The 55,378-nt window shown below is 65.2% G+C and carries 58 protein-coding genes and 2 tRNA genes; 47 read left to right on the top strand and 13 right to left on the bottom strand.

The window, feature by feature from the left end; genetic code table 11:
- Window positions 1–10: 10 nt before the first annotated feature.
- The 7 genes from CV770_RS20565 to CV770_RS20535 all read left to right on the top strand — a co-directional run bounded on the left by CV770_RS20565 (window position 11) and on the right by CV770_RS20535 (window position 8,667).
- Window positions 11–1,624, top strand: a complete 1,614-nt coding sequence (locus CV770_RS20565) for a tannase/feruloyl esterase family alpha/beta hydrolase (protein ID WP_502693606.1) — start codon at window positions 11–13, stop codon at window positions 1,622–1,624.
- A 48-nt stretch (window positions 1,625–1,672) separates the two neighbouring features.
- The gene (locus CV770_RS20560) at window positions 1,673–2,137 is read left to right on the top strand and encodes a MarR family winged helix-turn-helix transcriptional regulator (RefSeq protein ID WP_104463600.1); all 465 of its coding nucleotides are present in this window, start codon (window positions 1,673–1,675) and stop codon (window positions 2,135–2,137) included.
- A gap of 12 nt (window positions 2,138–2,149) precedes the next feature.
- Window positions 2,150–2,920 (top strand): enoyl-CoA hydratase, encoded by a 771-nt coding sequence (locus tag CV770_RS20555; protein ID WP_104463599.1) that lies wholly within the window; start codon window positions 2,150–2,152, stop codon window positions 2,918–2,920.
- 118 nt (window positions 2,921–3,038) lie between these two features.
- On the top strand, window positions 3,039–5,120 hold the full coding sequence (locus CV770_RS20550) for a methyl-accepting chemotaxis protein (RefSeq protein WP_104463598.1): 2,082 nt from the start codon (window positions 3,039–3,041) through the stop codon (window positions 5,118–5,120).
- 131 nt (window positions 5,121–5,251) lie between these two features.
- A complete protein-coding gene (locus CV770_RS20545; protein ID WP_104463616.1) occupies window positions 5,252–6,190 on the top strand; it encodes a dihydrodipicolinate synthase family protein in 939 nt (312 codons plus the stop codon).
- Window positions 6,191–6,574: 384 nt separating this feature from the next.
- Complete coding sequence (locus CV770_RS20540) at window positions 6,575–7,975, top strand: selenium-binding protein SBP56-related protein (RefSeq protein WP_104463597.1); 1,401 nt, start codon at window positions 6,575–6,577, stop codon at window positions 7,973–7,975.
- A gap of 83 nt (window positions 7,976–8,058) precedes the next feature.
- Entirely contained in the window at window positions 8,059–8,667 is a 609-nt protein-coding gene (locus CV770_RS20535; RefSeq protein WP_091955618.1) for a hypothetical protein, read from the top strand.
- A 3-nt stretch (window positions 8,668–8,670) separates the two neighbouring features.
- Here CV770_RS20535 and CV770_RS20530 read toward each other — a convergent pair whose 3' ends face one another.
- From CV770_RS20530 to CV770_RS20520, 3 genes are read right to left on the bottom strand one after another with little or no spacing between them, the layout of a single operon-like run.
- Window positions 8,671–9,369 (bottom strand): DUF1045 domain-containing protein, encoded by a 699-nt coding sequence (locus tag CV770_RS20530; RefSeq protein ID WP_104463596.1) that lies wholly within the window; start codon window positions 9,367–9,369, stop codon window positions 8,671–8,673.
- Window positions 9,370–9,387: 18 nt separating this feature from the next.
- Window positions 9,388–10,581 carry an alpha-D-ribose 1-methylphosphonate 5-triphosphate diphosphatase gene (locus CV770_RS20525; protein ID WP_104463595.1) on the bottom strand — a complete coding sequence of 398 codons (1,194 nt, stop codon included), beginning with the start codon at window positions 10,579–10,581 and terminating at the stop codon, window positions 9,388–9,390.
- Window positions 10,578–11,249, bottom strand: coding sequence for a transferase hexapeptide repeat family protein (locus tag CV770_RS20520; protein ID WP_201759943.1), 672 nt, complete (start codon window positions 11,247–11,249; stop codon window positions 10,578–10,580). Before CV770_RS20520 ends, CV770_RS20525 begins: the two co-directional genes overlap by 4 nt.
- Before the next feature lie 173 nt (window positions 11,250–11,422).
- Between CV770_RS20520 and phnC the strand changes: the two genes are divergently transcribed.
- The 4 genes from phnC to phnE (CV770_RS20500) all read left to right on the top strand — a co-directional run bounded on the left by phnC (window position 11,423) and on the right by phnE (CV770_RS20500) (window position 15,030).
- Window positions 11,423–12,232: a phosphonate ABC transporter ATP-binding protein gene (gene phnC, locus CV770_RS20515; protein WP_104463593.1), complete on the top strand. Its 810-nt coding sequence runs from the start codon at window positions 11,423–11,425 to the stop codon at window positions 12,230–12,232.
- A 61-nt stretch (window positions 12,233–12,293) separates the two neighbouring features.
- The gene (gene phnD / locus CV770_RS20510) at window positions 12,294–13,229 is read left to right on the top strand and encodes a phosphonate ABC transporter substrate-binding protein (protein ID WP_104463592.1); all 936 of its coding nucleotides are present in this window, start codon (window positions 12,294–12,296) and stop codon (window positions 13,227–13,229) included.
- Between the two features lie 71 nt (window positions 13,230–13,300).
- Entirely contained in the window at window positions 13,301–14,185 is an 885-nt protein-coding gene (phnE, locus tag CV770_RS20505; RefSeq protein ID WP_091955628.1) for a phosphonate ABC transporter, permease protein PhnE, read from the top strand.
- Window positions 14,182–15,030 carry a phosphonate ABC transporter, permease protein PhnE gene (gene phnE / locus CV770_RS20500; protein WP_104463591.1) on the top strand — a complete coding sequence of 283 codons (849 nt, stop codon included), beginning with the start codon at window positions 14,182–14,184 and terminating at the stop codon, window positions 15,028–15,030. Before phnE (CV770_RS20505) ends, phnE (CV770_RS20500) begins: the two co-directional genes overlap by 4 nt.
- 127 nt (window positions 15,031–15,157) lie before the next feature.
- On the opposite strand, the gene phnF is transcribed toward phnE (CV770_RS20500), so the two are convergent.
- Window positions 15,158–15,886 carry a phosphonate metabolism transcriptional regulator PhnF gene (phnF, locus tag CV770_RS20495; protein WP_104463590.1) on the bottom strand — a complete coding sequence of 243 codons (729 nt, stop codon included), beginning with the start codon at window positions 15,884–15,886 and terminating at the stop codon, window positions 15,158–15,160.
- Window positions 15,887–16,005: 119 nt separating this feature from the next.
- Here phnF and phnG point away from each other — a divergent pair, with 119 nt between their 5' ends.
- From phnG to CV770_RS20445, 10 genes are all read left to right on the top strand, one after another.
- On the top strand, window positions 16,006–16,470 hold the full coding sequence (phnG, locus tag CV770_RS20490; protein ID WP_165637212.1) for a phosphonate C-P lyase system protein PhnG: 465 nt from the start codon (window positions 16,006–16,008) through the stop codon (window positions 16,468–16,470).
- A gap of 4 nt (window positions 16,471–16,474) precedes the next feature.
- Window positions 16,475–17,083, top strand: coding sequence for a phosphonate C-P lyase system protein PhnH (phnH, locus tag CV770_RS20485; protein WP_165637213.1), 609 nt, complete (start codon window positions 16,475–16,477; stop codon window positions 17,081–17,083).
- 4 nt (window positions 17,084–17,087) lie between these two features.
- Entirely contained in the window at window positions 17,088–18,191 is a 1,104-nt protein-coding gene (locus tag CV770_RS20480) for a carbon-phosphorus lyase complex subunit (RefSeq protein WP_104463589.1), read from the top strand.
- The gene (locus tag CV770_RS20475; protein ID WP_104463588.1) at window positions 18,188–19,084 is read left to right on the top strand and encodes an alpha-D-ribose 1-methylphosphonate 5-phosphate C-P-lyase PhnJ; all 897 of its coding nucleotides are present in this window, start codon (window positions 18,188–18,190) and stop codon (window positions 19,082–19,084) included. The genes CV770_RS20480 and CV770_RS20475 overlap by 4 nt, the downstream gene beginning before the upstream one ends.
- Window positions 19,077–19,874: a phosphonate C-P lyase system protein PhnK gene (gene phnK, locus CV770_RS20470; protein ID WP_104463587.1), complete on the top strand. Its 798-nt coding sequence runs from the start codon at window positions 19,077–19,079 to the stop codon at window positions 19,872–19,874. The genes CV770_RS20475 and phnK overlap by 8 nt, the downstream gene beginning before the upstream one ends.
- A 22-nt stretch (window positions 19,875–19,896) precedes the next feature.
- Window positions 19,897–20,595, top strand: a complete 699-nt coding sequence (gene phnL, locus CV770_RS20465; RefSeq protein ID WP_201759942.1) for a phosphonate C-P lyase system protein PhnL — start codon at window positions 19,897–19,899, stop codon at window positions 20,593–20,595.
- Between the two features lie 11 nt (window positions 20,596–20,606).
- Window positions 20,607–21,764, top strand: coding sequence for an alpha-D-ribose 1-methylphosphonate 5-triphosphate diphosphatase (locus CV770_RS20460; protein ID WP_104463615.1), 1,158 nt, complete (start codon window positions 20,607–20,609; stop codon window positions 21,762–21,764).
- Window positions 21,761–22,357, top strand: a complete 597-nt coding sequence (phnN, locus tag CV770_RS20455; protein ID WP_104463585.1) for a phosphonate metabolism protein/1,5-bisphosphokinase (PRPP-forming) PhnN — start codon at window positions 21,761–21,763, stop codon at window positions 22,355–22,357. The genes CV770_RS20460 and phnN overlap by 4 nt, the downstream gene beginning before the upstream one ends.
- A gap of 22 nt (window positions 22,358–22,379) precedes the next feature.
- Window positions 22,380–22,991, top strand: coding sequence for a pyridoxamine 5'-phosphate oxidase family protein (locus tag CV770_RS20450; protein WP_104463584.1), 612 nt, complete (start codon window positions 22,380–22,382; stop codon window positions 22,989–22,991).
- A 491-nt stretch (window positions 22,992–23,482) separates the two neighbouring features.
- Entirely contained in the window at window positions 23,483–23,686 is a 204-nt protein-coding gene (locus tag CV770_RS20445; RefSeq protein ID WP_091955664.1) for a hypothetical protein, read from the top strand.
- Here the strand turns inward: CV770_RS20445 and CV770_RS20440 are convergent, their stop codons facing one another.
- From CV770_RS20440 to CV770_RS20425, 4 genes are all read right to left on the bottom strand, one after another.
- A complete protein-coding gene (locus tag CV770_RS20440; protein ID WP_104463583.1) occupies window positions 23,687–24,190 on the bottom strand; it encodes a DUF6496 domain-containing protein in 504 nt (167 codons plus the stop codon).
- Window positions 24,191–24,259: 69 nt separating this feature from the next.
- On the bottom strand, window positions 24,260–25,042 hold the full coding sequence (locus CV770_RS20435; protein WP_104463582.1) for an alpha/beta fold hydrolase: 783 nt from the start codon (window positions 25,040–25,042) through the stop codon (window positions 24,260–24,262).
- 4 nt (window positions 25,043–25,046) lie between these two features.
- A complete protein-coding gene (locus CV770_RS20430) occupies window positions 25,047–26,342 on the bottom strand; it encodes an O-acetylhomoserine aminocarboxypropyltransferase (RefSeq protein WP_104463581.1) in 1,296 nt (431 codons plus the stop codon).
- A gap of 202 nt (window positions 26,343–26,544) precedes the next feature.
- Entirely contained in the window at window positions 26,545–27,336 is a 792-nt protein-coding gene (locus tag CV770_RS20425; protein WP_201759941.1) for an IclR family transcriptional regulator, read from the bottom strand.
- A 125-nt stretch (window positions 27,337–27,461) separates the two neighbouring features.
- On the opposite strand from CV770_RS20425, the gene CV770_RS20420 reads away from it, so the two are divergent.
- From CV770_RS20420 to CV770_RS20390, 7 genes are read left to right on the top strand one after another with little or no spacing between them, the layout of a single operon-like run.
- Window positions 27,462–28,427 carry a Bug family tripartite tricarboxylate transporter substrate binding protein gene (locus CV770_RS20420; RefSeq protein WP_104463579.1) on the top strand — a complete coding sequence of 322 codons (966 nt, stop codon included), beginning with the start codon at window positions 27,462–27,464 and terminating at the stop codon, window positions 28,425–28,427.
- A gap of 3 nt (window positions 28,428–28,430) precedes the next feature.
- Window positions 28,431–29,048 (top strand): flavin reductase family protein, encoded by a 618-nt coding sequence (locus CV770_RS20415; RefSeq protein WP_091955680.1) that lies wholly within the window; start codon window positions 28,431–28,433, stop codon window positions 29,046–29,048.
- 44 nt (window positions 29,049–29,092) lie between these two features.
- A complete protein-coding gene (locus CV770_RS20410; protein WP_104463578.1) occupies window positions 29,093–29,953 on the top strand; it encodes a fumarylacetoacetate hydrolase family protein in 861 nt (286 codons plus the stop codon).
- 3 nt (window positions 29,954–29,956) lie between these two features.
- Window positions 29,957–30,760 carry a 2-oxo-hept-4-ene-1,7-dioate hydratase gene (hpaH, locus tag CV770_RS20405; RefSeq protein WP_104463577.1) on the top strand — a complete coding sequence of 268 codons (804 nt, stop codon included), beginning with the start codon at window positions 29,957–29,959 and terminating at the stop codon, window positions 30,758–30,760.
- Window positions 30,761–30,784: 24 nt separating this feature from the next.
- A complete protein-coding gene (locus tag CV770_RS20400; protein WP_104463576.1) occupies window positions 30,785–31,177 on the top strand; it encodes a RidA family protein in 393 nt (130 codons plus the stop codon).
- A gap of 13 nt (window positions 31,178–31,190) precedes the next feature.
- On the top strand, window positions 31,191–32,066 hold the full coding sequence (locus CV770_RS20395; RefSeq protein ID WP_104463575.1) for an amidohydrolase family protein: 876 nt from the start codon (window positions 31,191–31,193) through the stop codon (window positions 32,064–32,066).
- Window positions 32,067–32,093: 27 nt separating this feature from the next.
- Complete coding sequence (locus CV770_RS20390; protein WP_245453807.1) at window positions 32,094–33,773, top strand: tannase/feruloyl esterase family alpha/beta hydrolase; 1,680 nt, start codon at window positions 32,094–32,096, stop codon at window positions 33,771–33,773.
- A 27-nt stretch (window positions 33,774–33,800) separates the two neighbouring features.
- Here CV770_RS20390 and CV770_RS20385 read toward each other — a convergent pair whose 3' ends face one another.
- Entirely contained in the window at window positions 33,801–34,808 is a 1,008-nt protein-coding gene (locus CV770_RS20385; protein WP_104463574.1) for an LLM class flavin-dependent oxidoreductase, read from the bottom strand.
- A 419-nt stretch (window positions 34,809–35,227) separates the two neighbouring features.
- On the opposite strand from CV770_RS20385, the gene CV770_RS20380 reads away from it, so the two are divergent.
- From CV770_RS20380 to CV770_RS20370, 3 genes are all read left to right on the top strand, one after another.
- The gene (locus tag CV770_RS20380) at window positions 35,228–35,716 is read left to right on the top strand and encodes a peptidase associated/transthyretin-like domain-containing protein (RefSeq protein WP_104463573.1); all 489 of its coding nucleotides are present in this window, start codon (window positions 35,228–35,230) and stop codon (window positions 35,714–35,716) included.
- Window positions 35,717–35,728: 12 nt separating this feature from the next.
- Entirely contained in the window at window positions 35,729–36,367 is a 639-nt protein-coding gene (locus CV770_RS20375; RefSeq protein WP_104463572.1) for a ferric reductase-like transmembrane domain-containing protein, read from the top strand.
- Between the two features lie 230 nt (window positions 36,368–36,597).
- Window positions 36,598–37,074 carry a cyclic nucleotide-binding domain-containing protein gene (locus CV770_RS20370; protein ID WP_104463571.1) on the top strand — a complete coding sequence of 159 codons (477 nt, stop codon included), beginning with the start codon at window positions 36,598–36,600 and terminating at the stop codon, window positions 37,072–37,074.
- Between the two features lie 1,635 nt (window positions 37,075–38,709).
- On the opposite strand, the gene CV770_RS20355 is transcribed toward CV770_RS20370, so the two are convergent.
- On the bottom strand, window positions 38,710–39,060 hold the full coding sequence (locus CV770_RS20355; protein ID WP_104463570.1) for a RidA family protein: 351 nt from the start codon (window positions 39,058–39,060) through the stop codon (window positions 38,710–38,712).
- Window positions 39,061–39,104: 44 nt separating this feature from the next.
- A tRNA-Thr gene (locus CV770_RS20350) sits at window positions 39,105–39,179 on the bottom strand.
- Between the two features lie 316 nt (window positions 39,180–39,495).
- Here CV770_RS20350 and CV770_RS20345 point away from each other — a divergent pair.
- The 5 genes from CV770_RS20345 to CV770_RS20325 all read left to right on the top strand — a co-directional run bounded on the left by CV770_RS20345 (window position 39,496) and on the right by CV770_RS20325 (window position 43,531).
- Window positions 39,496–39,684: a hypothetical protein gene (locus CV770_RS20345; RefSeq protein WP_091955700.1), complete on the top strand. Its 189-nt coding sequence runs from the start codon at window positions 39,496–39,498 to the stop codon at window positions 39,682–39,684.
- A gap of 25 nt (window positions 39,685–39,709) precedes the next feature.
- On the top strand, window positions 39,710–41,416 hold the full coding sequence (locus CV770_RS20340; RefSeq protein WP_104463613.1) for an FAD-dependent oxidoreductase: 1,707 nt from the start codon (window positions 39,710–39,712) through the stop codon (window positions 41,414–41,416).
- A gap of 127 nt (window positions 41,417–41,543) precedes the next feature.
- Window positions 41,544–41,852: an EthD family reductase gene (locus tag CV770_RS20335; RefSeq protein ID WP_026202518.1), complete on the top strand. Its 309-nt coding sequence runs from the start codon at window positions 41,544–41,546 to the stop codon at window positions 41,850–41,852.
- 192 nt (window positions 41,853–42,044) lie between these two features.
- Window positions 42,045–42,554, top strand: coding sequence for a hypothetical protein (locus CV770_RS20330; RefSeq protein WP_104463569.1), 510 nt, complete (start codon window positions 42,045–42,047; stop codon window positions 42,552–42,554).
- A gap of 152 nt (window positions 42,555–42,706) precedes the next feature.
- A complete protein-coding gene (locus CV770_RS20325) occupies window positions 42,707–43,531 on the top strand; it encodes an alpha/beta fold hydrolase (protein ID WP_104463568.1) in 825 nt (274 codons plus the stop codon).
- Between the two features lie 160 nt (window positions 43,532–43,691).
- Here CV770_RS20325 and CV770_RS20320 read toward each other — a convergent pair whose 3' ends face one another.
- On the bottom strand, window positions 43,692–44,333 hold the full coding sequence (locus tag CV770_RS20320; RefSeq protein ID WP_104463567.1) for a TetR/AcrR family transcriptional regulator: 642 nt from the start codon (window positions 44,331–44,333) through the stop codon (window positions 43,692–43,694).
- 84 nt (window positions 44,334–44,417) lie between these two features.
- On the opposite strand from CV770_RS20320, the gene CV770_RS20315 reads away from it, so the two are divergent.
- From CV770_RS20315 to CV770_RS20260, 11 genes are all read left to right on the top strand, one after another.
- Window positions 44,418–45,356, top strand: a complete 939-nt coding sequence (locus CV770_RS20315; RefSeq protein WP_104463566.1) for an SDR family oxidoreductase — start codon at window positions 44,418–44,420, stop codon at window positions 45,354–45,356.
- Window positions 45,357–45,382: 26 nt separating this feature from the next.
- Entirely contained in the window at window positions 45,383–46,042 is a 660-nt protein-coding gene (locus tag CV770_RS20310; RefSeq protein ID WP_201759939.1) for a Rossmann-fold NAD(P)-binding domain-containing protein, read from the top strand.
- A gap of 82 nt (window positions 46,043–46,124) precedes the next feature.
- Window positions 46,125–46,574 (top strand): DUF2948 family protein, encoded by a 450-nt coding sequence (locus CV770_RS20305; RefSeq protein ID WP_104463564.1) that lies wholly within the window; start codon window positions 46,125–46,127, stop codon window positions 46,572–46,574.
- A 145-nt stretch (window positions 46,575–46,719) separates the two neighbouring features.
- Window positions 46,720–48,015: a histidinol dehydrogenase gene (gene hisD / locus CV770_RS20300; protein ID WP_104463563.1), complete on the top strand. Its 1,296-nt coding sequence runs from the start codon at window positions 46,720–46,722 to the stop codon at window positions 48,013–48,015.
- Window positions 48,012–48,509: a UPF0262 family protein gene (locus tag CV770_RS20295; RefSeq protein WP_104463562.1), complete on the top strand. Its 498-nt coding sequence runs from the start codon at window positions 48,012–48,014 to the stop codon at window positions 48,507–48,509. The genes hisD and CV770_RS20295 overlap by 4 nt, the downstream gene beginning before the upstream one ends.
- Window positions 48,510–48,514: 5 nt before the next feature.
- Window positions 48,515–48,982: an arsenate-mycothiol transferase ArsC gene (locus tag CV770_RS20290; protein WP_018321267.1), complete on the top strand. Its 468-nt coding sequence runs from the start codon at window positions 48,515–48,517 to the stop codon at window positions 48,980–48,982.
- 158 nt (window positions 48,983–49,140) lie between these two features.
- On the top strand, window positions 49,141–49,770 hold the full coding sequence (locus tag CV770_RS20285; protein WP_007597557.1) for a Maf-like protein: 630 nt from the start codon (window positions 49,141–49,143) through the stop codon (window positions 49,768–49,770).
- Between the two features lie 145 nt (window positions 49,771–49,915).
- On the top strand, window positions 49,916–50,098 hold the full coding sequence (yacG, locus tag CV770_RS20280; protein WP_091956018.1) for a DNA gyrase inhibitor YacG: 183 nt from the start codon (window positions 49,916–49,918) through the stop codon (window positions 50,096–50,098).
- Between the two features lie 186 nt (window positions 50,099–50,284).
- Window positions 50,285–50,360, top strand: a tRNA-Phe gene (locus tag CV770_RS20275).
- Window positions 50,361–51,135: 775 nt separating this feature from the next.
- The gene (locus CV770_RS20270; protein ID WP_091955716.1) at window positions 51,136–53,874 is read left to right on the top strand and encodes an ATP-dependent Clp protease ATP-binding subunit; all 2,739 of its coding nucleotides are present in this window, start codon (window positions 51,136–51,138) and stop codon (window positions 53,872–53,874) included.
- A 549-nt stretch (window positions 53,875–54,423) separates the two neighbouring features.
- The gene (locus tag CV770_RS20260) at window positions 54,424–54,936 is read left to right on the top strand and encodes a phosphate-starvation-inducible PsiE family protein (RefSeq protein ID WP_091955721.1); all 513 of its coding nucleotides are present in this window, start codon (window positions 54,424–54,426) and stop codon (window positions 54,934–54,936) included.
- Between the two features lie 122 nt (window positions 54,937–55,058).
- Here CV770_RS20260 and CV770_RS20255 read toward each other — a convergent pair.
- The coding region (locus tag CV770_RS20255) for a peptidase M41 (RefSeq protein WP_104463560.1) at window positions 55,059–55,378 on the bottom strand (320 nt) is incomplete at its 5' end.

The following is a 55,378-nucleotide window of genomic DNA, read 5'->3' as shown; positions in this document are numbered from 1 at the left end:
TGTAAGTTCGATGGCAATACTGGGGACGGGCACGGCGTCGGCGGCAACGCTGGCAGAAGACGCCGGTGCGGTCTGCAAGAGTCTCGTTGGTGGCGCCGCCGCCGTGAAGATCGACTCCGCAGCCTTGCAGACGCCGTCGCCGATCGCCGTCGCCGAACGCGGGCCGACGCCGTCAGGGCGCATCACGCCAGCCAATCCAGCGTTCTGCAAGGTGCTCGGCCATATCGATCCTGTCGATCCCAAGGCGCCGCCGATCAAGTTTCAGGTCAACCTTCCCGTCGAATGGAACGGCCGCTCGCTGCAATATGGTGGCGGCGGTTTCAACGGCGTGCTGATCACCGGTCTTGCGCTGCCGCCGGCCTATCCGTTCGACAAGCCGTCGCCACTGGCGCGCGGCTTTGTTACCTACGGCACCGATTCGGGCCACGAGACCAAGCAAGGCGAGCCGCCGCAGGTGTTTGCGCTGAACGATGAAGCCTTCGAGAATTTTGCTCACCGCGCCTACAAGAAGGTGCGCGATGTGGCCGTTGGGCTGATGGAGCGCGCCTACGGCAAGAAGCCAAGGATGTATTTCATGGGTTCGTCCGAGGGCGGCCGTGAAGGCCTGACCATGGCGCAGCGCTACCCCGAGGATTTCGACGGCATCTTCGCACGCGTGCCCGTGATCAACTGGGTCGGCCTGCAGCATGCCGGCACGCGCTCGGGTCTCGTCACCATGGGAGCGGGCTGGATCAATCCGGCGCAGGTCAAGCTCGTCGGCGATGCCGTGCGGGCGGCCTGTGACAAGGCCGACGGCTCCGACGATGCGCTGGTGCAGGACCCCGTCGCCTGCAAGGCGGCATTCAAGGTCGAGACGCTGCGCTGCGCGGCTGGCCACAGCGGTGATCAGTGCCTGACCGATGCGCAGATCAAGGCGATCGATACCTTGCACGGGGCCTACAAATTCCCGTTCGCGCTCGCCAACGGTCTCGACGACTATCCCGGCTGGGGTGTGTCGGGTGAGGATACGCCGGCGATCGGCCCGACCGGCGGCTGGGTGGCGTGGTGGCTCGGCACCGCGCCGCCGGCGCAACCGCCAGCGCCCAACAATGGCATCGCCTGGATCTACGGCGCCGGCGGCATTCAATATGTCTTCGCGCGCGATCCCGAGCTCGATGTCACCACCTACAAGGTTGAGGAGCACAAGGCGCGGCTGCTCGAGGTTTCGAAGCTGATGGATTCGACCGATCCCGATCTCAGCCGCTTCCGCGCCCGCGGCGGCCGTCTGATCATCCTCGAGCACATGGCCGACTACGCGCAGAGCCCCTATGCCGGCATCCGCTATTTCGAGAGCGTCGAGCGCAAGCTCGGCAAGACCGAGACGGCGGAGTTCGCGCGGCTCTACACCGCACCCGGCGTGGATCATGTCGGCTCCGGCGCACCGGCCAATGTCGATATGCTGAGCGTGCTGGTCGACTGGGTCGAGAAAGGCAAGGCGCCCGGCGACCTCGAAGTCAGCGAGCCGAAGGTCGAGGCGCCCTCATTCGCGACGCTGCGCGCGCTGCCGCTGTGCCGCTGGCCGGCCTGGCCGCACTACAAGACGGGTGCGGTGACGGAGGCGTCGAGCTTCACCTGCGCGCCGTAACGGGGTGGCCCGTTTGACAACAAGCTTGCGCCCGGCTATCTATTTCGCATGCGAAATAAACCGGCCGACGCGCGGCATCACCGGCTGATCTACCTGCTGAGCGTCGCGCAGCGCCGCTTGCAGCGCTGGATGGCGGCGCGGCCGGAGAACGAGGTGACGCCGGCGCAGGCCGGGCTGTTGTTCATCCTCGGCAAGCAGGACGGCGTTCTGATGGGCGAGGCGGGCGCGGCGCTCGATCTGGGGCCGGCCGGCATTTCCGGCCTCGTCGATCGCACGGAGGCGGCGAAGTTGATCGAGCGGCGGGCCGATCGCGAGGACGGCCGCGCCTGGCGCATCTGGCTGACGCCGAAGGGGCGGATCGCGCTGGCGCAAGCAAAGGCAGGCGCGGCAGAGGTCAACGCCGCGCTGACGGACGGATTCACGGCTGCGGAGATCGACATCGTCGCGCGCTGGCTGACGAGCATTCAGGACAAGTTTCCAAGATCTTCAGAAACAAGACATTCAGACGAATAAAAGGAGAGACCGATGACAGAGTACGTCCGGATCGAGAACAATGGCGGAATTCTCACCCTCACGCTGGCGCGTCCCGACAAGAAGAACGCGCTGACCGATGCGATGTACGGCAAGCTTGCTGACAGCATCGAATCGGCCGAGTTCGATCCGTCCGCCCGCGTAATCCTGATCCGCGGCGAGGGCGACATGTTCACCGCCGGCAACGACGTCGGCGAATTCGCCGCGGTCGCAGCCGGCAAGTCCGAAGGCAGCCGTAACGTCGTGCGCTTCATCCAGTCGCTGGCCCGCTGCACCCGGCCGCTGGTCGCCGCCGTGCAGGGCCGCGCCGTCGGCGTCGGCACCACGATGCTGCTGCATTGCGACCTCGTCGTGCTCGCCGACAACGCGCAATTGTCGACGCCCTTCGTCAGCCTCGCATTGGTGCCGGAGGCCGCATCGAGCCTGCTGATGCCGGCGCGTATCGGCCATGCCCGTGCCTACGAGATGTTCGCGCTGGGCGAGACCGTGCCGGCGAAGGCCGCGCTGGAATGGGGCCTCGCCAACCGCGTGGTGCCGCTCGACAAGCTCGATGCCGAGGCGCTTGCGCTGGCGCAGCGTCTTGCCCGCCAGCCGGCCGGCGCGCTTACCGCCACCAAGAAGCTGATGCGCAACGGCGAAGCACTGGTCGCGCAGATGCAGGCCGAAGGCGAGCAGTTCGCGCAGCGCCTGCGCACCGCCGAGGCGCGCGAGGCATTTACGGCTTTTGCCGAGCGCCGTCCGCCCGATTTCACCAAGGTCGCGTGAGGGACGCAGCCTGCAGGAGGCGCGGCGGGCACAACCGCAGGTATTTGATTAAAGTCTTAACCAAACCTTGGCATGTCGCGATGCAAGGTGGCCGCTCGTGAAGAGTAGGCCCCGACCCATGGCAATGTTTAAGAAATCGGTAAGCTCGCTTCTCCTGACGCTGATGGCCCTCCTTGCTGCCGGCGCGCTGGCCTCGACGGCGTTCCAGATGGCGGGGGCTTTTGGCCGCTACAGCGAGAGTCTCGAGACGGAACGTCTCGCGAATGCCGACAAGGCGATCTTCCACGGCGTGCTCGCGCTGCGTAACAATCGCGGCGATGCTCAGAGCGCGCTGCTTGGCGAGGACGATCCGCGCGCCAAGCTCGGTGCCGCCGAGAAGGCCGAGCAGGCCGGCTATGATTCCATCGTCGCAGCGCTCTCGACCGTCGACTTCGCCCGCCGCGACGAGCTCGCAAGCACGCTGAAGCAGCGCTGGAGCGAGGCCGCCCCGAAATTCCAGCTGTTCTACGACGAGGCCAAGCACCCGCGTGCCGAGCGCAAGATGGAGCGCACCGCACCCTGGTACGGTGCCGTCACCAAGGTGATCGATACCGCCAACCTGGCGTCCACCGCGGTGTCGAACCGCGCCTGGATGAACGACCCCTTCATCGCACGCATGATCCAGGCCCGCCGCCTTGCCTGGCAGGTGCGCGACCGTTACGGCATCCAGTGCTCGACGCTGCGTCCGAACGTCAATGCCAGCAAGCCGCTCGACGAGACCCAGAAGCAGACCGTGGCGAGCTGGAACGGCATCGTTACCGCCGGCTGGACCGGGATGGAAGAGCTGCTGGCTGCGCCCGACGTGACGGCCGACCTCGTCAATGCGGCGAAGGAGGCGCGGGCCAAGACCGACGGCGTGCTCAAGCAGATCGGCGATCTCACCCGGAATTTCGACGGCAGCGGCAAGCCGGCGATGCCCCCCGCGGAATGGAACGCGCTGTGCCAGTCGCCCTTTGCGCCCATCGTCGCAGTCGCCAACAAGGCCCTCGACCAGTCGATCGCGCGTGCAGAGATGGTTCAGGCGAAAGCCCTTACCAACCTCATCGTACAGTCGCTCGCCTTCCTGCTCGCGCTCGCAGTGACCATGGCCGGCGTATACGTGGTGCGCAATCGTCTGATGCGCCCGGTGCGCGCCATTCTCGACGCCATCGCCCGCATCAGCGCGCGCGACTATGCGACGCCGGTGCCGCAATCCCGGCATCCCGACGAATTCGGCACCATGGCCGCGGCGCTCGAAAGCCTGCGCGAGAGCGCGGCGACAGCCGAGCGCCTGGGCCGGGAGCGCGAATCGCAGCAGGCCTTGCAGCTGGCCCGCTCCGGTACCGTCGACGAAGCCTGCCGCAGTTTTGATGACACCGTGCAGGCGGTGATCCACAGCGTTGTGGCCTCGACGCGGGAGCTCGATGACACCGCAACCGGCGTGCGCTCGCTGGTGTCGGAATCGAGCAGCCAGACCGCGGCGGTCTCCTCCGCCGCCGAGCAGGCCACCAACAATCTCGAGACCATCGCGGCGGCAACCGAGGAGCTCTCCGCATCCGTCGGCGAGATCTCCGCGCAGGTGCAGTCGAGCGCCCGCGAGGCCCGCGAAGCCGTGTCGCAGGCCGAGCAGACCAACGCGACGGTCGAGATCCTCGATCAGACCGCAAGCCGCATCGGCGAAGTCGTGAAGATGATCAACGCCATCGCCGGCCAAACCAACCTTCTGGCATTGAATGCCACCATCGAAGCCGCGCGCGCCGGTGAAGCGGGCCGGGGCTTTGCCGTGGTCGCGGGCGAGGTCAAGAACCTCGCCGCACAGACGGCGACAGCGACGGAAGAGATCTCGCGTCAGGTCGAGGAGATCCAGGGCGCCACCGGCCAGGCCGTGACCGCCATCCGCGCCATCGGCGGCGCCATCAGCGGCATCGACGAGAAGATGACGGCGATTGCCGCCGCCGTCGAGCAGCAGCGCGCGGCCACCACCGAGATCTCGCGCAACTTCCAGCAGGCTGCGCAAGGTACCCGAGAGGTCACCGACACCATCGGCAGCGTCGCCAGGCTCAATCAGGAGACCGGCAACGCCGGCACGGTATTGTCGGAGTCCGTCAAGAAGATGTCGGTCGACGCCGACCGCCTCCGCGTCGCGGTCGAGGGCTTTTTGGGCGCGGTCAAGACCGCGTAGTTTCGCCTCATTCTTCCAACCTGACGTCGTGCGTTCGGCATTGCCGCCGGTCCGTGCGGCGGGTACATCTGTGCCGCCTCGCTCCGTGAGCGCAGCGCCAGACGTAAGACAGATCAGGGATGGAGAATTCGATGCCGGTCACCCCACACAAGGCCCAGCGCCCCTATCGCGGCGTGTTCCCGGTCGCGCCCACCATCTTCGACGAGCGCGGCGAGCTCGACCTCGAGGGCCAGCGCCGCTGCATCGATTTCATGATCGATGCCGGCTCGAACGGCCTCTGCATTCTCGCCAATTTCTCCGAGCAGTTCGTGCTCACCGATGCCGAGCGCGAAACCGTGATGCATGCGGTGCTGGAGCACGTCGCGGGCCGGGTTCCCGTGATCGTGACCACCACGCATTTCAGCTCGGCCGTTTGCGCCGCGCGCAGCCAGCAGGCCGAAGCCGCCGGCGCCGCCATGGTGATGGTGATGCCGCCCTATCACGGCGCGACCTTCCGCGTCCCTGAGAAGGGGATCGTCGAATTCTTCAAGGTGCTCTCGGGCGCCATCACCATTCCGATCATGATCCAGGACGCGCCGGTCGCGGGCACGCCGCTGTCGGTCGAGCTGCTGGCGCGGCTGGCGCGCGACTTCGCCAACATCCGCTATTTCAAGATCGAGGTGCCGGGCGCGGCGTCAAAGCTCCGCAGCCTGATCGAGGCGGGCGGCAAGGACATCGAAGGCCCCTGGGACGGCGAGGAGGCGATCACGCTGCTCGCCGATCTCGACGCCGGCGCCACCGGCGCGATGACCGGCGGCGGCTATCCCGACGGCATCCGCCAGATCGTCGATCCCTATTTCGCCGGCGATCGCGAGAAGGCGAAGGCGGCCTATGAGCGCTGGCTGCCGCTGATTAATTACGAGAACCGCCAATGCGGCCTGATCGCCTGCAAGGCGATGATGCAGGCCGGCGGCGTGATCAAGTCGGAGGCGGTGCGCCATCCGCTCCAGCCGCTGCATCCGGCCACGCGCGCGGGCCTGCTGGAACTCGCCAAGGAGCGCGACGCGCTGGCGCTGCGGTGGGGGAAGTAACGGTACCAAACACTCAGTGTCGTCCCGGACAAGCGCGCCTCAAGCGCGCGTAGATCCGGGACCCATAGCCACAGAGAGAAGTTTGGCGAAGACTCGGAGTTGGCAGCTCGCTTGATAACCAATCCCTGGGATTATGGGTCCCCGCGTTCGCGGGGACCACATCGAGTGTGAGGCCCGCCCTCCAACCTCACTCGCCAGCTTCCCAGTTGGCTGACGGCGTCGAATTAGCGCGATTCGGGCCGTTTCCGGCAGCCCGGCGATGAAGTAGTATACGTTCGCCAATCGGGCCCCGCGGAGCATCTTGAGACATCGCGTAACACCTCTTCATAATGCCGTTATCCCGAGCCAGGTTGGCGCGAACCGACAGAACAGGGAGGCAGTGCCATGACGATGAGGCCGGACCCCACCTTTCACGCATCGCCCAGGCTTGCGATGGAAGCACCTGCGGAGAACTTTGCCTACACGTTGCTGCTCAGTCCGGATTTCTCGAAGCCGGATGCTCTCGCGGTCATCGACGTCAAGCCGGGATCGCCGACCTACAGCCAGATCGTCCACACCGTGACGATGCCCAACAAGGGCGACGAATTTCATCACTTCGGCTGGAATGCCTGCTCCTCCGCTCTGTCGCCGCTCGCCGGACATGCCTTCATCGAGCGGCGCTATCTCATAATCCCCGGAATCCGTTCGTCGCGGATCTACATCATCGATACCAAGCCAGATCCGACCAAAGCCAAGATCCACAAGATCATCGAGCCCGAGGAAATCTTCAAGAAGACCGGCTACTCGCGGCCGCATACCATCCATTGCGGGCCGGACGGCATTTACGTGAGCACGCTCGGCGGCGGCGGCAAGGACGGCACCAACGGACCTCCAGGCGTCTTCATCATGGATTGCGAGACGTTCGAGGTCCTCGGACGATGGGAGATCGACCGTGGCCCGCAGACGCTGCATTATGACTTCTGGTGGAATCTGCCGCGCGATTACATGGTGACGAGCGAATGGGCGTTGCCGCCGCAGTTCGAGAACGGGATCGTCCCGGAGGATCTGCTGTCGAATAAATACGGCCATCGTCTTCACTTCTGGGATCTCCGCGCCCGGCGCAATGTGCAGACCATCGACCTTGGCGCCAATCATCAGATGGCGCTGGAGGTGCGGCCCGCGCACGATCCGGTTCGCGAATACGGTTTCGTGGGCGTTGTGGTTGACACCACCAATCTCGAAGCATCGATCTGGACCTGGTGGCGCGAAGGCGGGAAATTCCATGCCGAGAAGACGGCAACGATCCCGCCCGAACCCGCGCCAAAGGAGAAACTCCCGCCGCTGCTGCAGGGATTTGGCGCCGTGCCACCGCTGGTGACCGACATCGACCTGTCGATGGATGACCGGTTTCTCTACGTCTCGTGCTGGGGCACCGGTGAAATGCGCCAGTACGACGTCAGCGATCCCAGAAAGCCGAAGCTTGCGGGCTCGGTCCACATCGGCGGCATCGCACGCCGTACAGCGCATCCGAATGGCAAGGCCTTTGCGGCCGGCCCGCAAATGGTCGAGATCAGCCGCGACGGCAGGCGCGTGTACTGGACCAATTCGCTCTATTCCACCTGGGACGACCAGTTCTATCCCGATGGGGTTCCGGGTGCGGAAGTCATGGCCAATGTCGGTCGCAACGGCGGCCTCGAGCTCGACAAGGACTATTTCGTGAGCTTCCCGGACGGCTATCGTGCGCACCAGATCAGGCTGGAGGGCGGCGATTGTTCGACGGACTCCTTTTGCTACCCGTCGGTCTAGATTGGGGGCACGCGAGCCCGGCGCTTGGCTGGCTGTGGCTCGCTCTTGTCGCGAGCGGCCTCTATCACGGAGTCAATCCGGGGATGGGATGGCCGCTCGCCGTTTCCGCCGGGCTCATGGACAAGAGCCCATCCGCACTCTTCCGTGCGCTGTGGGCCCTGTCGGCCGGGCATCTCCTGGCAACATTTCTCGTGCTGCTGCCGTTCGCGTTCCTGCTCGTGCTGGTCGAGTGGCAGCGTTCGATCCAGATTGGCGCGAGCCTTCTCGTCATCGGCTTCGGCGTTTATCGCCTGATCGCGCGGCGTCATCCCCGTGGGCTGGCACGAATTCCGCCGACGCAATTGGCACTCTGGTCGTTTGCCGTCGCCATTGCTCACGGCGCCGCCTTGATGCTCGTGCCGATCTATCTCGGGCTCTGCCAGGCCTTCGAATTCGATGCCGGCCATGAGGCGGCGGGCGCGTTGATGAAGACAAGTCTTTTTAAGACAAGTCTTGGGATGGCGGTGCTGGTGTCCCTGGTGCACGTCGCCGCCATGGTCGGCGCCGGCGGATGTCTGGCGTGGCTGGTCTACCGCCATCTGGGATTGAAGTTCGTCTCGCGAAGCTGGTTCAATCTGGATGCCGTTTGGGCGACCAGCCTCGTTCTGGTTGGGGCGGTGGCGCTCGCCTTGAATCTTGCGAGCTGGCGCTGAGGTCTATCGCGCCAGAGGCCACTCGTCGACGATGTGGAATCTTGCCGACGCATCATCCTGCCGAAATAGCGCGATGCGGTCGATCGCCAGCGTCTCGATCCCCAGCGCCGCAAACCGCGTCCGCAGCATCTCCAGGATCGGCCCGCGCCGCTCGGCATCCAGCCGCCCGGTCAGAGTCATGTGGAAGCGGAATTCTTCCATCACGTAAGGATAACCCCAGCGGTCGAGATAGTCGCGCTGCCGCTCGTTCAGCTTCTCGGGTTTGCGCCGCGCGCGGTCCTCCGCCGACAGCGCGGCGCGGAAGGAATCGAAATCGCGGACGCAATCGGCGGCGAGCTGCTGGAGCGCCTCGACCGGCTCGGCCGGAATGACGGCGATGAAGCCGCTGATGGAATCGACCACCGGCAGGATCACAGGAAGTGGCCGCGGCCTGCCGGCGAATGCGGCGCAGGCGGCCATCAGTTCCGCTTCGGACCCGCCCGGCGCGAGCGCCATCGGCGCCTTCAGCGTGGCGTGAAAGCCGTATTTGCGGGGATCGGCGCTGACATTGCGCCAGTCCGGCGCGACATGCAGCGCATCATGCGGGAACGGCAATTCGTTGCCGGTGCAGGCATCGTAGCCGAGCAACTCGGCGCCGAAGCGGGACAGCGCGCTGTCACTGCCTGCGGCAAAATAGATCGCGTAGCGGGGAAAACCTGTCATCGTCCGAACATAACCAATTTATGCCGCGACGACAGCCTCGCGCGGCGTCGCCACAGCAGTGAGCAGCCGGGTCGCATCGGTGAGGTGCACGAGCTTTCCGCCCGATATCACCGCGATCAGCCGCGGCCGCAGCTTCACGCTGTCGTCGACCAGCAGAATGTCGGCGCGGCGTCCTTCCGCAAGCACGCCGCGATCGGCAAGGCCGGTGGCGCGCGCCGGGCCGGCGGAGACCAGATTCCAGGCTTCCGTCAGCGGCAGCACGCCGTCGGCGGCGAGGCGGAACGCTGCGAGCAGCTGCGCGGGATAATAATAGTCGGACGCCAGCACCGAGCAGAGCCCCTTAGCGATCATGTCGGAGGCCCTGGTCCAGCCGGTGTGGCTGCCGCCGCGCACGACGTTCGGCGCGCCGTAGACGATGGCATCGCCGTGGCTTGCTGCCGCCCGTGCCGTCTCCTCGTTGATCGGAAACTCCGCGATGTCAGCGCCGAGCTCGCGAAACTCCTGGCGCATCGCCGGCGTCGCATCGTCGTGCGAGAGCATCCGCACCTGGGCCGCGCGCGCTGCGGCGGCCAGCCGCGCAACTGAAGCCGGCACCTCGGCGGCGCGCGAGACCACGCGTTCGACCAGCCGATCGAATTCCTCAGCTGAAAGCCCCGTGCGCTCGACCATACGGTTGCGCTTGCGCGGCTTGGCCATGTCGGCGACGGTGCCGTCCATGTGGTCGTTGAAAGCGAACAGATCGACGCGGCCCTCGGTGAGCCACTCGCTGATCTCGGCCTCGGCGTCGTGATTGTAGGTCTCGTGCCGGAGATGGAAGCGGGTGTCGGCGGCAAATTGCGGACGCTGCCGCTCGATTGCCTCCATCAGGCCGCGCGCGTTGTCGGCGCTGCGCAGGCCCGGTTCCCACGAGCAGGTCGTGGCGTGAAACACCGTGGTGATGCCGTTGCTGATCGCCTGGCGATCGCTGTCGGCGAGCGCGACGTCGATAGGGAAGTCGACGCCGGCGCGCGGCATCATCTGCCGCTCGAAGGCATCGCCATGCAGATCGACGATGCCGGGGAGCACCAGCAGGTTGCGTGAATCGATTATCAGCCGCGCCCGGCCCCGTGAGGCATCGACCTGCGCGATGTCCTGTCCCGACACCGCCAATGACGTTTCGACGAGTTCGGTGCCGATCAGGGCCCGGCCGCCTTCAAGGAAAATGTCTGTCACGCGACCGCGTTTCGTTTGCTGGTAAGGGATCTGGTCTGGGGAGTCGCCCGTGCTTCGTATGTCGCGAGAAAATCTTCAATCCCGAGCTTGCGGAAATCGGGCAGCGCTTCGCGCAATTTGTCGTGATCCCAGTCCCACCAGGCGAGCCGCGCGAGCCTTCCGGCGATCTCTTCCGAAAACCGCCGCCGCACGATGCGGGCCGGATTGCCGGCGACGATGGTGTAGGCCGGCACGTCCTTGGTGACGATGGCGCCGGCCGCGATCACCGCGCCGGTGCCGATATTGCGGCCCGGCAGCACGATCGCGCCGTGGCCGATCCAGACATCGTGGCCGATATGGACGTGATGCTGGCGCCTCCAGTCGAAGAACTCGGCGTCGTCGCTCTCGCCCTCGAAGTAGGCGCTGGAGCGATAGGTGAAATGCGCCTGGGTCGCGCGGTGCATCGGATGATTGCCGGGATTGATGCGCGTCATCGCCGCGATCGAGCAGAATTTTCCGATGGTAGTGTAGGTGATCTGGGAATCGTTCACGACATAAGAGTAATCGCCCATCGCGACGTCGTGCAGGATGGTGCGCGCGCCGACCTCGGTATAGGCGCCGAGCCTGGTCTCGTGCAGCTTGGCCGAGGGGTCGATGGTCGGCTGGACCGAGAGAATCTTGACGGCCATGTTGCATCCGAAGCGGGAGGGCGGGCGTTCCTCTTCGAGCGGCTTGATGACGATGTCATGACACGGCGATGACAGGGGATGAGGTGTGTAGGATCGCCGCACTGCAACGGCTGTGTCACACAAGTGTCAAGCGCGGGCGTTAGCGGTTGGCTCCAGCTAATCTGGAGTCCTGCATGCTGGTGGTGGAAGGTCTGACGTGTCGCTTCGGCGCGAAAGCCGCAGTGGACGACGCTTCGTTTCAAGTCTCCCCCGGCGGCTTCGTCGGTGTGATCGGACGGTCCGGCGCCGGCAAGTCGACGCTGCTGCGAACCATCAATCGTCTCGCGACGCCGACGCAGGGCCACATCCTGTTCGACGGCATCGACGTCACCGCGCTGCGCGGCAAGGAGCTGCGGCAATGGCGGGCGCGGTCGGCCATGATCTTCCAGCAATTCAACCTGGTCGGCCGGCTCGATGTCCTCACCAACGTCCTGATGGGACGCCTTGCGACGATGCCGGCCTGGCGCTCGCTGTCGCAAGTGTGGCCCGAGCAGGACAAGGCCCTGGCGATGTCGGCACTCGAACAGTTCGACATCGCATCGCTCGCCGCCCAGCGTGCCGACCAGCTCTCAGGCGGCCAGCAGCAGCGCGTCGCGATCGCGCGTGCGCTGGTGCAGCAGCCCGACATCATCCTCGCCGACGAGCCGATCGCATCGCTCGATCCGCGCAACACCAAGATCGTGATGGATGCGCTGCTGCGCATCAACAAGCATTTCGGCATCACCGTGCTCTGCAATCTGCATTCGCTCGATCTCGCCCGGAGCTATTGCGACCGCCTGATCGGCATGGCGGCGGGGCGCGTCGTGTTTGACGGCGCACCGGCCGCACTGACCGACCACGTCGCGCGCGAGCTTTACGATCTCGAAGCCGCCGACGTCATGGGCGCCATGCCTGTCCCGTCGCCCGAGGGCGTGCCGGCGCTCGGAACGGCCGCGGCGGCCTGAAGCGCCACCTGTTTTGTTGTCAGTTTTGCGTCAACCGACCCCAACCGATGAAGAGGGTATCATGATCACTCGCAGATTAATTCTCGCCGGCGCCGCCGCGCTCGCGTTCACGGCCTCCGCCTCCGCCGACGATTGGAAGGCGAAATATCCCGAGCTGACCTTTGCGGTCGTCCCGGCCGAGAACGCCTCCGGCGTCACCGAGCGCTGGGCGCCTTTCGTGAACTATCTCTCCAAGGAATTGGGCGTGAAGGTCACGCTGCGCATCGCCAACGACTACGCCGCCGTCATCGAGGGCCAGCGCGCCGGCAACATCCACATCGCCAGCTACGGCTCGGCCTCGTTCGCCCGCGCCCGCCTGACCGGCGTCAAGTCCGACGCCTTCGCCAACGACATCAACGCCGACGGCTCGACCGGCTATTACTCGGTGTTCTTCGTCAAAGCGAGCAGCGCCTACAAGAGCGTCGACCAGCTCAAGGGCAAGAACCTCGGCCTCGTCGATCCGAACTCGACCTCCGGCAACAATGTGCCGCGCTTCGAGCTGGACAAGATGGGCATCCCCGATGCCGACGGCTATTTCAGCAAGGTCGTCTTCACCGGCAGCCACGAGAACGCGATGCTGGCGCTGTCGCAGGGCACGGTCGACGTTGCCGCCAACCAGTGGACCAGCGACGACGATTCCACGCTGGCGCAGATGCTGACCAAGGGCATGCTGAAGAATGCCGACGGCTCGGCGATGAAGAAGGACGACTTCCGTATCATCCATAAGTCGGCGCCGATCATCAATGGCCCCTATGCCTACAATTCCGACCTGCCGGAAGACGCCAAGGCCGCTATCGCCAAGGCGTTCTTCGACGCGCCGGCCAAGGACAAGGCCGCGTTCGACCGCCTCTCCGACGGCCAGAAGAAGGGCTTTCATCCCGCCACCACCAAGGACTGGGATGGCACGATCGAGCTGATCAAGTTCGTCGATGCGCTGCGTAAAAAGAAGGCGTCCTGATCTCAGGGCGATGTAACTGGAGCCGGGTCCATGGACCCGGCCCTTTCTTTGACGGAACTTATCTCAGGCCGATGACAACAGCGGTTTCGATCCTCCCCGAGCAGCAGCTTGCCGTGCTCAACGCCGCCTATCGCCAGGCGGTCGGGCGCAGGCGGCTCCGCCTGCTGTTGGGGATCGCGGTCTTCGCCGCCGCGCTGGTTCTCGCGGGAATCGGCGCGGAAGTGAATCTGCGCACGCTGTTCACCTATTTCGGCAATTTCGTCAGCTATTTCGACCGCATCCTCACGCTCGACAACGGCCAGCGCGTCTGGACCGATGTCGGCGAGTGGCTCTGGGGCTGGCGCAAATGGCTGAAGATGCTGGGCGAGACGCTGCTGATCTCCTATGTCGGCACGCTGATCGGCGCGACCTTGGCATTTTGCCTGAACTTCTTCGCCGCTGAAAACACGTCGCCCGCACCCTGGCTGCGCTTCGTCGTCCGGCGCCTGCTCGAGTTCGCCCGCACCGTTCCGGGCATCGTCTTCGCGCTGATCTTCGTGATCGCCTTCGGGCTCGGACCGATGGCGGGCGTGCTCGCGATCGCGATCCACTCCACCGGCGCGCTCGGAAAGCTGTTCTCGGAAATCGTCGAGAACGCCGACATGAAGCCGGTCGAAGGCATTCGCTCGACCGGCGCGAGCTGGCTGTCCTGCATGCGGTTCGCCGTCGTGCCGCAGGTGACCGCGGGCTATGCCAGCTATGCACTGCTGCGCTTCGAGATCAACGTCCGTGAAGCCTCCGTGATGGGCTTCGTCGGTGCCGGCGGCATCGGCCAGGAGCTCGTCGTCGCGATCCGAAAATTCTACTACTCAGACGTCAGCGCGATCCTGCTGACCATCATCGTCACCGTGTTCATCATCGACATCAGCACCGGCTGGCTGCGCGGCCGTCTGTTCGGCAAGGAGGCGCGGACGTGACGAGGCGGCAAGCGGTCGACACGCGAGAGCTTCGTGCGCGCTATCCCGATGTGTTCGACCGTCCGGCCTCGGCGCGGCTTGCCACACCGGCGATGATCGTCGCGGCGTTCGCGATCCTCATTTACGGCCTGGTCGATCTCGACTTCTCGCCGTCGCGCTTCTTCGCAGGCCTCAGCCAGCTCGGCTGGATCACCTTGATGATGATCCCGCCTGACCCCGGATCGTCGCTCCCGATCTATCTGAAGGCGCTCGGCGAGACGCTGTCGATCGCGCTGCTCGGCACGACGCTGGCGGCGGTATTCGCGCTTCCGGTCAGCCTGCTCGCGGCGCGCAACGTGGTGCCGTCGAAGCTGTTGCGCTTTCCCGTCCGCCGCGTCCTGGATTCGATCCGCGGCGTCGACACGCTGATCTGGGCGCTGGTGTGGATCAACGTCGTCGGGCTTGGCCCGTTCGCCGGCGTGCTCGCCATTGCGGTGTCGGATTTCGGCGCCTTCGGAAAGCTGTTCTCGGAGGCGATCGAGGCCGCCGACCAGAAGCAGGTCGAGGGCATCCGCGCCTCCGGCGGCAGCCCGCTGCACGAGATCCGCTTCGGCCTGTTGCCGCAGGTCCTGCCCGTGATCGCCGGGCAGGTGCTCTATTTCATCGAATCCAACACCCGCTCGGCCACCATCATCGGCATCGTCGGCGCCGGCGGCATTGGCCTCCAACTCGCCGAGCAGATCCGCGTGCTGGAATGGCAGAAGGTGTCGTTCCTGATCCTGATGATCCTGGTCGCGGTCGCCGCGATCGATTTCATCTCGGGCAAGCTGCGCTTTGCGATCATTGGGCGAAGGGCTGTCGCCTGATCACAGGTGCCGCAGGGTGGGCAAAGCGCAGCGTGCCCACCATTTTTAACAATCGAGAAAGATCGTGGGCACGGCGCGAAGTGCGCCTTTGCCCACCCTACGGCTCCGGTTTCTTGGAGAGAGCCCCTTACGACTCCACCAGAAACTCCACGCGCTCCGCCGCAAAGCGCGAATGCTTGGTCACCAGCGGCTTGCCCTGCAGATCGTGGTCGGTCGCATCGACCACCAGGATCGGCCGTCCGAGCGCGAGATCGAGCCGGGCCGCGTCGGTGGCGTCGACTATACCGGCGGTGATCCGGGTCGCGCCGCGGCGATAGTCGCGGACGCCGTAATGTTCCAGCAGCTTCGTCATCGAGCGCGTCGCCGCGAACACGGCGCCGGCACCCGGAAACAATTCCGCAGACAGCCAGGTGGTGGAGACGCAGATCGGCGTGCGGTCGGCAAGGCGAATCGCCTCGATCCGCACCAGCGGCGCGCCGGCCTTCAGGCCGAGCTCGCGTGCCAGCTCACGGGTCGCGACATCGTCCGTCGCCTCGATCAACTGCCCGCGCGGCTCGCGGCCGCCGGCGCCGACGATCTCGGAGAAGCGGGTGCGCGAGCGCAAGGGATAGGCGAGCTTCTGCGCTTCGACATAAGTTCCGCTGCCGCGCTCGGCGCGCACGAGGCCGCGCTCGGCAAGGGCCGCCAGCGCGCGCCGCACGGTGTGGCGGTTCACCCGATAGGTTTCGGCGATCTCCATCTCGCCCGGCAATTTGTCGCCAGCCGCGAAACGGCCGTCGGCGATGCCGCGCTCGATGCCGTCGGCAACGAGGCGCCATAGCGCGACGCCAGACGACGCAGTGTCTTGCATGCTCATATCGCCGGCCAGCCTAGCCCAGAAATCACAGCTTTGTCACGAAACAGTCATGGCGCTCCCGTATGAAGTTGTCTATTATAATAGACAACTTCGATGCGGCAAGTTCTGTCAAAGGTTCGGTGGATCAGGTGACCCAGCACAACAACCAGCAAGCCCAGCGCCAGGCCGCCATGGCCGTGCTGGCGCACGCGGAGGCGGGCGAGATCGCCGCCCGCCTCCGCAACTTGGCTGTCCCGGCCCATCAGGATTTGCGCGCGCCCGAAAACGGCCTCGTCATGCTGCGCGGCCGGGTCGGTGGCGACGGCGCGCCGTTCAATCTCGGTGAAGCCACGGTGTCGCGCGCCGCGGTCCGGCTGGCGAGCGGCGAGGTCGGCTTCGGCTACACGCTCGGGCGCGACGGTGAGAAGGCGCGGCTGATCGCGCTGTGCGATGCGCTGGTGCAGTCGAGGGATTTCGGCGGAGCGGTGGAGCGGGACGTTATCGCCCCGTTGCGTGAGCAGCTTATGGCTGGCCGCGCGCAGGCAGCGGCCGAGACCGCTGCAACGAAGGTTGATTTCTACACCATGGTGCGCGGTGAGGGGTGAGATCATGACCACGATTGCGGAACTGCCGCCGGGCTTCGCCGACAAGGTGCTGTCGGCGCAATCGACCTTTCGCTCGGTCATGGACGCGATGGCGCGGCCCGGGTCGGTCCAGCGCATCGTGCCGGGCGCGGGGACGCCCGACAGGATGATGCGCGGCACGGCCGCGATCGCGCTGACGCTGTTCGACCACGACACGCCGCTCTGGCTCGACGCGCGGATGTCGGAGAGCCCGGACGTGGTGAAATGGCTGAAGTTCCACACCGGCGCGCCGGTGGTGCAGGATTCCTCCATCGCGAGTTTTGCGCTGATCAGTGACGGCGGTGCGCTGCCGCCGCTCGAACGCTTCGCGCTCGGGACCAGCGAATATCCGGATCGGTCCACCACGGTGATCTTCCAGGTCGATAGCCTCGACGCAGGGCGCAGTTTCGAGCTGCGTGGCCCCGGCATCGACGGCGTCGCCATGCTCAATGCCGCGATCAGACCTTTCGATTTGTTCGAGCGTCTGCGTGTCAACGAGGCGCTGTTTCCGCGCGGCACCGATGTGGTGCTGGTCGCCGATGACGCCGTGGTCGCGATCCCTCGCACCACGCGTATCGTGAGCAAGGGAAGCTAGAAGCATGTATGTCGCAGTCAAAGGCGGCGAACGCGCCATCGAGAACGCCCATCGCCTGCTCGCAGATAAGCGGCGCGGCGACCGAGGCGTTCCGGAGGTCACGCTCGACCAGATCTCGGAACAGCTTGGGCTCGCCGTCGACCGCGTCATGAGCGAAGGCTCGCTCTATGACCGCGAGCTCGCGGCGCTCGCGATCAAGCAGGCGCGCGGCGATCTGATCGAGGCGATCTTCCTGGTTCGCGCCTTCCGCGCCACGATGCCGCGTTTCGGCGCGAGCGAGCCGGTCGACACCGGTGCGATGCGCGTGCAGCGGCGGGTGTCCTCGACCTTCAAGGACATTCCCGGCGGGCAGATCCTCGGACCGACCTTCGACTATACCCACCGCCTGCTCGATCCCGCGCTCGCCGAAGGCTTCGTGCCGGAGGCGCCCGCAACGGCGGAAGCGTCAACGGCGCCGACCCCGCGCGTGACCGACATTCTCGGTCGCGACGGGCTGATCGAATCCTCGCCGCAGGCCGAGGACGGCGCCAGCGTCGGCGATCTCACCCGCGAGCCGCTGAACTTCCCGGCGGATCGTGATTTGCGCCTGCAAAACCTGGCGCGCGGCGACGAAGGTTTCCTGCTGGCGATGGGCTATTCCACCCAGCGCGGCTATGGCCGCAACCATCCTTTCGCCGGCGAGATTCGCTTCGGCGAGGTCGAGGTGGAATTTTCGGCGGAAGACGTCGGCTTCGCCGTGCCGCTCGGCTCGATTGAGCTCACCGAGTGCCAGATGGTCAACCAGTTCAAGGGCTCCGCGACCGAAGCGCCATGCTTCACCCGCGGCTATGGCCTCGCCTTCGGCCAGAGCGAGCGCAAGACCATGTCGATGGCCCTGGTCGACCGCGCGCTGCGCGCCCGCGAGCTCGGCGAGGAGGCACTCGCCCCGGCGCAAGATGAAGAATTCGTGATGTCGCATTCGGACAACGTCCAGGCCACCGGCTTCGTCGAGCATCTGAAGCTGCCGCATTACGTCGACTTCCAGTCCGAGCTCGGCCTGCTCCGCAAGCTGCGCAAGGAATTCACTGACGCCCAGGCGCCTGACGCCATGAAGGAGGCCGCGGAATGAACGCGCCTGCCTACAACTTCGCCTATCTCGACGAGCAGACCAAGCGGATGATCCGCCGCGCGATCCTGAAGGCGATCGCTATTCCCGGCTATCAGGTGCCGTTCGCCAGCCGCGAGATGCCGATGCCCTATGGCTGGGGCACCGGTGGCGTGCAGGTCACAGCTGCGATCCTCGGCCCCGCCGACGTGCTGAAGGTGATCGATCAAGGCTCCGACGACACCACCAACGCGATCTCGATCCGAAAATTCTTCGCCAAGACCGCCGGCGTTGCCACCACGACGGCGACGGAGGAGGCGACCGTGATCCAGACCCGTCACCGCATCCCGGAGGCGACGCTGCACGCAAACCAGGTGCTGGTCTATCAGGTGCCGATCCCGGAGCCGTTGCGTTTCCTCGAGCCGCGCGAGACCGAGACGCGGCGCATGCATGCGCTGGCCGAATACGGCCTGATGCATGTGAAGCTCTATGAGGACATCGCCCGCTTCGGCCACATCGCCACCGCCTACGCCTATCCGGTCAAGGTCAACGCGCGCTACGTGATGGATCCGTCGCCGACGCCGAAATTCGACAATCCCAAGATGGACAATTGCCCGGCGCTGCAGCTGTTCGGCGCCGGCCGCGAGAAGCGCATCTATGCGATCCCGCCTTACACGAAGGTGGTGTCGCTCGATTTCGAGGACCATCCGTTCGAGCCCTATCGCTTCAACGCGCCCTGCGCGCTGTGCGGCGCGGAGAATTCCTATCTCGACGAGATCGTCACCGACGACAAGGGCGGACGGATGTTCGTGTGCTCGGACACCGACTATTGCGAGAGCCGCCAGGCCGCCGGCCATCACGGCAGCCTCAGCGCCGCGCCGTACAAGGAGAAGGCGCAAGGAGGCACCAATGGTTGACCAGGCCGCGCTCGAAAACGACCAGCCGCTGCTGGTCGCGACCTCCCTCAGCAAATCCTTCGGCCGCATCGCCGCGTGCCGCGACGTCTCCTTCGCACTCTATCCCGGCGAGGTGCTGGCGATCGTCGGCGAATCAGGTTCGGGCAAGTCGACGCTGCTTCAACTCCTGTCGGGCCAGCTCGCGGCCAGCGGCGGCCATGTGTCCTATCGGATGCGCGACGGTGTCGCCCGCGATCTCGCCTCGCTCGGCGAAGCCGAGCGGCGCTTCCTGTACCGCACCGACTGGGGTTTTGTGCATCAGGATCCCGCCCAGGGCCTGCGCATGGCGGTCTCGGCCGGCGCCAATGTCGGCGAGCGGCTGATGGCGGTGGGCTGGAATCACTATGGCCGCATCCGCGAGACCGCGTCCGACTGGCTGACCCGTGTCGAGATCGACACCGCCCGCATCGACGATGCACCGCGCACCTATTCCGGCGGCATGCGCCAGCGCCTCCAGATCGCGCGCAACCTCGTCACCGAGCCGCGGCTGGTGTTCATGGACGAGCCGACCGGCGGCCTCGACGTGTCCGTGCAGGCGCGGCTGCTCGACCTGCTGCGCAGCCTCGTCGCCGAGCTGAACCTCGCCGTCATCATCGTCACCCACGATCTTGCGGTGGCACGATTGCTGTCGCACCGCGTGATGGTGATGAAGGGCGGCCGCGTCATCGAAACCGGTCTCACCGACCAGGTGCTCGACGATCCGCGCGAGCCCTATACGCAACTCCTCGTCTCCTCGATCCTGCCGCCATGAACCTTTCAATATGAGTTTTCCAATGACCGCCATGATCGACATCACTGATGCCAATAAGACCTTCACCATGCACCTGCAGGGAGGCATCGAATTGCCTGTCGTCAGCGGCGTGACCTTCCAGGTCAACGCGAGCGAATGCGTCGTGCTGTCGGGACCATCAGGCGCCGGCAAGTCCTCGATCCTGAAAATGGTCTTCGGCAATTACCGTTGCGACTCCGGCCGCATCGGCATTCGCCACCGCGGCGCAGTGATTGATCTCGCCAGCGCCGAGCCGCGGCAGATCCTCAACGTCCGCCGCTCGACCATCGGCTATGTCAGCCAGTTCCTGCGCGCGGTGCCGCGCGTGGCCACCATCGACGTCGTCGCCGAGCCGCTGATCGTGAACGGAATGCCACGCACTGATGCGCAGCAGCGCGCAGGTAACCTGCTGCGGCGCCTCAACATTCCCGAGCGGCTCTGGCAGCTTCCGCCCGCGACCTTCTCCGGCGGCGAGCAGCAGCGCGTCAACATCGCGCGCGGCTTCATCTCGGATTTGCCGATCCTGCTGCTGGACGAGCCGACCGCCTCGCTGGATGCCGCCAACCGCGCCGTCGTGGTCGAGCTGGTCGCCGAGAAGAAACGCCAGGGCGTCGCCATGGTCGCCATTGTCCATGACGACGAAATCCGTCATCTGATTGCCGACCGCATCGTCGACGTCACCAGCTTTGCCGCCGCGGCCTGAGGGAAATGGAAATGAACGCCAAGCCGAAGGACATTGTGATCGCCAACGCCAGGATCGTGCTGGCTGACCGGGTGATCGAGCAAGGCTGGCTCGCTCTTGCCGACGGGCGCATCGCCGAGATCGGCGAGGGTAGGGCGCCTGCGGGTGCCGAGGATGCCGGCGGCGATTTGATCATGCCGGGCCTGATCGAGCTGCACACCGACCATCTCGAAGCCCATTACGTGCCGCGGCCAAAGGTGTTCTGGAATCCGGTTGCCGCCGTCATCTCCTACGACGGCCAACTCGCGACTTCGGGCATCACCACCGTGTTCGATTCGCTCCGGGTCTGGCGCGAGGACGGTGCCGAGGAGGTCGACGGCCGCGCCGGCGTGCTCGCCGCCGCGATCACGACCGCGCGCGACGCCAGCCTGCTGCGCGCCGATCACTTCCTGCATCTGCGCTGCGAGATCCCGATGCCGAGCGTGGTCGAGGAAGCCAAGGAGCTGATCGACCGTCCCGACGTCAAGCTGATGTCGCTGATGGACCACACGCCCGGCCAGCGCCAGTTCCGTGACGAGGTCAAGCTGCGCGACTATTACCGCGGCAAGGGCGGCGGCAAGACCGATGCCGAGCTCGACGAGCTGTTCGCAAAGCGCTTCGAGTATCAGAAGCTCTATGCCGCGACCAACATGCGCGAGATCGTGTCGCTGGCGCATCAGTACAAGATCCCGCTGGCGAGCCACGACGACACCACTGAGGAGAACGTCGCGGACGCGGTGCGTGACCGCGTCTCGGTGGCGGAGTTCCCGACCACGCTGGAAGCCGCGCGCGGTCTGCACCAGGCCGGCATCGACATTCTCATGGGCGCGCCGAACGTCGTGCGCGGCGGCTCGCATTCCGGCAACATCGCCGCGGTCGATCTCGCCCGCGAAGGACTGCTCGACATTCTGTCGTCGGACTACATCCCGTCGAGCCTCCTGATGGGGGCGCTGCAATTGCCCGAGCATGTCCCCGCCATCGGCCTTCCCGCGGCAATCCGCACCGTGACCAAGGCACCGGCGGAGGCAGTTGGCCTCACCGACCGCGGCGAGGTCGCGATCGGCAAGCGCGCCGACCTCATTCGCGTGCATGTCGCGGGCCACGTTCCCGTCGTCCGCAGCGTCTGGCGCGAAGGAAGCCGTGTCGCATGAGCGAGAGCGCAACCACGGCGGGCGAGCAGACCGGCGCGATCGGGCCCGGACGGCTCGTGCTGGTGGTCGGTCCTAGCGGCGCCGGCAAGGACACGCTGCTGCGGCTCGCGCAGGCGGCCTGCGCTGACGATCACGACATTGTCTTCCCGCGCCGCATCGTGACGCGTGAATCCTCCGCCGACGAAGACAATGTCGCGCTCGGTCCCGACGAATTCCGCCGCGCGTGCGAGCATGCCGATTTCGCCGTGCATTGGGACGCGCACGGGCATTCCTACGCGCTGCCGCTCGACATCAACGACGATATCCGCGCCGGCCGCACGGTCGTCGCCAACGTCTCGCGCACCGTGATCGGCGCGCTGCGCCAGGCCTACGCTGAAATCGTGGTGGTTGCGATCACGGCGCCGCCGGATGTGCTGGCCGCGCGGCTGGCTGCGCGCGCGCGACAAAGCGACGGCAACATCGCCGAGCGCCTCACCCGCAGCGTCGACGACAGGTCGGCGCAGGCGGACATCACCATCCTCAATGCCGGCAGCGCGGACTATCATGCCCGCCAGCTCGTGCGCGTGATCAGGAATGAGGGCGGGCACGATTAGCCAGTACAGCAAGGAGAACGGAATGTCGGTGATTGAAACGATCGAACAGCTGGAGGCCATCTACGGCGCCACCAACGACGCCTCGACCGTGAAAGTCGCCGACCACGTCACCCCGCTCTACCGCGTCTTCATCGAGAAGGCGCCGTTCGCCGCGCTTGCCACCATCGGCCCCGAGGGCATCGACTGCTCGCCGCGTGGTGATTTGCCCGGCTTCGTCCGTATCCACGATCCCAAGACGCTGATGCTGCCGGATCGCCGCGGCAACAACCGGGTCGATTCCCTGCGCAACATCGTGCGCGATCCCAGGGCGTCGTTGATGTTCCTGATCCCCGGCTCCGGCAATGCGGTGCGTGCCAACGGCCGCGCCCATCTCTCGATCGATCCGGAGCTGCTGGCATCGTTCAAGGTCGAGGGCAAGGCGCCGCGCAGCGTCATGGTGATGAAGGTCGACGAAATCTACTTCCAGTGCGCCCGCGCCATCGTCCGCTCTGACCTCTGGAATCCCGATAAGCGCATCGATCCCAAGACGCTGCCGACGCCCGGCCAGATCCTCGCCGAGATGAGCGACAACAAGGTCGGCGGCGCGGAGTACGATCGCATCTGGCCCGAGCGCGCCGCCGCGACGATGTGGTGAGAACTTTCTTGCCCTCTCCCCTTGTGGGAGAGGGTGGCTCGCCGCATAGCGGCGAGACGGGTGAGGGGGTTCTCTCCGCGCGCTAGTCTCGCTCATTTGAACCTGCGGAACGAACCCCTCATCCGGCGCTTCGCGCCACCTTCTCCCACAAGGGGAGAAGGAAGAGGAGCGAGCCGCGCGAGATAAATCCGGCTGCCACCGCTCACCGTGGGAGAAGCGCTCCAGCGCGCTCACGGCAAATATGGATGGCCATTTCATTGACCTGACGCGCCAATCGCTTGATATTCGGAGCCTCGAAACTGCTCTCCGAGCTTGAAGCCGCGACATGAAAACCGAACACCAGCGCAATCCCGATGACATGCAAGCCTGCATGACGCGGCGCTGTGTCTCGGTCGCAACCGGCGCCTGTTGTTGTTGCTGACGGCCTTCTAGCAACTCCCGCACGAAGAATCTTCAGACAGGAGCGCCGGAATTCCGGCGAACGAGCAGTCATGTCCCACACCCAGTCGAACGCCTACATCATCGAGATCCACGACCGTGCCGCGGGCATCGTCACGAGGGATGCCCGCGGCTTCCGCTTCTTCTCCTCCGAGCGCCTGTTCGACAGTCTCGAAGGCCGTCAGTTCCGCTCGGCGCGCGAAGCCGAGCGCGCGGCGCGGGCCGTGTTCTCGGAGCGTCGCAATCGCCTGAGCTGATCAGCTCCGGCGGCGTGCCCTGGTGCGGGCCGCTTTCTTCGCGGCAGCGGAGCGGGTCTTGGCGCCCTTGGTCTGGCTCGCCTTCCGCGCGGCAGCTGAACGCGACGCCGCGGTTCGCCGGTTTGCGGCTCGCTTGCTCTGTTTCGACAGCGCGCTGCGGGATGCGGTGGAGCGCGGCTCCTTCTTCAGGACCTTCTCGACGGCGCGCGACACCTTAGGCCGGCGCTTCGGCGTGCGTTTGCCTTGGCCGACCTCGTAAGCATATTTGGCGCTGCGGCGTGTCGATGCCTTGGTTCGCCCCTTGCGCGGCGGCGGCAGATCGACGCCGGCGCGGCGTGCCTCGGACAGGCCGATCGCGATGGCCTGCTTGGTCGACCGCGCGCCGTGCCTGCCCTTCCGGATCCTGTCGATCTCGTCCTTGACGAATTCGCCGGCCTGCGTGCTTGCCGATTTGCCCGCGCGCTTGTCCTGCTTCGCTTTGCGGATCACTTCTTGTCTTGGCATGGGGTGAGCTCCCTCTGGAAATGACAGGGATATCTCACCGCAACGCGCCGGATGATCGATTGATCCTTCTCAGTTCCGCAAGGCCGCCAGCAGTTCGTCCGGCCGCTCGGCCATGATCATGTGGCCGGCACCCGGTACCACGACCGTCTTCGCATGCGGGATCGCAGCGGCAAGCGCCTTGCCTGCCTTCGCCGGGGTCATCATGTCCCGTTCGCCGAGAATGAGGGCCGTGGGCACTTTGACAGTCGCCGCTGCGGTCAGCGCATTCGCGTAAGCATTGCAGGCCGACAGATCCCTGAACAGCACGCCAGGCTCGCAAGACCTCAGCACCGCCTGCGCGCCGCCATGCATCCACAGGCCCGGCGCAAGACTGCCGCCGAGCTCGGCGTTGAATCCGAGGCCCCAGATCGAGACCATGTCGTTGGCATCCTGCGAGTTGGCCTCGGCGGCCTTCAGCAGATCCGGGCCGACCGTCATGGTCGCGGCGGTGCCGATCAGGCTCAGCGCGGAGACCTTGTCGGGATGCCGCGCGGCGGTCTCCAGGGAGATCAGTGATCCCATGGAATGGCCGATCAGATGCGCCTTCGCAGCTCCTGCCGCATCGAGCAGTGCCGCGGTCCAGTCGGCCATCTCGGCGATGCTGCCGAGCGAAGGCCCGCTAGAGCGGCCGTGACCGGGCAGGTCCGGCGCCAGCACGGAAAAACCGTGATGGGCAAACCAGCGCGTGTGCAGCGCCCAGGTCGAATGGTCAAAGCCGGCGCCGTGGAGGAAGACGACCGCGGGCAGGGACTTGTCGAAGTCGCGGCCGCCGGTCGCGACGAACACCTCGGTCCCGTTGACGGAAAGCTTCATGATGTCAGACCTTCTGCGAGATGCGCAGCGCCTGCGCGAGATCGTCGATGATGTCGCTTGCTGTCTCGATGCCGACCGACAGCCGCACCAGCTCCTCGCCGATGCCGGCCGCCTTGAGCTGCTCGGCGTCCATCTGCTGATGCGTGGTCGATGCCGGGTGGATCACCAGTGTCTTGGCATCGCCGACATTGGCGAGGTGGCTGATCATGCGCAGCGATTCGATGAACTTGCGCCCCGCAGGGCGGCCGCCCTTGATGCCGAAGGAGATGATCGAGCCGGCGCCGCGCGGCAGCAGCTGTTTGGCGAGCTGATAGTCCGTGTGAGTCTCCAGCGAGGGATGCAGCACCCAGTCGACGGCTTTGTTGGATTTGAGTGCTTCCAGCACGAGATGCGTGTTCTGCATGTGACGGTCCATGCGCACGCCCAGCGTCTCGACGCCCTGCAACAGCTGGAACGCGTTGGTCGGCGACAGGCAGGCGCCGAAATCGCGCAGGCCCTCGGTGCGCGCGCGCATGATGAAGGCGGCGGTGCCGAACTGCTCGTCGAAGACGATGCCGTGATAGCCGCCATAGGGCTCGGTCAGCACGCCGAACTTGCCGGATGCGCGCCAGTCGAAGCGGCCGCCGTCGACGATGGCGCCGCCGATCGCGATGCCGTGGCCGCCGATCCATTTGGTCGCCGAATGCATCACGATGTCGGCGCCAAGCTCGACGGGCCGGCTGAGATAGGGCGTGGCAAAGGTGTTGTCGATCAGCAGCGGAATTTTTGCGTCATGTGCGATCTGAGCGACCTTGGGAATGTCCAGTACTTCCAGCCCGGGATTGCCGATGGTCTCGCCGATCACGAGCTTGGTGTTCGGCTTGATCGCTGCGCGGAACGCATCGAGATCGCGCGGCTTCACAAAGCTAGTGGTGATGCCGAAGCGCGGCAGCGTGTGCGCCAGCAGGTTGATGGTGCCGCCATAGAGCGAGCTCGACGCCACGATGTGATCGCCGGCGCTCAGCAGCGTCGCGATCGCCAGATGCAGCGCGGCCATGCCGCTCGCGGTGCAGATCGCGCCGACGCCGCCCTCCAGCGCGGCGAGCCGCTCCTCCAGCACGCCAGTGGTCGGGTTGGAGATGCGCGTATAGATGTGGCCGGCGCGCTCCAGGTTGAACAGCGCCGCGGCGTGGTCGGAATCCTGGAACACGTAGGACGTGGTCTGGTAGATCGGCACCGCGCGGGCTCCGGTCACGGGATCCGGATGCTGGCCCGCATGCAGGCTCAGGGTCTCGAAGGCAGGCGGTTTTGGCGCGGGCATGCGGGGGCCTCGTTGGTCGGTCGGCGGAGGGGGCGTTGTGCCATAAAATCGCGCACGAAGTCAGCCCATTGACTCTCCACAAGAGGTCGTCATGCCCGGGCCTCCAGGTTCTTTGTACTAGGGAGAAAGACGTGGATGGCCGGGACAAGCCCGGCCATGACGCTGTAGCAGCATGCGCGCACCCAACTTCTACCGTCCGCGCCTAACCCCCGATCGCCTGCTCAATACTCCGCGCCTCCCGCAGCAAAATCTCCGCGACCTCCTGCTCGCGGCGGGGGCCGAGCCTCGTCCGAACCGCGGAGACGGTGATGGCCGCGGCCGGCCGACCATCCGGGGTCTTGATCCAGGTCGAGATCGATTTCGTGCCCTGCACGAGGCCGATCTCCCTCAGGCCATATCCCAGCCGTCGCGCGGCGGTGACCTCGCCGAGGACCGTCGCCACATCGGTCTTGTAAGCCTCGAACCTCTTCTCGTTGGCTGCGACGATCTTTCGCGCGTCTTGCGCCGGCATCGCGGCGAGGATGGCGACGCCCGCACTGGAGACGCCGAGCGGCCGGCGCGCGCCGATCTCGATCGACAGCACCTGGATCGGATAGATTCCGATCCTGCGATCGACGCACAGCGTGTCGTTGCCGGTGCGCACCGTCAGGAACAGCGTGTCGCCGATCTCGGTGGAGGCACGTTGCAGCGATGGATTGGCGGCGATCAGCAGCCGCGACGGCCGCGGCCGTGCCAGCGCCAGCTCCGGCACCTGGTTGCCGATCGCGTAGCGGCCGGTCCGCTCGTGCCGCTCGACGATGCCTTCCTCGATCAGCACGTGGATGATGCGGTGCACGGTCGGACGGGTGAGGCCGGTCGCCCGGATCACCTCGGCCAATGGCACACCGTCCTCGCGGCCTGCGGCAAGAATGCGTAGCACGGCGAGCGCGCGCCGGATCGCCTGCGCGCCTTGTCGCGGTGATGTCGCGTTGCGGGCGATTCGCGTCTTGTCCATAATATGGACAAGAACGCCACAATTCACTCGACAGGGCAAGCGCGCATCTGAAGATGCGCCCCGATCGGTCGCCGTGCGCATCGCCGCACGCGACATGGAATTGGAAGCGCTGCCGGGAGGTTAACATGAGATTAATCTGGATTGCCATAGCTGCCGCCACCGCGATGCTGGCAGGGCCCGCGTCGGGCCAGCAATGGCCGGCCCGCAGCGTCAAGCTGATCGTGCCTTATCCGGCCGGCGGCAATGTTGACAGCGCCGCGCGCATCGTCGCCGACAAGCTTCAGGAAAAGCTCGGCCAGCCCTTCATCATCGAGAACAAGGCCGGCGCCGGCGGCATGATCGCGGGCGAGGCTTTCGCGAAGTCCGCGCCCGACGGCTACACGCTGTTCGTCGGCGCCAATGGTCCGGTGCTGTTCGCAACCGAGATCAACAAGCGTGAAGCCTATAACTGGAAAAAAGACTTCATGCCGATCTCGACCATCTCGATGACGCCGCTGGTGCTCGAGGTGCATCCGTCGGTGCAGGCGACCACGCTGAAGGAATTCCTCGATCTCGCCAAGCGCGAGCCCGGCAAGTTGACCATGGCCTCGCCCGGCCCCGGCACCACCAACCATCTGCTCAGCGAGCTGATGCAGTCGAACCTCGAGCTGCAATGGGTCACCGCGCATTACCGCGGCAATGCGCCGGCGATCAACGATCTGCTCGGCGGCCAGGTGCAGTTCGCATTTGACCAGCTGACGGTCAGCCTTCAGCACATCAAGGCCGGCCTGTTCCGCGCGCTTGCCGTCACCAGCCCGCACCGGCTGAAGTCGCTGCCTGACGTGCCGACATTTGCCGAGCTCGGCTACAAGGACTTTGATGGCCAGACCTTCACCGGCCTGTTCGCGCCTGCCGGCACACCGGCGCCGATCGTGGACAAGCTGCACGAGACGCTGGTTGCGATCCTGAAGGATCCTGCCGTGGTCGACAAATTCGAAAAGCTTGGCGGCGAAGCCACGCCGATGACGCCCGACGAGTTTAGGGCATATCTCGAGCGCGAGGACGCCAAGTGGATTCCCGTCGTGCGCAAGGCCAACATCAGGGCGGATTGATCGATGCGGATCGATCCCACCGAGCTCGGGGCCGAGCGCATCTACCGCCTGATGACCGGCATCGTGGTGCCGCGTCCGATCGCCTGGGTGACCAGCCTGTCGAGCAAGGGCGTGCTCAACCTCGCGCCGTTCAGCGCCTTCACCTTCGTCTCGCAGAAGCCGCCGATGCTGGCCATCAGCGTCGGCCGCAAGGGCGCCGACTACAAGGACACCGCGCACAACATCCTCGATACCGAGGAATACGTCATCCACATCGCGGATACCCCGCTGATGTCGGCGGTGCACGACTCATCGGTCGAGCATCCGCCTGAAATCAGCGAGGTCGAGCATCTCGGCCTGGAGACGATTCCGAGCGAGCGCATCAAGGTGCCGCGGCTCGCCGCCGCGCCGGCGGCGATGGAATGCCGGTTCCGGCAGTGCCTTGAATTCGGCGAGGCCAAGAGCCGGCTGATCGTCGGTGAGGTCGTGATGTTCCATTTGCGCGACGGCCTCGTGAACGACGGCAAGGTCGAGACCAAGGCGCTCGACCCGATCGCGCGCATCGGCGGTCCCCGTTACGCCCGCCTCGGCGAGATCGTGACGCTGAACACCGTATTTCAGACGCCCAAATCGAAAGACTGAGCGCGCCGCCAGCCGCGCTGCCCGACACAAATTGGAGAACGACCATGCGACTCCTAAGCTATCTCGTGGACGGAGAGCCGCGTTACGGCGCGGCCGTCGAAGGCGGTGTGATCGATCTGACCAGGCGGATCGGCCGCGACTTCTCCGACGTGAAGGCGCTGATCGCGGCCAACGCGCTGTCCGATGCGCAGGAGGCAGTGGCCGGACAAAAGCCGGACTATGCGCTCGACGATCTCGTCCTGCTGCCGCCGGTGCTAGCGCCGGAAAAGCTCTGGTGCATCGGCGTCAACTACGCCGAGCGCAATGCCGAGTACAAGGACAATTCGGACCTGCCCAAATATCCGAGCCTGTTCGTGCGCAGCATGTCGTCGATGACCGGCTCCGGCCAGCCGCTGGAGAAGCCCAAGGTTTCGGACCAGCTCGACTATGAAGGCGAGCTCGTCATCGTGATCGGGCAGGGCGGCCGCCATATTCCGCGCGAGAAGGCATGGTCGCACATCTTCGGCATGACCTTGTGTAACGAGGGCACCATTCGCGACTGGCTGCGTCACGGCAAGTTCAATGTCACCCAAGGCAAGAATTTCGATCGCTCCGGCAGCATCGGCCCGTGCATCGTCACGTCGGACGAGCTCGACCCGCGCGGCCCGCACGACATCACCACGCGCGTCAACGGCGAGGTGCGGCAGCAGGATACGACCGAGCGGCTGATGTTCCCGTTCGATTATCTGATCTCCTATCTTTCGACTTTCGCGACGCTGAAGCCCGGCGACATGATCGTGACGGGCACGCCGACGGGGGCGGGCGTTCGCTTCGATCCGCCGCGCTGGCTGAAGGTTGGCGACCTCGTCGAGGTCGAGTCCAGCCGCATCGGCGTGCTGCGCAACACCGTCGCCGCGGAGCAGTAAACCATGCTGGATGCCACCACGATCGAACGGCTTGCCGCGCGCCTGGATGAAGCCGAGCGCACCAAGACGCTGATCCCGATGTTCACGAAGGAATATCCTGATTTCAGCATCGAGGATGCCTACGCCGTTCAGCGCGCCTGGACCAAGCTGCAGCTTGGCCGCGGCCGTGTCATCAAGGGCCACAAGATCGGCCTGACCTCGAAAGCGATGCAGAACGCGGTCGGTATCTCCGAGCCCGATTACGGCGTGCTGTTCGCCGACATGTTCTATGCCGACGCCACGCCTGTTCCGTTCGACCGTTTCCACGCGCCGCGGATCGAGGTCGAGCTCGCCTTCGTCCTGAAGGCGCCGTTGCGCGGACCCGACTGCACCATCTTCGACGTGCTCAACGCCACCGACTACGTCACGCCGGCTCTGGAGATTCTTGAAACACGCATGCACCGCGTCGATCCCGAGACCGGCAAGACGCGAAAGGTCATGGACACGATCTCGGACAACGCGGCGAATGCTGCACTCGTGCTCGGCGGCCGGCCGTTCCGCCCGCTTGATGCGGATTTGCGCTGGATCGGCGCGCTCTTGTTCCGCAACGGCGAGGTCGAGGAAACCGGGCTCGCGGCCGGTGTGCTCAATCACCCCGCCAACGGCATCGCCTGGCTCGCCAATCGCCTCGCGCCGCATGACGAGCATCTCGCCGCCGGCGAAGTCGTGCTGGCGGGATCGTTCACGCGGCCCGTCGACATCCGCCGCGGCGACACGTTCCATGCCGATTATGGCGCCTTCGGCTCGGTGTCGTGCCAGTTCGTCTGAACCAATAATAAAAGGGAGCGCACCATGAGTGGTCACACGCGGCGCAAGAGCATCCATATCGGCGGCTTCAAGCACGCCAACCCGATTCCGAACGCCTGCCGCATCGGCAATCTCGTGATGTCTGGCGTCATCCTCGGCCGCGATAACGCCGGCGTCATGCCGGAGAGTCTCGACGCCCAGTGCGCCAACATGTTCGCGCATATGAAGGCGACGGTGGAAGCCGCCGGCGGCACCACGGGCGACATCATCAAGATGACGGTGTGGCTGAAGGACCGCACGCAGCGCGGCCCGGTCAATGTCGAGTGGCTCAAGATGTTTCCGGACGAGCATTCGCGCCCGGCGCGTCACGCGCTGCCGATGGACAATATGGACGGCGGCGCGCTGGTGCAGTGCGACTTCACTGCCGTGATCGACTGAAGGAGTTTTGCGCATGCCGACCTATCTGCCGTTCGATCCCAATCCGCGCCGCCCGGTCAAGGCCCCGCCGCCAAAGACCGTCGACAGCCAGTTCCACGTGCTCGGGCCCATCGACAAATATCCGGAACGTCCCGGCGCCGCCTACCGCATGCCGACCGCGACCTGGGAGGCCGCGCTGCGCGTGCACAAGACGCTCGGCATCGAGCGCGGCATCATCGTGCAGACCACGACCTACGGTGCCGACCATGCCGTCGTGCTCGACGGCCTCGCCGCGATGGGCCCGAACTATCGCGGCTGCGCCAACGCGCTGGTATTCGCGGAGGCGAACGACGCCTATCTCGCCAAGCTGCATGATGCCGGCGTGCGTGGCGCGCGCTTCAGCTTTCGCCAGGAACTCGGCGCGGTATTGTCGGATGCCGATTTCGCCCGCGCGATCGCCCGCATCCGCGAGCTCGGCTGGTACGTCAAGATCCAGCCCGAGAAGGACGGCATCATGTCGAGCGTCGCCAAATACGAGAATCTCGACGTCCCCGTGCTGATCGATCACATGGCGCGCCCCGATCCGGAAGCCGGCAAGAACGATCCGAATTTGCGCAAGATGCTGGAGCTGCTGGCCAAGGGCAATTTCTGGGTGATGCTGTCGCTCGGCGAGAAGACCTCGAAGGCCGGCGCGCCCTACGACGACGTGATCCCGATCGCGCGCGCCTATATCGAGGCCGCCGTCGACCGCTGCGTCTGGGCCAGCGACTGGCCGCACCCGGTCTCCGTGAAGCAGCCGCCCAACGACGCCGATCTGCTCGAGCTGATGTACCGCTACGCGCCCGATCAGGCGGAGCTGGAGAAGATTCTCGTCCACAATCCGGCAAAGCTGTTCGGCTTTCCGGACTAGTCGGAGCATTCACGGTCGGGGGGCCGCATGTTGATCGTCTCGGCACGAAGGCTGCGTCGTCCGGTCTGGCGGGCAGCGCTGGCTTGCATCGCAAGTGTTGCCTCCACCGCAATCGCAGCAGCAAGCGACACCATCTCGCCCGTGACCGCGTGCGACCGGCTCCACCAGGAGTCCGGTCCGACGATGCGCGTCGGCGAGGCGCAGTCACGTCCGGCGGCCGGCGGGCTGGCCGCCCATTGCGAAGTGATCGCGTATCTTCACGAGCGAACCGGCGCCGACGGTCAGAAGTTTGCCATCGGCCTGCATCTCCGATTGCCGGACGCCTGGAACGGCCGCTTCGTGTTCCAGGGGCAGGGAGGCACGGACGGCGTCCTCGGCAACGGCGATGCGCAACCCGGCGGCGGCCAGCCGAGTGCGCTCAATCAGGGCTACGCGACGGTTACGACCGACGCCGGCCACAGCAACGCGCCGGGCCCGCTCGGCGGCGCCAGCTTCGGCCTCGATCCGCAGGCACGGATCGATTTCGGTTATCGCGCCGACGACGTCGTGACGCGGCAGGCGAAGCACTTCATCCAGGCCTATTACGGCCGCTTGCCAAAATACTCCTATTTCCTTGGCTGCTCCAACGGCGGGCGGCACGGCATGGTGATCACGCAGCGCTTCCCGGAGCATTTCGATGGCGTGGCAGCCGGCGCGCCGGCGTTTCGAATGCCCGAGAAGGGGCTCTCGGGCGCCGCGGTGACGCAAGGCTTTGCCGCGATCGCACCGAAGGCGCCGGACGGCCGCCCCATCCTGGCGCAGGCCTTGTCCCAGGCCGATATGGATTTGCTCTCCAAGGCGATCGTTCAGTCCTGTGATGCAGCCGACGGGCTTGCCGACGGCATCATCGACAATGTGCCGGCCTGTCGTTTTTCGCCGCGCACGCTGCAATGTACTGCGGAGAAGACCGCGAGCTGTCTCTCCGCCGCGCAGGTCGGCGCGCTCGAAAGCTATTTCCAGGGACCAACCACTGAACAAGGCCGCCGGATCTATGCGTCCTATCCCTATGATTCCGGCATTGTCACGGAGGGATGGCGGCGCTGGATTCTCGGCACGGCACCCGACAGCCGCGTCAACGCGTTCAACGTGTCCTTTGGCGCGACGCTGGCCTATCTCTACATGACCCCGCCCCACGCGCCGTTGGCGAACGAAGCGGAGGCCGTCTACGACTTCTATCGCTCCGTCGATGTGACGGAAGCCCACGCGAAAATCTTCGGCACGAGCGCGGCGATGCCGGAAAGTTCCGTGCAGACGATCTCGGCGAACTCAGTCGATCTCTCCGGCTTCCGTGCGCGGCGCGGCAAGCTGCTGCTCTATCACGGCGTCAGCGACCCCACGTTCTCGGCGCTGGATACGCTCGATTGGTACAAGCGGCTCACGAGTGTCGTGGGCGGAGAGCAGGAGACCGCCGACTTCGCCCGCCTCTTCCTCGTGCCCGGCATGAACCATTGTTCGGGAGGGCCCGCCACCGACAGCTTCGACGTGCTGACCCCGCTGGTGAACTGGGTCGAGCAGGGCCGCGCGCCTGAGCGCATCGAAGCTCGTGCGGGCGCGAAGACGCCCTGGCCGGACCGCAGCCGGCCGTTGTGCCCCTATCCGCGTCAGGCGCGCTATCTCGATACTGGCAGCATCGAGCAGGCCGAGAACTTCACCTGCGCAGCCCCATAGTTCGCCGCGACTCACGGCACGCAGGGCTCACGCCGCCGGCTGCTTCGCCAGCCGATCCCCCACCTGCGCCGCGATCTCGAACGAGCGCAGCCGCGCGGCGTGGTCGTAGATCTGGCCTGTGGCGATCAGCTCGTCCGCGCCGGTATCAGTGATCAGCGCCTTCAGCTTCGCTTCGACCACATCAGGGGACCCGACCGCGGAGCAGGACAGCGACTGGCCGACCATGGCCTTCTCCGCCGGCGACCACAGCGCATCCATGTCGTCCACCGGCGGCGGGAGGGGCCCCGGCGTGCCGCGGCGCAAGTTGATGAATGCCTGCTGCAGCGAAGAGAACATCCGCTGCGCCTCGGCGTCGCTATCGGCCGCGAACAAATTGACGCCGACCATCGCATAGGGCTTGTCGAGCTGCGCCGACGGCTCGAAGCGCGCGCGATATTCGCGCAGCGCCGGCATCATCATCTGCGGCGCGAAATGCGAGGCGAAGGCGAACGGCAGTCCGAGCATTGCGGCAAGCTGCGCGCCAAAGGTGCTCGATCCCAAAATCCACAGCGGCACCTTCGTTCCCATGCCGGGCACGGCGCGGATCGCCTGGTTCGGTTGAACGTCGCCGAGCAGCGCCTGCAGCTCCAGCACGTCATGCGGAAAATTCTCGGACGTGGTGGCAAGGTCGCGCCGCAGCGCCCGCGCGGTGAACTGGTCGGTGCCCGGCGCCCGCCCGAGCCCGAGATCGATCCGCCCGGGATAGAGCGATTCCAGCGTGCCGAACTGCTCGGCGATGACCAGCGGCGAATGGTTCGGCAGCATGATCCCGCCGGAGCCGACGCGGATCGTCTTCGTTCCGCCCGCGATATGCCCGATCACCACCGACGTCGCCGCGCTCGCGATGCCCGTCATGTTGTGATGCTCGGCGAGCCAGAACCGCTTGAAGCCCCATGCCTCGGCGTGCCGGGCGAGATCGAGCGAGTTGCGGAACGCCTGCGCGGCATCGCCGCCCTGGCAAATCGGCGCGAGGTCGAGCACGGAGAAGGGGATCATGGGGAGGGTACCGGTGGGAAGGAGTTGTGCCACCACATGTAGTGTCCGTGCGCAGGAAGGGTAGAGCACTTGCGAAACCCATCATGCCATCGAACAAGGCCTCGATGGTGTCCGCATCGCTCGCTTCTCCAAGACGCAGTTCGAGCGGCTCGCACCCCGTTCACAACACTGTTATTGCGACCTCGGGCGCCCGTCGCCTGAACTGGGCGTTTCACGCCTGTTGTTGTATCATCGGCGCTGCCATTGCATGGCGGACTCGTGTCCCGGACGCGGTGCAGCGTGAAACGCTGCTACGCAGAGCCGGGACCCATCAGGCTAGGCCCCGGCTCTGCGGCGCATCACTGCGTGCTGCACCGCGTCCGGGGCACGAGAAATCATCGTACGGCGCGCGATCGCGCCGACCGCCCGGAGGAACTGACATGGCCATTGTCGTATTCAATCGCCGCAATCTCCTCGTCGCCGGCGGCGCCGTTCTGGCAACCGGCGTGTCCGGCCTCCTGCTGCCGGCCCGCGCGAACGGCCTCGCGCCGACCGAAACGATGTCGGGTGGTGCGAACAACTACCGCAAGGGTGCGGCGGTCGTGGATCGCATCGGCAAGGGCGGGTTCTGGATGAGCGGCACCGTGCGCCGCGCCGGCGACGGGGCTCCGCTCTCCGGGCAGCGCATCCAGATCTGGGCGCACACGGTCGAAGGCCAGGAGCACGAGCCGCAGAGCCACGGCGCCACGCTCACCGACAAGGACGGCAAGTTCCGGCTCGAAATGCCGCAGATCATCCCGATCTTCGGCCAGCCGCATGGTCACCTCGCCTATGACAGCGGTGAATTCAAAACCGTCTTCCTGCGGCCGGTGATGCGGAGCGCCAAGGAAACCAGCCTCGAGGCGCACTTCGTCCTCCAGCCGGCCTGATCGGGCCAGCGAATGACGGGGTGGAGATCGGCCCGGGCGATCCTGACCTGGGTTGCCCTTGCCTTGGCCATCGGCGTGCCGATCGCCGCTGCTGCGACGAGCGAGCAACTCGCCTGGCGCGGCCCGGTCTACATCCTCGCCGGATTCGCCGGAATCATCGCGCTCGGTCTCGTGCTGGTTCAGCCGCTGCTGATCGGCGGATATCTGACGCCGCTGTCGGCCTATCGCGGACGGCGTGCTCATCACTGGATCGGCGGCGCGCTGGCCTTCGCGGTGGTGATCCACGTCGCCGGGCTCTGGATCACCAGTCCGCCTGATATGATCGACGCCCTGACCTACGCGTCGCCGACGCCATTCTCGCCCTTCGGCGTGACCGCGATGTGGGCGATCTTCGCCGTTGCCCTTCTAGCTCTTATGCGCCGGCGGTTAGAGCTGCGGCCGCGAACCTGGCGCTTGATTCATATGCCGCTGGCGATCGTCATCGTCGTGGGCAGCGTGGTCCATTGCCTGCTGATCGAGGGAACGATGGAGACGATCTCGAAGGCGGTGCTGTGTGGGTTGGTCCTTGCGGCAACTGCAAAGGTCATGATTAACCTGCAGGTGTGGCGAAAGCGAAGGACGCTGCGCGGGGAAAGTGTCGCGCGGCAGTAGGCTGGATCGCGTAGGATGGGTAGAGCGACTTGTCCGCCGTAGCTCGAGGAGCGAAGGCGGAAGCGAAACCCATCTCGCTCTGTCTGCGCGGAAGCTTGATGGGTTTCGCAAGTGCTCTCCCCATCCTACGAAACTGCGTCCGTGGCCGACAGCCCCGGATTACGCTAACGCTCCATCCAGGCTACGCCGCTCTGCTTGCCGCAGATAGCGGCGGGGCGTATCTTAGCGCAATGGTTGTCACGGCCCCCGATCTGGAAGCGTTCCTGCTCGCGACGCCGTTCTTCGGCGGTCTTCCGGAGCCAGGTCTCGACCTGCTGATGTCCATGCTGGTCGAGCGCCGCTTCGACGCGGGCGCAACCGTCGTGGCCGAGGGCGAGCCGGGCCGCTCGCTGTTCATCGTCAAATCCGGCCGGCTCGCGGTGAGCAAACGGACGAATGCGGGCCGCGTCATCCCCATTTCCGTGCTGGAGCGCGGCGACTTCTTCGGTGAGATGACGCTGATCGAAATGCAAAACCGCTCAGCAACGGTTGTCGCGGAAAGCCCGACAGTGCTGTACGAGCTGACCGCCCAAAATCTCTACGCCTGCTACAAGGCCGACATCCACGCCTATGTGATCGTCCTGCAGAACATCAACCGCGAACTGTGTCGACGGCTGCGTCGGGCAGATGATCGGTTTGCCCGACGTGCGGCGGGTAACGACAATTGATAGTGCGTAGGATGGGTAGAGCCCTTGCGAAACCCATCATGCTTCGTCACCACCCGAAAGGATTTGATGGGTTTCGCTTCGCTCTACCCATCCTACGAGCTACGGCGGACAAGTCGACACCCATCCTGCGAGCCCGCGCTCTGATACGGCTACAGCAACGCCATCGTGTGCAGCGAGTTTCTATGAAAGCCGAAGGCAACGATGCCGGAGAGCAGCAACGCAATCCCAGTCACGATCAGGCAACACGCAAACACTATCGGGGCCCCCGGTTCATCACCCACGGCAAAGACATAATAGATAAAATTTTACCGACAATCGAAAGGAAGGATTAACCTTACCAGCGCGGCCAAACCGGCCGGAGCTCGGTATCAGCGCGTAGGATGGGCGGGGCGCAGCGAAACCCATCGTGCCTTAGCCGAACAAACGGCTGCGCGGGCGGATGAGCGGTTCGCGGCACTGCAGATGAATGGCCGAAAATGGATGGTGCGCAGGGGACAGAGCCGTTGCGAAACCATCATGTCGCCACGGAGATCGGCCTCGACGGATCTTGGCAGTCACGACTTGTCGTGCGCGTACTTCTCCAGGACCAGCCGATTATACTCGTCCCTGACGGCTCTGCGGGAAATATGTCCCTTCCGGTCTTTGGCGATTTTCAGAAGATCAGGGTCGGTCGGTGCCTTCGATTTCCGCCGAAATCTCGCAAAGAGAGGGGTCGTCGGCTCCGACATCCTTACAAACAGGCGGTCGAACCATCCCATTGTGTCCTCCCGGACAGGCCGCGAGCTAAAAGACTATCACCATGAAACGAGGGGTCAACGTACAGTGCGACGGCATCTTTTCAAAAAAGCGCGCCAGCACACAGTTTGCAGCGGCCGCACGCTTGAGCGACACATGCCAAGCGTCTGGCGCCTCGGCCGTCCGCGAAAGCGTGACCTGCATCGGGTCAAAACCCGATATTAACCGCAACGCTTCTGACCCGTCGGGCAAAACACCCAAAATCCGTCAATCCCTCCCCACAAAAATATTCCACTTTACCGAAATTCGGAATTGCGGCATATTCCCGCCATCCCGGTCGATGGAGAGGGGCGATCGTACGTCGCAACGAACGTGGGCCGGGGTGCGGTGGACGCGGCTGCGTCGGGCACGGGAAGGCGGGACCAGGGCGGGTTAACCCCGTGAGGTCCTTCTCCGTGCGACGAACGGCGCTGTCGCGTACGGCCAAACCATGTGGTCCTGGCTGTCGTTGCTACAGCCAAGCTTTCGCGAAGATGCATCGGCCAACCGGCGTGGTGCATCGCCTTTCGCGAGGTGACGGAGGCCAGAAGGAACTCGGCTCCGGGGAGAGCAGGCATAAGCCGTCAACCCATCGCGCAGGGAAGGCCGGGTGTTTTCCGGCCCACCTGTTTTCCGCCTGCGCATTTGCGTGTGCAAATTCTTCGCGCAGCGGGTCATGGGTGCCAGCCGGCACCCGGTCTTCCCTGCGCCCTCTTCAAGGAAGAGGGTCAAGGACAGCAGCAAAACTCGGACGCTTCGCGCCGCGAGAGCGTTGCTTGATGTGTGAACACAGGAATGACGCGCGTTCTCGCGCGAACACAAAAAGGACCGAGCGGTCTCGCCTCGCCCGTGTCGCTCCAGTCAGCGGCGGGCGGCGATCGCCGTCAGCTCCAGCTTGACGCCCGGGCCGAGATCCGCAACGCCAACGGCCGCACGCGCCGGCAGATGGTCGGCGGTGAAATAGCGCTTCCACACCTGGTTGAACGCCGCCTTGTCGGCGAGATCCGCCACAAAGATCGTCACCTGCAGAACGCGGGAGAGATCGGAGCCGGCCCCATCGAGCAGGGTCTTCAACTGGCGCAACACATCGTCGGCTTGGCCCGTCATATCGAGCCCCGCATCTTCAGGGACGATGCCGCCGAGATAAAGCACGCCATTATGCTCGACGATCTCGTGGAGCAGTCCTTCATAGGGCAGGGAACGTGTGATCACGATGGCATCCGTGGGTGTTGCGGGGTCGCTCCGACGGGGAAGAATGGTGCTGCCAGACAGGATTGAACTGTCGACCTCTCCATTACCAATGGAGTGCTCTACCACTGAGCTACGGCAGCATGTGCTGGTGAAGAATCGGGCGCCCGAGGGGCGCTACCAAGCGGGCCGATATCTGCCACAAGCCCCCCTCCTGTGCAAGCTTGCTAGGCCCGTCAAACCGAGAAAATCGGGCCGATATCGAGGGCAAAATGCCCGTTTTGGCGCGAAACCGCCGACTTTCCGCCGATTCGGGCTCCGATATCCCCGCCAACTGGCCAGTTGCCCCAGGCCTCGGATTCGATCCATTTCGCGTTTCGCACGAATGGATTCGCGCAGGCCTCTTGAGCTGTCGCCGTTCAGTGGCATCCTGCCGCCGATCGCTGATATGGACCCGTGATGGCTGACGAGACCGACAAGAGCACGAACCAGGCGAGGACGTCCCGGGACGACCGCCTGAAATCGGCGCTGCGCGAAAACCTGAAGCGGCGGAAGCTGCAGGCGCGCGAACGCGCCGCAAGCACCGACCCCTCGCAGAACGACGATAGTTCCCTAAATGAGGGGGCCGCTGGGAAAGCCGGCACTTAAGAAATTTGAATGAGTGAGCATGACGATGGGGCAGAACGGACAGCAACCAACCGGTGACGAGGCGCTGATGTCGCGCTTCACCCGCCCCGAGCAGACTTTTCCGGCGCTGACGCCGGCCGAGATCGAGCGGATCAGGCATTTCGGCGAGGTCCGCAGCTACGCGGACGGTGAGTTCCTGTTCGAGACCGGCAAGCCCGGGCCCGGCATGTTCGTGGTGCTGAAAGGCCATGTCGCCATCACCCAGCGCGATGGCCTCGGCCACGTCACCCCTGTCATCGATCAGGGCCCGGGGCAATTTCTGGCCGAGCTCAGCCAGCTCTCCGGCCAGCCGGCGCTGGTCGACGGCCGCGCCGAGGGCGATGTCGAGACGCTGCTGCTGCCGCCGGACCGGCTGCGCGCGCTGCTGGTCGCCGAGGCCGATCTCGGCGAGCGCATCATGCGCGCGCTGATCCTGCGCCGGGTCAATTTGATCCAGGGCGGCATCGGCGGTCCCGTGCTGATCGGTCCGTCGAACTCCGCCGGCGTGGTGCGGTTGCAGGGATTTCTCACCCGCAACGGTCAGCCGCATCATCTGCTCGATCCCGATCGGGATCCCGACGCGGGCGAATTGATCGCGCGCTATTCGCCCAAGCACGAGGATTGGCCGCTGGTCGTCGCCGCAAGCGGCGCGGTGCTGCGCAACCCCAGCGAGACCGAGCTTGCCCGCGCCATCGGCATGATCGGCGGTGCCAAGGACGGCCGCATCTATGACGTTGCTGTCGTCGGCTGCGGACCGGCCGGGCTCGCCACCGCCGTGTATGCGGCGTCCGAAGGGCTGTCCGTCGCGGTGCTCGACATCCGCGCCTTCGGCGGCCAGGCCGGCGCCAGCGCGCGCATCGAAAATTATCTGGGCTTTCCGACCGGCATCTCGGGCCAGGCCCTGACCGCGCGCGCCTTCACCCAGGCGCAGAAGTTCGGCGCCGACATCATGATCCCAGTGACGGTGAAGTCGCTCGACTGCACGCGCAAGGACGGCGCATTCGCGGTGACGCTGGACGGCTGCGATCCCCTGCGCTCGCGCGCGGTGGTGGTTGCGAGCGGCGCGCGCTATCGCCGGCCGGAGATCGACAATCTCGACAAGTTCGAAGGACGCGGCGTCTGGTACTGGGCCTCGCCGGTCGAAGCGAAGCTGTGCGCCGGCGAGGAGGTTGCGCTGGTCGGTGCCGGCAATTCGGCCGGCCAGGCCGCCGTGTTCCTGTCGGGTCACGCAAAGCGCGTCCTGATGATCATCCGCGGCGGCGGCTTAGGGGCCAGCATGTCGCGCTATCTCATCGAGCGCATCGAAGCGACGCCGAACATCGAATTGATGTTCAACACCGAGATCACCGCGCTCGAGGGCGACGAGGCCGCGCTGCTGCGGCGCATCCGCTGGAAGAGTCGGCTGTCCGATGACGAGGATTCTGCCGACATCCGCAATCTCTTCTTGTTCGTCGGCGCCGATCCCGCCACCGCCTGGCTCGACGGCTGCGGCGTGACGCTCGATCGCGGCGGCTTCGTCGTGACAGGCGCGCAGTCCGAGCAGAACCAGGGCAGGCTGGTGGCGCCGCTGGAGACCTCCGTGCCCGGCGTCTATGCCGTCGGCGACGTCCGCTCCGGCTCGGTCAAGCGCGTCGGCGGCGCCATCGGCGAGGGCGCGCAGGTCGTGGCCTCCCTGCACGGCTATCTCGGCGACGCCGCAAAACCGGCGCTTTAGTCAAGGACAAGACAAGCGAATGGCAAGTCGAATGAGGCTTGCCATCGTGCCGCGACCTGCGGACTATCGCGGCACCCGCGAGGCGTATCGCCCGCGGAACGAACAAGAGATCAATCGGGAGGACTAAATGGCTGAAGTCGTCGTGCTCTACAAGACACCCAAGGATGCTGCCGCCTTCGACAAGTACTACGCCGAGACGCACATTCCGCTCGCCAAGAAACTTCCCGGCCTGAAGAAATACGCCGTCAGCAAGGGCCCGGTCGCATCTCCCGCTGGTCCTTCCGGAATCCATCTCGTTGCCATTCTCACCTTCGACAGCGTGGGCGACATCCAGGCGGCCTTCGGCAGTCCGGAAGGCAAGGCCACCGGCGCCGACGTGCCGAAATTCGCCAGTGGCGGTGCCGACCTCTTGATCTTCGACACCAAGGAAGTGTGAGGCTCGATTCGACTTTCGTTGAAATCTGCCGCCGTTTATGACAGCGGTGCAAAAAAATCAGCCATGCGTTTGTCGATTCGCACGATGACGCATGGCTTCGCACATGCATGTGACGACAACGCACGTGGCAATCCCATGAGGGTCGTAATACTACTCTCCTGACTTCAACGCTGGAAGAGTAGGAGAGATGTCATGGTCCTCGGCTTGAGCTTGCCCGCCCTCACGTTGGTCCATGTCGTCATCAGCCTGATCGCCATTGCCGCCGGCCTCGTCGTGATGTTCGGCCTGCTCGGGTCGAAGTCGATGCCGGGCCTCACCGCGATCTTCCTGTTGTTCACGATCCTGACCAGCGCCACCGGCTTCCTGTTTCCGTTCGAGAAGCTGCTGCCCTCGCACATCATCGGCATCATCTCGCTGGTGCTGCTCGCCATCGCCTGCTTCGCGCTGTACGGCATGAAGCTCACCGGGGCCTGGCGCCCGGTCTACGTCGTGACTGCGATGATCTCGCTGTATTTCAACGTCTTCGTGCTGGTCATCCAGTCGTTCCTCAAGGTGCCGGCCCTTGCCGCGCTCGCGCCGGCCGTGGCGCCGGCGCCGCCGTCGGGTCCCGTGTTCGCGGCGGTGCAGGGCATCGTGCTGGTGTTCTTCGTCGTGCTCACCATCGGCGCCTGGCGCCGCTACAAGCCGATGGCGTTGGCCTGATCACCGACATCCGGTCGTCATTCCGGGGCATCGCGCAGCGATGAACTCTGGTGCGCAATCGCGCACCTGAGAATCTCGCGCAACAATCTCTAGATTCCGGGTTCGCGCGGACGCGCGCCCCGGAATGACTCGAACTTAAAGAGGAGCCATCCATGCCCACCATCACCACCAAAGACGGCGTCGAGATCTTCTACAAGGATTGGGGAAGTGGCCAGCCGATCGTGTTCAGCCATGGTTGGCCGTTGTCGGCCGACGACTGGGACGCGCAGATGATTTTCTTCGTCAACAACGGCTATCGCGTCATCGCCCATGACCGCCGCGGCCATGGCCGCTCGTCGCAAGTTTCCGACGGCCACGACATGGATCATTATGCCGACGACCTCGCGGCCGTCACCGCGCATCTCGACCTCAAGAACGCCATCCATGTCGGCCATTCCACGGGCGGCGGCGAAGTCGTGCACTACATCGCGCGCCACGGCGAGAGCCGGGTGGCGAAGGCTGCGATCCTGTCCGCGGTGCCGCCGTTGATGCTGCAGACCGCGGCCAATCCCGGCGGCCTGCCGAAGAGCGTGTTCGACGATCTGCAGAAGCAGCTCGCCGCCAGCCGCACGCAATTCTATCGCGACCTCCCTGCCGGCCCGTTCTACGGCTACAACCGTCCCGGCGCAAAAGCGTCGGAAGCGGTGATCCAGAACTGGTGGCGCCAGGGCATGATGGGCGGCGCCAAGGCCCATTACGACGGCATCGTCGCATTCTCGCAGACCGACTTCACCGAGGATCTGAAGAAGATCAACGTGCCCGTGCTGGTGATGCACGGCGACGACGATCAGATCGTGCCTTACGCCGATTCCGCGCCGCTGTCGGCCAAGCTTCTGAAGAAGGGCATCCTGAAAACCTACAAGGGTTTCCCGCACGGCATGCCGACCACGCACGCCGAAACCATCAACGCGGACCTGCTGGCGTTTTTCAGGGAGTGAGGCGCCGGTCTCACCCTCTCCCCCTTGCGGGAGAGGGTGGCTTCGCAAAGCGAAGCCTGGTGAGGGGTTCTCTCCTCACGGACGATCTCGCCGGTGGATAGAACCCCTCATCCGGCGCTTCGCGCCACCTTCTCCCACAAGGGGAGAAGGAAAAAAGATGTCACTTCAAGATCGCCCTGATCGCATCGAAGGTGCGCTTGACGAAAGCCTCCGGCTTCTCCCGCGCGCCTTCGCCGATCCAGCTCTCGCCGCCGACGCGCATCGCGCCGGTGGCGATCATGGCGACGAGCCGGGCCTGCAGCCGGTCGGATTTGGTTCGTGCGCGTTGGGCAAGGCCCTCGGCCAGCGCGCGCTCGAGCTTCTCGTATTTGAGCTGATCGCGCGCCTGCAGCGCGGGATTGTCGCGCTTGAGCCGCGACATGGCCGCGGCTTCCGCCGGATCGAGCCGCTTGACCGCCGCCGCGATCGCATTCTCCGCCGCCGTCAGCATGGATTCGTCCGCGGGCCGCGCGACGACCTCGGCGACTAGCGCGCTGGCGGCATTTTCCTGCCAGGCCGCCACCACGTCCTCCTTGGACGCGAAATAGTGGAAGAAGCTCCGGCGCGACACCTCAGCCGCCGCCGCGATGTCGTCGATGGTCGTGGCCTCGAAGCCGCGCTCCAGGAACAGCGTCATCGCCGCCCGGGTCAGCCGCTCGCGGGTCTGTTGCCGCTTGCGCTGGCGCAGACCGGGCACGGCCGGGGATTTTCCGCCCCCGGACAATGATTTGACGCGTTTCCGGACCACCTTCGAAGCCTTCAAATTGGTTCACCTCTTGCAAAATTGCACTAAGTGCACATTTAGACCCGTCGCGGGCCTCGTTCCAGCCCCGAACGGAGACATGGCATGACCGACTGGACCACGGCAGACATCCCCTCTCTCGCCGGCAAGACGACCGTCGTGACCGGGGCGACGGGTGGCCTCGGTTACGAGACGGCGATGGCGCTGGCTGGCGCCGGTGCCATTGTCATACTCACCGGCCGCAATGACGCAAAGGGCCTGCGGGCGATCGAAGGCATCTGCGAGCGGTTTCCCAATGCGCTGATCGCCTACGAGCCTCTCGATCTCGCCAGCCTTGCCTCCGTCGCCGACTTTGCCAGGCGCTTTGCCGCCGGCAACGAGCAGCTCGACCTCCTCGTCAACAATGCCGGCGTGATGGCGCTGCCGAAGCGGCAGCAGACCGAGGATGGTTTCGAGATGCAGCTCGGCACCAATTATCTCGGTCATTACGCACTGACGGCCCACCTGTTGCCGCAGCTTCGCCGCGCGAAGGCGCCTCGTGTTGTCAATCTCGCGAGCCTTGCGCACCGCTCCGGCACGATCAATTTCGACGATCTGCAAAGCAAGCATTCCTATCGTTCGTGGCGCGCCTATTGCCAGTCGAAATTGGCGATGCTGATGTTTTCGCTCGAATTGCAGCGTCGCAGCGACGCGGCCGGCTGGGGTGTGAGCAGCATTGCCGCGCATCCCGGCTTTGCGCGCACCGACCTCGTTGCGAACGGGCCGGGCGCCAACACGTTCCAGTGGCGGATCGGCCGGCTGCTCCAGCCGCTGTTCAGCCAGTCCGCCGCCGAGGGCGCACTGCCGACGCTGCTCGCCGCGACTTCGCCCGCGGCAGAGCCTGGCAGCTATTACGGCCCGAACGGATTCTACGAAATGAAGGGGGCGCCCGCGGCGGCGAAGATCATGCCACACGCGAAGGATTTCGCCACCGCTGCCATGCTGTGGGATGTCTCGGCGACGCTGACCGGTGTATCCTTCGACGAGATCGCGGCCGCGGCGTGAGCCGCGAGCCCGCCAGGAACATCCCGATGCAAGTCATCATCTTCGGCGCGACCGGCATGGTCGGGCAGGGCGTTCTGCGCGAATGCCTGGTCGACACCGGCATCGCCCGTGTGCTCGTGGTCGGCCGCAGCCCGACCGGGGTGCGCAACGCCAAGCTCACCGAGATCATCCACGACAATTTTCTGGACTATTCGGCAATCGAGGCCCAGCTCACCGGCTTCGATGCCTGCTTCTTCTGCCTCGGCGTCTCCTCGATCGGCATGAGCGAAGATCGCTACCGCCATCTCACCTATGACCTCACGCTTGCGGCTGCGACGACGCTGGCGCGCCTCAATCCGCAGATGGTCTTCACCTACGTCACCGGCGCCGGTACCGATTCCAGCGAGCAGGGTTCGCGGATGTGGGCGCGGATCAAGGGCAAGACCGAGAACGATCTCTTGAAGCTGCCGTTCCGGGCCGCCTACATGTTCCGGCCCGGCGCGATCCAGCCGCTGCACGGCGCCCGTTCCAAGACCGCCTGGGTGCAGGCGGTCTATGCCGCAACCGGGCCGCTCTGGTCGGTGCTGCGCCGGCTCTCGCCCCGGCTCGTTACCTCGACCGAGCAGATCGGCCGCGCCATGATCCGCGTCGCCCGGGAGGGGTATCCGCGGAACGTGCTGGAGATGGAGGATATCAATAGCCTCTAGCCTGCGGGCCCGTTAGTTTGAGCGGAAATTTCGGGGCCTGTGCGCGTTGAGCCCTGTCCATTCCCAAGGAGACGCGTCGGCGATGTCGCCCCAGCTCAAACTGATCGCACTCGACGCCGACGATCTCGCCGTGATCTCGACCCATGTCCAGGACGCCCGTGTCCAGGCTTCCGACATCATCTGGCGACAAAGCGAGAAGCGGCTTGTGGTCGGGATGAGCCGGCTGGACTGGGAGCAGACGCTGGAGGGCGAGGCCGAGCCGCGCCGGCTGGTCGCCGCGCTCCGCTTCGACCGCGTGCTCGCCTGCAAGTCGCGCAACATCGAGCTCGCGGCTCCCGACAAGGTCCTGGACCTCGTCGGCATCGAATTTCATCCCCGGGACGGGCGCGACGAGGAGCCCGGCGGCAGCGCCCTGCTCTTGTTCGCTGAGGGCGGCGCCATCCGGCTCGACGTCGAATGTCTGGAATGTGAGCTGACCGACCTCGGCGCCGACACGCTGGGAACGGGGTTGGAGATCGAAGGGGAGGGATGAGGTGACCTGTATACCAGCCGCACCGGCTCAGGCTTGCGCCAGAACGGCGGCTTGCGAGGGTTGACGCCGCTTCCCCGCCGCGCCATTGAGCAGGGGACCTGGTGCGCCAATCCGCCCCAAAGACCAGCCAGAAGCCAAGCCAGACATGCCCGTTCGCCTCGACCGCAGCAGCGCCGATTTTGACCAGCGATTCGCGGCCTTCCTCGCCGCCAAACGCGAGGTCTCGGCCGACGTCGAAGCCGCCGCGCGCGCGATCGTCGACGACGTGGCCAAGCGGGGCGATGCCGCGCTGCTCGAGGCCACCGCAAAGTTCGACCGCTTGACGCTGGATGCATCCGGCCTTCGCGTCACCGCGGCCGAAATCGAGGCCGCGAACAAGGCGTGCGATGCCGCGACACTGGATGCGCTCAAGCTCGCGCGGGACCGCATCGAGATCTATCACCGCCGGCAGCTGCCGCAGGACGAGCGCTTCACGGACCCGCTCGGCGTCGAGCTCGGCTGGCGCTACACCGCGATCGAATCCGCCGGCCTCTACGTGCCCGGGGGCACTGCGGCCTATCCGTCCTCGGTGCTGATGAACGCGGTGCCCGCGAAGGTCGCCGGCGTCTCGCGCCTGGTGATGGTGGTGCCGTCGCCCGACGGCAAGCTCAATCCGCTGGTGCTGGCGGCGGCTTCGCTCGGCGGCGTCACCGAGATCTACCGCGTCGGCGGCGCGCAGGCCGTGGCGGCGCTGGCGCACGGCACCGCGACGATCGCGCCGGTCGCAAAGATCGTCGGCCCAGGCAATGCCTATGTCGCCGCCGCCAAGCGGCTGGTGTTCGGCAAGGTCGGCATCGACATGATCGCCGGCCCCTCCGAGGTGCTGGTGATCGCCGACGACACCGGCAATGCCGACTGGATCGCCGCAGATCTCCTCGCGCAGGCCGAACATGATGCGAGCGCGCAGTCGATCCTGATCACCGATTCCGCACGCCTTGCCGCCGACGTCGAAAAGGCGGTCGAGGCGCAGTTGAAGACGCTGCCGCGTGCCGCGATTGCCAGCGCGTCCTGGGCCGATTTCGGCGCCATCATGATGGTGAAGAACTTAGGCGATAGTATTCCGCTCGCGGACGCGATCGCCGCGGAGCATCTCGAGATCATGACCGCGGATCCCGATGCGCTGGCTGCGAAGATCCGCAATGCCGGCGCGGTGTTCCTCGGGCCCCATACGCCGGAGGCGATCGGCGACTATGTCGGCGGCTCCAATCATGTGCTGCCGACGGCGCGCTCGGCGCGATTCTCCTCAGGGCTGTCGGTGCACGACTTCATGAAGCGCACCTCGATCCTGAAATGCGGCCCGGATCAGCTGCGTGCACTCGGACCGGCCGCGATGACGCTCGGACAAGCGGAGGGGCTGGACGCCCATTCGCGTTCGATTGGATTGCGCCTCAATCTGTCATGACAGTGCTGCCCGAACAGGACGACTCGACCAATCGCATCGTCGGCGTCACGCTCGACGAAGAATCGATCGGCCGTTCCGGGCCTGATATCGAGCATGAGCGCGCGATCGCGATCTACGACCTGATCGAGCAGAACCTGTTCGCGCCCGATGGCGCCGACGGGAAGGGCCCGTTCACGCTGCATATTGGCATCACCGGCAATCGCCTGATGTTCGACATCCGCCGTGAGGACGGCACGCCTGTCGTCGCGCATCTGCTGTCGCTGACGCCGTTCCGGCGGATCGTGAAGGACTATTTCATGATCTGCGACAGCTACTACCAAGCGATCCGCACCGCGACCCCCGACAAGATCGAGGCCATCGACATGGGCCGGCGCGGCATCCATGACGAGGGATCGCGCACGCTGCAGGAGCGGCTGAAAGGCAAGGTGCGGGTCGACTTCGAGACCTCGCGCCGGCTGTTCACGCTCATTACTGTCCTGCACTGGAAGGGCTAAGCGCGATGGCGGGTCCGCCACGCGCACGCGATCCGCAATCGGTGCTGTTCGCCTGCGCGATGAACAGCGTGCGCTCGCCGATGGCCGAGAGCCTGTTGCAGCACATGTTTCCGCAGGGCCTCTACGTGAAATCGGCTGGCGCGAGGCGCGGCGAGCTCGATCCGTTCGCGGTGTCCGTGATGGCTGAGCTCGGCCAGGACATCTCCGCCCACAAGCCGCAGACCTTCGAGGAGCTGGAGGATTGGGAGGGGCTGAATTTCGACCTCATCATCACGCTCTCGCCCGAGGCGCACCACAAGGCACTGGAGCTGACGCGGACGCTGGCGGCCGACGTCGAATATTGGCCGACGCAGGATCCGACCACCATCGAGGGCAGCCGCGACCAGAAGCTGGCAGCCTACCGCGACGTCTGCGACCAGCTGCTGATGCGCATCCGCCGGCGGTTTGCCAAGGTCGGCGCGGCGAGCGGGTAGCATTCGGCACCCGTAACACCGGCGTCACAGACTGAGGGCACACGCATCTCGGCATCCCCCTCGAATCACCAAAGCTCGGGTTCCCGGGTTGTGAAATCAGCCCCCTTCCGATAGGTTCCGCGCGCAATTCACCCCCTGCTCATCCCCCAAATCACCTGATGCTTGGCCGCCCCAAATTCGTACTTGCCTCCGGTTCGCCGCGGCGCCTGTCGCTGCTCAACCAGGCCGGCATCGAGCCGGACGCGCTCCGGCCGGCCGACGTCGACGAGACGCCGAAGCGGGGCGAGCTGCCGCGCGCCTGCGCCAATCGCCTTGCAAGGGCCAAGGCCGATGCAGCGCTCAAATCGGTGCAGCTGGATGACGAGCTGCGCGGCGCCTTCATCCTCTCCGCCGACACCGTGGTCGCGGTCGGCCGCCGCATCCTGCCCAAGGCCAATCTGGTGGACGAGGCGGCACAGTGCCTGCGGCTGCTGTCGGGCCGCAACCACCGCGTCTACACCGCGATCACCCTGGTGACGCCGCGCGAGGCGTTCCGCCAGCGGCTGGTCGAAACCCGCGTCCGCTTCAAGCGCCTCTCGGAAGACGACATCCAGGCCTATATCGGCTCCGGCGAATGGCGCGGCAAAGCCGGCGGCTACGCCGTGCAGGGCATCGCCGGCTCCTTCGTGGTGAAGATGGTGGGGTCCTACACCAACGTCGTCGGCCTGCCGCTCTACGAGACCACCACGCTGCTCGGCGGCGAGGGCTTTCCGATCCGCTTCGGCTGGCTCAACGCCACCGCGGTGTGAGCCGACAAGCCGCGGCTCAACAAAATCGCGAAAACAACCCCATGCACAGTAGAATGGCCTGACGGGGCGCACGCGCCGCCGGTACGAGGAACCCGTTTGCCGACAGGCTCTTGAACCCCTTCACCCCGTGCAAGCCGCCGACATCATGGACAACCACGTCAAAAAGCCCGCCAGCCCGCTAAAAACCTGCCCGATCTGCGGCAAGCCGCAGTCCGAGGCCACCCGTCCGTTCTGTTCCTCGCGCTGCCGCGACGTCGACCTGAACCGCTGGCTGAAAGGCTCCTACGTCATCCCCGGCCGCGACGATGACGTGGACGATGTCGAATAGCTAAACAATATCAATCTCTTGAATGAGAGATCGTCGCGCCGCGCGCCAGCCGCGGCAAGCCCGGCGCAGCTTGTGCACAGCCGGGCCGCGCCCGGCGAAGCCTCTTGGCGAAGCCGGGTGGACAGGCCGCTTCCGGCCCACTATAAACCGCCCGCTCGATGGGCTTTGGCCCCTCTCTTGGAGCACGCCCAGGTAGCTCAGTTGGTAGAGCATGCGACTGAAAATCGCAGTGTCGGTGGTTCGATTCCGCCCCTGGGCACCAAATCTGCGATTTTCTACGCCAAATTACGACTTTGCGCGATTTTGTGCGCTTGACGGTACGCCTGCGGGCTCCGTGAGAGAGGCTTGCGTGGCGGAGCTGTCCTCCCAATGGCCAGAGCGAATTGGAAGAGTGCTCGGCGCTCCGCAAACGCGACTAATCTATTTCCCGGTCAGACCCGGTTGGGATGATCCCGCGCATGGCCCTGACGAGCTTGGTGCCGCTCTGAGCTCGTGGCTGCGCCGATACCATTCGAGGAACGCCTGTCGTGATTGGCGACGATGATCGACAGGAGCTCGCGGCGGGGGCGTCGGTCCGAAATTCACCCATCCTCTGACCCTCGCGGATCACCTCGTTGAGGCCGTCTTAGAATTTTCGACAGGCGAATTATCGGCCACTTCAGCAAGCAGTACGGCAGAAGGCTAGCGGCCGGAGCCGCTGGCGTGAATTTAATTGCGGCGACGGGATGCGAGACAGCAGCTTAACGAAATCTCAGCCTGCTTGGAACCTCTGCCTGTGCTGCGTGTTGCGTGCAAAAGTCTGGCTTCAACATTCGGCAACGGCGAAGGTCCTCCGCGCAGCGGGACCAGCGGATCATTCAATCCTGCTATCGGAACTGAGGCTAAGGCCCAAACGAGCGCCTTTTTTCTTTGAACTATGAGCACGAGAAACGGGGTCAACCGACCAGGACCCGCAAAGGTAGCTTGGCGGTGCATTTTGCGCCTGCCTGTGCTGTCCTCGTTCCGAAAAGACCCGCACCATTCAAAGGAGCGCACCCATGGCTAAGCTGTGTGATATCTGCGGTGTCCGTCCGGCAAGTGTGCGCGCCCGGGTAACGACCGGCGACGGGCAAAGCCAGACACTCGACCTGTGCGAGATCGACTATCGCCGCTTGGCGCGGCAGCAGCGTCCGAGCTCTCGCTTGGAGTCGTTGTTCGGGGGACGCGGGAGCCTGCTCGACGACTTCTTCGGCGATGACTTCTTTGGCGGGACCCCGTTCGGCGATCGAGCGGGGCCGACCGGCCAGTCCATCCCGATCGGATCGAGCCGCGGGCGTCGGACCGGCGATGCAGAGGAGCGCCTGAGCGAACACGCCAAGGAGCTGTTGCAGGTGGCGGCGCGCCGCGCCGTCGACTTCGGACGGCGGGAGGTTGACACTGAACATCTGCTTTTGGCACTCAGCGAGAGCGACGTCGTCCGCACGGTGCTCGGCCAATTCAATATCTCCGTCGACGAACTGCGCCGACAGGTCGAACAGGACGCGCCGCGCGGCGACACCAAGCCAGACGAAAGCGCCGAAATCGGTGTCACGCCGCGCCTGAAGAGCGTTCTCGGTCACGCTTTCAACGCCTCCCACGATCTCGGCCATTCCTATGTCGGCCCCGAGCACTTCCTGATCGGCCTCGCCGAGGAGGAGGAAGGCATTGCCGGCGAAGTGCTGCGCCGCTACGGGCTCACGCCGCAGGCGATCAGGCAGCAAATCGTCAAGGTAGTCGGGCGTGGAGCCGAGACAGGTCAGGTCGAAACGCCCACCAATACGCCGACCCTCGACAAATACTCCCGCGATCTGACGAAGCTCGCGCGCGAAGGAAAGCTCGACCCCGTGATTGGGCGCGCCCACGAGATCGAGACCACAATCGAGGTGCTCGCGCGGCGCAAGAAGAACAACCCCGTGCTGATCGGCGAGCCCGGCGTCGGGAAAACGGCAATCGTCGAGGGGCTGGCACAGCGCATCGTTGCGGGAGAAGTGCCGGAGACGCTGCGAGACAAGCGTCTTGTGGAACTGAGCATCAATTCCCTGGTGGCGGGCTCGAAATACCGCGGCGAATTCGAGGAACGCGTTCAGCAGGTGCTCAAGGAGGTGACGGAGCGCCAGGACCAGCAGATCCTGTTCATCGACGAGATTCACACCATAGTCGGGGCCGGCCAGGGTGGCGGCGAAGGCGGGCTCGATGTCGCCAATGTGTTCAAGCCGGCGCTTGCGCGGGGCGAGCTCAATCTCATTGGCGCCACCACGTTGAACGAATATCAGAAGCATGTTGAGAAGGATGCCGCACTGGAACGCCGGTTCCAGCCCATCTTTGTCCCGGAACCAAGTGTTGCGCAGACCATCATGATCCTGCGCGGCCTGCGCGACACGCTGGAGGCGCATCACAAGGTGACTATCACGGACGAAGCGATCATCGCGGCCGCGGAACTCTCGGATCGCTACGTCACCGGCCGTTTCTTGCCCGACAAGGCGATCGATCTGATCGACCAGTCCGCCGCACGGGTGAAGATCTCCGCGACCGCGCGGCCGGTCGACGTACAGGAACTGGAGGCGGAAACGCGGCAGCTCAAGCGTGAGCAGGACTACGCCACCTCGCGCAAGCAGTTCGACCGCGCCGCCGAGATTCAGAGACAGCACGAGGCCAAGAGCAATGAATTGCAGCAGGCGAACGAGCGTTGGCGCCGCAGCCGGGGCTCCGGAACCGCCGAGGTGCGCAGCGAGCATATCGCGCAGGTGGTCTCCAAGCTCACCGGCATTCCCGTCAGCGAGCTGACAACCGAGGAACGCGAGCGGCTGGTCAAACTCGAGGAGCGGCTGCACCAGCGTGTGATCGGACAGGATGAGGCGGTCAAAGCCGTGAGCGACGCCGTGCGGCTCGCCCGCGCAGGCTTGCGCGAGGGTCGCCGGCCGATCGCCACCTTCCTGTTCCTGGGTCCGACGGGTGTCGGCAAGACCGAACTCGCCAAGGCACTGGCGGAGGCGGTGTATGGCGACGAGGATGCCATCGTGCGGCTCGACATGTCGGAATACATGGAGCGGCACACCGTCGCCCGGCTGATTGGCGCTCCGCCGGGCTATGTGGGCTATGAGGAAGGCGGGCAGCTCACCGAACGCGTGCGCCGGCGGCCCTACAGCGTGGTGCTTCTCGACGAAATCGAGAAGGCCCATCCGGATGTCTACAATGCTCTCTTGCAGGTATTCGATGATGGCCGGCTGACCGATGGCAAAGGCCGCGTCGTCGACTTCACCAATACGATCATCATCGCGACGAGCAATCTCGGTGCCGAGATCATCCAGCGGCAGCTGCGCATGGGAGAGAGGGACGCGGACGACCAGGCGAAGCTGCGGCGCGAGCTGATGGATATCTTGCGCGGGCATTTCCGGCCGGAGTTCCTCAACCGCATCGACGAGATCATTGTCTTCCATGCGCTCGATCGCGAACAGATCCGCAGCATCGTCGATCTGCAGCTTGAGCGCGTGAAGCGGACCGCGCACGGGCAGGGCGTCACGCTTGAGATCGATGACTCGCTGATCGAGCACGTTGCCGCCGCGGGCTTCCGACCGGAGTATGGCGCCCGCGAATTGCGTCGGCTAATCCGCTCCGAACTGGAAACCGAGCTGGCCCGTGCGCTGCTCGCCAACGATGTGCACGAGGGTGACATGGTCCTGGCACGGTGGGACGGCATTCGGCAGGCGGTTGTGCTGGAGCGACGTGCGACGTCGGAGCGGGGCAAGGCGGCCGCTTGAGCGACAGCGTGCCCAGAGCTTGGAAGGGAACGACCTATGGACGTTCAGTTGGGATCTCGGAGACGAGCCGATCTCGAATGCACCGACCAACCCGCTCGCGAGGATGACGAGACCAGGCGAGGGGACGATCGGCGGACGGAACAGAAAGAGATCCCGACGCTCGATTCGGTCGAAGAGGCGAGCATCGAATCCCTTCCGGCGAGCGATCCTCCGGCCTGGACCGGCGTGATCGTTCGCTGAAGGGTGGAGTCAGCCCGCTCTTGCCCGGCAGCGCAAGCCACGTGCCGATCCCCGCTCGGCGAGTACCCGCAGTCTCGCTTCAAGGTTTAAGCAAGAGCCGATCGCGGAGATCGACGACCGGACACCGATTCTGGCTGATCTCGGACGCAAAGCGACCGCGCAAGTGAAGCAAGCGCACGGGTTTCGAAGATGGCCAAGGACCCTGGCTTCCCGTCGATAGGAAGATGCCAAGGGAGATGCTCAAGTTGAGGGGCCGGCGCCGAGTCGTCACTCGTCGTCTTGGAGCATGAAGGGGAGAGGAGGCGCCTAATGTCGCTGAGAGAGGTGTTCGCTGCCGCGCGTGCGGAATGGACATTGATGACATTCTATCAGAGATTCGAGCACCTCGTGATCCTCGTGCTGACGGGGCTGATCGCTATTGTCGTCGTGTTTGCGGTGTGGAATTTGACGCTGAAGATTCTGATCAGCATCCTGTTGACGAGTTCGTTCGATCCGACCGACTATTCGATTTTCCAGGCGATATTCGGAACGATCCTCACGGTCATCATTGCCCTGGAATTCAAGCGATCGCTATTGGTCGTGGCGGAACGACGCGAAGGTGTTGTGCAAGTCCGCACCGTCATTCTCATTGCTCTTTTGGCCATCGTCCGAAAGATGATTATTATCGATCTCGCGAGCACTGATGCGACGCACCTCTTTGCGCTTGCTGTATCGATTCTGGCACTCGGTGGCGTCTATTGGCTTGTCCGAGATCAGGACAGACGCGAAGATATTTATCAGCGAGAACGCAATCGCCCTTTGCCTCCACGCGCGCAAGGCTAATGGAGGAGTAGCTGGGCGAGGGGAAGCTACGAGCTTGGTCGTATCGGGCAGCCATCTGCAACGACGAACCCCAGCCTCTCCGGCCCGGCGACTGCCATTTGCGTCGCCGACGCGGACTAGGCTCACACTGCTCGCAAGGTCTCCTTCGGCGTTTCGCGGATCAGCGCGTCGAGATCGCTCTGCTCAAGCGTCTCCTTCTCGAGTAGCTTCTTCGCGGCCCGATCGAGGATCGCACGCCGCGCGTTCAGGATGCCCTGGGTACGCTGGAACACGCGCTCGACGATCGCGCGTACCTCGTGATCGACGGCTGCCGCGGTCTCTTCCGCATAGTCGCGCTCGCGCACGGGATAGGCCCGGTCGGCGCTGGCCAGCAAGCTGCCGGGCTCGTGATCATAGGCGACGCTGCCGAGCTTTTCCGACATGCCGTAGCGCGTTACCATGC

The organism is Bradyrhizobium sp. AC87j1 (assembly GCF_002936975.1).
GTDB classification, from domain to species: Bacteria; Pseudomonadota; Alphaproteobacteria; order Rhizobiales; family Xanthobacteraceae; genus Bradyrhizobium; species Bradyrhizobium shewense.
Note: the sequence above shows the minus strand (reverse complement) of the source record. Positions and strands in the feature narration are given on the sequence as shown.

Bases quoted from the DNA above. Each gene is read 5' to 3' on its own strand.
- CV770_RS20565 (WP_502693606.1), top strand. From the start codon at position 11: ATGGCAATACTGGGGACGGGCACGGCGTCGGCGGCAACGCTGGCAGAA.
- CV770_RS20560 (WP_104463600.1), top strand. From the start codon at position 1,673: ATGCGAAATAAACCGGCCGACGCGCGGCATCACCGGCTGATCTACCTG.
- CV770_RS20555 (WP_104463599.1), top strand. From the start codon at position 2,150: ATGACAGAGTACGTCCGGATCGAGAACAATGGCGGAATTCTCACCCTC.
- CV770_RS20550 (WP_104463598.1), top strand. From the start codon at position 3,039: ATGGCAATGTTTAAGAAATCGGTAAGCTCGCTTCTCCTGACGCTGATG.
- CV770_RS20545 (WP_104463616.1), top strand. From the start codon at position 5,252: ATGCCGGTCACCCCACACAAGGCCCAGCGCCCCTATCGCGGCGTGTTC.
- CV770_RS20540 (WP_104463597.1), top strand. From the start codon at position 6,575: ATGACGATGAGGCCGGACCCCACCTTTCACGCATCGCCCAGGCTTGCG.
- CV770_RS20535 (WP_091955618.1), top strand. From the start codon at position 8,059: ATGGGATGGCCGCTCGCCGTTTCCGCCGGGCTCATGGACAAGAGCCCA.
- CV770_RS20530 (WP_104463596.1), bottom strand. From the start codon at position 9,369: ATGACAGGTTTTCCCCGCTACGCGATCTATTTTGCCGCAGGCAGTGAC.
- CV770_RS20520 (WP_201759943.1), bottom strand. From the start codon at position 11,249: ATGGCCGTCAAGATTCTCTCGGTCCAGCCGACCATCGACCCCTCGGCC.
- phnC (WP_104463593.1), top strand. From the start codon at position 11,423: ATGCTGGTGGTGGAAGGTCTGACGTGTCGCTTCGGCGCGAAAGCCGCA.
- phnD (WP_104463592.1), top strand. From the start codon at position 12,294: ATGATCACTCGCAGATTAATTCTCGCCGGCGCCGCCGCGCTCGCGTTC.
- phnE (WP_091955628.1), top strand. From the start codon at position 13,301: ATGACAACAGCGGTTTCGATCCTCCCCGAGCAGCAGCTTGCCGTGCTC.
- phnF (WP_104463590.1), bottom strand. From the start codon at position 15,886: ATGAGCATGCAAGACACTGCGTCGTCTGGCGTCGCGCTATGGCGCCTC.
- phnH (WP_165637213.1), top strand. From the start codon at position 16,475: ATGACCACGATTGCGGAACTGCCGCCGGGCTTCGCCGACAAGGTGCTG.
- CV770_RS20480 (WP_104463589.1), top strand. From the start codon at position 17,088: ATGTATGTCGCAGTCAAAGGCGGCGAACGCGCCATCGAGAACGCCCAT.
- CV770_RS20475 (WP_104463588.1), top strand. From the start codon at position 18,188: ATGAACGCGCCTGCCTACAACTTCGCCTATCTCGACGAGCAGACCAAG.
- phnK (WP_104463587.1), top strand. From the start codon at position 19,077: ATGGTTGACCAGGCCGCGCTCGAAAACGACCAGCCGCTGCTGGTCGCG.
- phnL (WP_201759942.1), top strand. From the start codon at position 19,897: ATGACCGCCATGATCGACATCACTGATGCCAATAAGACCTTCACCATG.
- CV770_RS20460 (WP_104463615.1), top strand. From the start codon at position 20,607: ATGAACGCCAAGCCGAAGGACATTGTGATCGCCAACGCCAGGATCGTG.
- phnN (WP_104463585.1), top strand. From the start codon at position 21,761: ATGAGCGAGAGCGCAACCACGGCGGGCGAGCAGACCGGCGCGATCGGG.
- CV770_RS20450 (WP_104463584.1), top strand. From the start codon at position 22,380: ATGTCGGTGATTGAAACGATCGAACAGCTGGAGGCCATCTACGGCGCC.
- CV770_RS20445 (WP_091955664.1), top strand. From the start codon at position 23,483: ATGTCCCACACCCAGTCGAACGCCTACATCATCGAGATCCACGACCGT.
- CV770_RS20440 (WP_104463583.1), bottom strand. From the start codon at position 24,190: ATGCCAAGACAAGAAGTGATCCGCAAAGCGAAGCAGGACAAGCGCGCG.
- CV770_RS20435 (WP_104463582.1), bottom strand. From the start codon at position 25,042: ATGAAGCTTTCCGTCAACGGGACCGAGGTGTTCGTCGCGACCGGCGGC.
- CV770_RS20430 (WP_104463581.1), bottom strand. From the start codon at position 26,342: ATGCCCGCGCCAAAACCGCCTGCCTTCGAGACCCTGAGCCTGCATGCG.
- CV770_RS20425 (WP_201759941.1), bottom strand. From the start codon at position 27,336: ATGGACAAGACGCGAATCGCCCGCAACGCGACATCACCGCGACAAGGC.
- CV770_RS20420 (WP_104463579.1), top strand. From the start codon at position 27,462: ATGAGATTAATCTGGATTGCCATAGCTGCCGCCACCGCGATGCTGGCA.
- CV770_RS20415 (WP_091955680.1), top strand. From the start codon at position 28,431: ATGCGGATCGATCCCACCGAGCTCGGGGCCGAGCGCATCTACCGCCTG.
- CV770_RS20410 (WP_104463578.1), top strand. From the start codon at position 29,093: ATGCGACTCCTAAGCTATCTCGTGGACGGAGAGCCGCGTTACGGCGCG.
- hpaH (WP_104463577.1), top strand. From the start codon at position 29,957: ATGCTGGATGCCACCACGATCGAACGGCTTGCCGCGCGCCTGGATGAA.
- CV770_RS20400 (WP_104463576.1), top strand. From the start codon at position 30,785: ATGAGTGGTCACACGCGGCGCAAGAGCATCCATATCGGCGGCTTCAAG.
- CV770_RS20395 (WP_104463575.1), top strand. From the start codon at position 31,191: ATGCCGACCTATCTGCCGTTCGATCCCAATCCGCGCCGCCCGGTCAAG.
- CV770_RS20390 (WP_245453807.1), top strand. From the start codon at position 32,094: ATGTTGATCGTCTCGGCACGAAGGCTGCGTCGTCCGGTCTGGCGGGCA.
- CV770_RS20385 (WP_104463574.1), bottom strand. From the start codon at position 34,808: ATGATCCCCTTCTCCGTGCTCGACCTCGCGCCGATTTGCCAGGGCGGC.
- CV770_RS20380 (WP_104463573.1), top strand. From the start codon at position 35,228: ATGGCCATTGTCGTATTCAATCGCCGCAATCTCCTCGTCGCCGGCGGC.
- CV770_RS20375 (WP_104463572.1), top strand. From the start codon at position 35,729: ATGACGGGGTGGAGATCGGCCCGGGCGATCCTGACCTGGGTTGCCCTT.
- CV770_RS20370 (WP_104463571.1), top strand. From the start codon at position 36,598: ATGGTTGTCACGGCCCCCGATCTGGAAGCGTTCCTGCTCGCGACGCCG.
- CV770_RS20345 (WP_091955700.1), top strand. From the start codon at position 39,496: ATGGCTGACGAGACCGACAAGAGCACGAACCAGGCGAGGACGTCCCGG.
- CV770_RS20340 (WP_104463613.1), top strand. From the start codon at position 39,710: ATGGGGCAGAACGGACAGCAACCAACCGGTGACGAGGCGCTGATGTCG.
- CV770_RS20335 (WP_026202518.1), top strand. From the start codon at position 41,544: ATGGCTGAAGTCGTCGTGCTCTACAAGACACCCAAGGATGCTGCCGCC.
- CV770_RS20330 (WP_104463569.1), top strand. From the start codon at position 42,045: ATGGTCCTCGGCTTGAGCTTGCCCGCCCTCACGTTGGTCCATGTCGTC.
- CV770_RS20325 (WP_104463568.1), top strand. From the start codon at position 42,707: ATGCCCACCATCACCACCAAAGACGGCGTCGAGATCTTCTACAAGGAT.
- CV770_RS20315 (WP_104463566.1), top strand. From the start codon at position 44,418: ATGACCGACTGGACCACGGCAGACATCCCCTCTCTCGCCGGCAAGACG.
- CV770_RS20310 (WP_201759939.1), top strand. From the start codon at position 45,383: ATGCAAGTCATCATCTTCGGCGCGACCGGCATGGTCGGGCAGGGCGTT.
- CV770_RS20305 (WP_104463564.1), top strand. From the start codon at position 46,125: ATGTCGCCCCAGCTCAAACTGATCGCACTCGACGCCGACGATCTCGCC.
- hisD (WP_104463563.1), top strand. From the start codon at position 46,720: ATGCCCGTTCGCCTCGACCGCAGCAGCGCCGATTTTGACCAGCGATTC.
- CV770_RS20295 (WP_104463562.1), top strand. From the start codon at position 48,012: ATGACAGTGCTGCCCGAACAGGACGACTCGACCAATCGCATCGTCGGC.
- CV770_RS20290 (WP_018321267.1), top strand. From the start codon at position 48,515: ATGGCGGGTCCGCCACGCGCACGCGATCCGCAATCGGTGCTGTTCGCC.
- CV770_RS20285 (WP_007597557.1), top strand. From the start codon at position 49,141: ATGCTTGGCCGCCCCAAATTCGTACTTGCCTCCGGTTCGCCGCGGCGC.
- yacG (WP_091956018.1), top strand. From the start codon at position 49,916: ATGGACAACCACGTCAAAAAGCCCGCCAGCCCGCTAAAAACCTGCCCG.
- CV770_RS20270 (WP_091955716.1), top strand. From the start codon at position 51,136: ATGGCTAAGCTGTGTGATATCTGCGGTGTCCGTCCGGCAAGTGTGCGC.
- CV770_RS20260 (WP_091955721.1), top strand. From the start codon at position 54,424: ATGTCGCTGAGAGAGGTGTTCGCTGCCGCGCGTGCGGAATGGACATTG.